The organism is Afipia sp. GW822-FHT03D08 (assembly GCF_058801645.1).
The window spans coordinates 2,136,009-2,190,003 of record NZ_JBXANK010000001.1 but is presented as its reverse complement, the minus strand read 5'-3'; the positions used below and the strand labels follow the sequence as shown (position 1 = coordinate 2,190,003).

At 61.5% G+C, this 53,995-nt stretch carries 59 protein-coding genes (2 of these 59 only partly in view); 29 read left to right on the top strand and 30 right to left on the bottom strand.

Annotated elements, in window-relative coordinates:
- Positions 1-345, top strand: the end of a protein-coding gene (locus tag AC1RM7_RS10830) for a heavy metal translocating P-type ATPase (RefSeq protein ID WP_024919921.1). Its footprint begins 2,118 nt before the window's first position; 345 of the gene's 2,463 nt are visible here — the last part of the coding sequence; its start codon lies beyond the left edge, outside the window; its stop codon occupies positions 343-345.
- 302 nt (positions 346-647) lie between these two features.
- Here AC1RM7_RS10830 and AC1RM7_RS10825 read toward each other — a convergent pair whose 3' ends face one another.
- On the bottom strand, positions 648-1,571 hold the full coding sequence (locus AC1RM7_RS10825) for a LysR family transcriptional regulator (protein WP_006022122.1): 924 nt from the start codon (positions 1,569-1,571) through the stop codon (positions 648-650).
- A 2-nt stretch (positions 1,572-1,573) separates the two neighbouring features.
- On the bottom strand, positions 1,574-2,539 hold the full coding sequence (gene trxB / locus AC1RM7_RS10820; RefSeq protein WP_024574329.1) for a thioredoxin-disulfide reductase: 966 nt from the start codon (positions 2,537-2,539) through the stop codon (positions 1,574-1,576).
- A 269-nt stretch (positions 2,540-2,808) separates the two neighbouring features.
- Between trxB and AC1RM7_RS10815 the strand changes: the two genes are divergently transcribed.
- Together AC1RM7_RS10815 and AC1RM7_RS10810 are read left to right on the top strand one after the other, a co-directional pair.
- Positions 2,809-3,291, top strand: a complete 483-nt coding sequence (locus tag AC1RM7_RS10815; RefSeq protein WP_024919922.1) for an Lrp/AsnC family transcriptional regulator — start codon at positions 2,809-2,811, stop codon at positions 3,289-3,291.
- Positions 3,292-3,417: 126 nt separating this feature from the next.
- Positions 3,418-4,176: a sulfite exporter TauE/SafE family protein gene (locus tag AC1RM7_RS10810; RefSeq protein WP_024919923.1), complete on the top strand. Its 759-nt coding sequence runs from the start codon at positions 3,418-3,420 to the stop codon at positions 4,174-4,176.
- Between the two features lie 29 nt (positions 4,177-4,205).
- Here AC1RM7_RS10810 and AC1RM7_RS10805 read toward each other — a convergent pair whose 3' ends face one another.
- The 5 genes from AC1RM7_RS10805 to AC1RM7_RS10785 all read right to left on the bottom strand — a co-directional run bounded on the left by AC1RM7_RS10805 (position 4,206) and on the right by AC1RM7_RS10785 (position 10,160).
- Positions 4,206-4,610, bottom strand: coding sequence for a DoxX family protein (locus AC1RM7_RS10805; RefSeq protein WP_006022118.1), 405 nt, complete (start codon positions 4,608-4,610; stop codon positions 4,206-4,208).
- A gap of 158 nt (positions 4,611-4,768) precedes the next feature.
- A complete protein-coding gene (locus AC1RM7_RS10800; protein WP_024919924.1) occupies positions 4,769-5,053 on the bottom strand; it encodes a hypothetical protein in 285 nt (94 codons plus the stop codon).
- Positions 5,054-5,159: 106 nt separating this feature from the next.
- Positions 5,160-5,636: a transcription elongation factor GreA gene (gene greA, locus AC1RM7_RS10795; RefSeq protein ID WP_006022116.1), complete on the bottom strand. Its 477-nt coding sequence runs from the start codon at positions 5,634-5,636 to the stop codon at positions 5,160-5,162.
- Between the two features lie 171 nt (positions 5,637-5,807).
- The gene (gene carB / locus AC1RM7_RS10790; protein ID WP_024919925.1) at positions 5,808-9,272 is read right to left on the bottom strand and encodes a carbamoyl-phosphate synthase large subunit; all 3,465 of its coding nucleotides are present in this window, start codon (positions 9,270-9,272) and stop codon (positions 5,808-5,810) included.
- Positions 9,273-9,437: 165 nt separating this feature from the next.
- Positions 9,438-10,160: a class I SAM-dependent methyltransferase gene (locus tag AC1RM7_RS10785; RefSeq protein ID WP_024919926.1), complete on the bottom strand. Its 723-nt coding sequence runs from the start codon at positions 10,158-10,160 to the stop codon at positions 9,438-9,440.
- A gap of 170 nt (positions 10,161-10,330) precedes the next feature.
- On the opposite strand from AC1RM7_RS10785, the gene AC1RM7_RS10780 reads away from it, so the two are divergent.
- On the top strand, positions 10,331-10,855 hold the full coding sequence (locus AC1RM7_RS10780) for a Dps family protein (protein WP_024919927.1): 525 nt from the start codon (positions 10,331-10,333) through the stop codon (positions 10,853-10,855).
- Between the two features lie 125 nt (positions 10,856-10,980).
- Complete coding sequence (locus AC1RM7_RS10775) at positions 10,981-12,528, top strand: cation:proton antiporter (RefSeq protein WP_024919928.1); 1,548 nt, start codon at positions 10,981-10,983, stop codon at positions 12,526-12,528.
- A gap of 19 nt (positions 12,529-12,547) precedes the next feature.
- Here AC1RM7_RS10775 and carA read toward each other — a convergent pair whose 3' ends face one another.
- Positions 12,548-13,738, bottom strand: a complete 1,191-nt coding sequence (gene carA / locus AC1RM7_RS10770) for a glutamine-hydrolyzing carbamoyl-phosphate synthase small subunit (protein WP_006022111.1) — start codon at positions 13,736-13,738, stop codon at positions 12,548-12,550.
- 174 nt (positions 13,739-13,912) lie between these two features.
- Here carA and AC1RM7_RS10765 point away from each other — a divergent pair, with 174 nt between their 5' ends.
- From AC1RM7_RS10765 to AC1RM7_RS10750, 4 genes are all read left to right on the top strand, one after another.
- A complete protein-coding gene (locus AC1RM7_RS10765; RefSeq protein WP_024919929.1) occupies positions 13,913-15,505 on the top strand; it encodes an AMP-binding protein in 1,593 nt (530 codons plus the stop codon).
- A 142-nt stretch (positions 15,506-15,647) separates the two neighbouring features.
- Entirely contained in the window at positions 15,648-16,349 is a 702-nt protein-coding gene (locus tag AC1RM7_RS10760) for an alpha/beta fold hydrolase (protein ID WP_006022109.1), read from the top strand.
- A gap of 72 nt (positions 16,350-16,421) precedes the next feature.
- On the top strand, positions 16,422-16,877 hold the full coding sequence (locus AC1RM7_RS10755) for a GatB/YqeY domain-containing protein (protein WP_006022108.1): 456 nt from the start codon (positions 16,422-16,424) through the stop codon (positions 16,875-16,877).
- Positions 16,878-17,062: 185 nt separating this feature from the next.
- The gene (locus AC1RM7_RS10750) at positions 17,063-18,673 is read left to right on the top strand and encodes an acyl-CoA synthetase (RefSeq protein ID WP_024919930.1); all 1,611 of its coding nucleotides are present in this window, start codon (positions 17,063-17,065) and stop codon (positions 18,671-18,673) included.
- Between the two features lie 135 nt (positions 18,674-18,808).
- Here the strand turns inward: AC1RM7_RS10750 and AC1RM7_RS10745 are convergent, their stop codons facing one another.
- From AC1RM7_RS10745 to AC1RM7_RS10735, 3 genes are read right to left on the bottom strand one after another with little or no spacing between them, the layout of a single operon-like run.
- Positions 18,809-19,327, bottom strand: coding sequence for an SRPBCC family protein (locus tag AC1RM7_RS10745; protein WP_024919931.1), 519 nt, complete (start codon positions 19,325-19,327; stop codon positions 18,809-18,811).
- Positions 19,327-19,788 (bottom strand): SRPBCC family protein, encoded by a 462-nt coding sequence (locus tag AC1RM7_RS10740; protein ID WP_024919932.1) that lies wholly within the window; start codon positions 19,786-19,788, stop codon positions 19,327-19,329. The genes AC1RM7_RS10745 and AC1RM7_RS10740 overlap by 1 nt, the downstream gene beginning before the upstream one ends.
- Positions 19,781-20,095 carry an ArsR/SmtB family transcription factor gene (locus AC1RM7_RS10735; RefSeq protein WP_024919933.1) on the bottom strand — a complete coding sequence of 105 codons (315 nt, stop codon included), beginning with the start codon at positions 20,093-20,095 and terminating at the stop codon, positions 19,781-19,783. Before AC1RM7_RS10735 ends, AC1RM7_RS10740 begins: the two co-directional genes overlap by 8 nt.
- A gap of 129 nt (positions 20,096-20,224) precedes the next feature.
- Between AC1RM7_RS10735 and AC1RM7_RS10730 the strand changes: the two genes are divergently transcribed.
- Positions 20,225-20,839, top strand: coding sequence for a LysE family translocator (locus AC1RM7_RS10730; protein WP_024919934.1), 615 nt, complete (start codon positions 20,225-20,227; stop codon positions 20,837-20,839).
- Positions 20,840-20,842: 3 nt separating this feature from the next.
- Complete coding sequence (locus AC1RM7_RS10725) at positions 20,843-21,820, top strand: DUF3592 domain-containing protein (RefSeq protein WP_024919935.1); 978 nt, start codon at positions 20,843-20,845, stop codon at positions 21,818-21,820.
- 119 nt (positions 21,821-21,939) lie between these two features.
- Here AC1RM7_RS10725 and AC1RM7_RS10720 read toward each other — a convergent pair whose 3' ends face one another.
- Positions 21,940-22,752 (bottom strand): N-formylglutamate amidohydrolase, encoded by an 813-nt coding sequence (locus tag AC1RM7_RS10720; RefSeq protein ID WP_024919936.1) that lies wholly within the window; start codon positions 22,750-22,752, stop codon positions 21,940-21,942.
- Between the two features lie 68 nt (positions 22,753-22,820).
- Here AC1RM7_RS10720 and AC1RM7_RS10715 point away from each other — a divergent pair, with 68 nt between their 5' ends.
- From AC1RM7_RS10715 to AC1RM7_RS10705, 3 genes are read left to right on the top strand one after another with little or no spacing between them, the layout of a single operon-like run.
- The gene (locus tag AC1RM7_RS10715; protein WP_081758674.1) at positions 22,821-23,765 is read left to right on the top strand and encodes a transglutaminase family protein; all 945 of its coding nucleotides are present in this window, start codon (positions 22,821-22,823) and stop codon (positions 23,763-23,765) included.
- Positions 23,759-24,580, top strand: a complete 822-nt coding sequence (locus AC1RM7_RS10710) for a transglutaminase-like domain-containing protein (protein ID WP_006022099.1) — start codon at positions 23,759-23,761, stop codon at positions 24,578-24,580. The genes AC1RM7_RS10715 and AC1RM7_RS10710 overlap by 7 nt, the downstream gene beginning before the upstream one ends.
- Positions 24,581-24,601: 21 nt before the next feature.
- Positions 24,602-25,000, top strand: a complete 399-nt coding sequence (locus AC1RM7_RS10705) for a gamma-glutamylcyclotransferase family protein (RefSeq protein WP_006022098.1) — start codon at positions 24,602-24,604, stop codon at positions 24,998-25,000.
- Between the two features lie 2 nt (positions 25,001-25,002).
- Here AC1RM7_RS10705 and AC1RM7_RS10700 read toward each other — a convergent pair whose 3' ends face one another.
- Positions 25,003-25,617 carry a cysteine hydrolase family protein gene (locus AC1RM7_RS10700; RefSeq protein ID WP_024919938.1) on the bottom strand — a complete coding sequence of 205 codons (615 nt, stop codon included), beginning with the start codon at positions 25,615-25,617 and terminating at the stop codon, positions 25,003-25,005.
- 139 nt (positions 25,618-25,756) lie between these two features.
- On the opposite strand from AC1RM7_RS10700, the gene dnaG reads away from it, so the two are divergent.
- Together dnaG and rpoD are read left to right on the top strand one after the other, a co-directional pair.
- Entirely contained in the window at positions 25,757-27,790 is a 2,034-nt protein-coding gene (gene dnaG, locus AC1RM7_RS10695) for a DNA primase (protein ID WP_024919939.1), read from the top strand.
- Positions 27,791-28,077: 287 nt separating this feature from the next.
- Entirely contained in the window at positions 28,078-30,225 is a 2,148-nt protein-coding gene (rpoD, locus tag AC1RM7_RS10690; RefSeq protein ID WP_006022092.1) for an RNA polymerase sigma factor RpoD, read from the top strand.
- Positions 30,226-30,323: 98 nt separating this feature from the next.
- On the opposite strand, the gene AC1RM7_RS10685 is transcribed toward rpoD, so the two are convergent.
- Positions 30,324-31,226 (bottom strand): hypothetical protein, encoded by a 903-nt coding sequence (locus tag AC1RM7_RS10685; RefSeq protein WP_492837833.1) that lies wholly within the window; start codon positions 31,224-31,226, stop codon positions 30,324-30,326.
- A gap of 248 nt (positions 31,227-31,474) precedes the next feature.
- Between AC1RM7_RS10685 and AC1RM7_RS10680 the strand changes: the two genes are divergently transcribed.
- A complete protein-coding gene (locus tag AC1RM7_RS10680; RefSeq protein ID WP_492837835.1) occupies positions 31,475-32,038 on the top strand; it encodes a type 1 glutamine amidotransferase domain-containing protein in 564 nt (187 codons plus the stop codon).
- A gap of 68 nt (positions 32,039-32,106) precedes the next feature.
- On the opposite strand, the gene AC1RM7_RS10675 is transcribed toward AC1RM7_RS10680, so the two are convergent.
- On the bottom strand, positions 32,107-32,427 hold the full coding sequence (locus tag AC1RM7_RS10675; RefSeq protein ID WP_492838076.1) for a DUF6968 family protein: 321 nt from the start codon (positions 32,425-32,427) through the stop codon (positions 32,107-32,109).
- A gap of 204 nt (positions 32,428-32,631) precedes the next feature.
- Here AC1RM7_RS10675 and mbfA point away from each other — a divergent pair, with 204 nt between their 5' ends.
- A complete protein-coding gene (mbfA, locus tag AC1RM7_RS10670) occupies positions 32,632-33,609 on the top strand; it encodes an iron exporter MbfA (protein WP_492837837.1) in 978 nt (325 codons plus the stop codon).
- A 193-nt stretch (positions 33,610-33,802) separates the two neighbouring features.
- On the opposite strand, the gene AC1RM7_RS10665 is transcribed toward mbfA, so the two are convergent.
- Positions 33,803-34,657 carry an SDR family NAD(P)-dependent oxidoreductase gene (locus AC1RM7_RS10665; protein WP_492837839.1) on the bottom strand — a complete coding sequence of 285 codons (855 nt, stop codon included), beginning with the start codon at positions 34,655-34,657 and terminating at the stop codon, positions 33,803-33,805.
- 181 nt (positions 34,658-34,838) lie between these two features.
- Between AC1RM7_RS10665 and AC1RM7_RS10660 the strand changes: the two genes are divergently transcribed.
- Positions 34,839-35,750 (top strand): 5'-methylthioadenosine/S-adenosylhomocysteine nucleosidase, encoded by a 912-nt coding sequence (locus AC1RM7_RS10660; protein ID WP_492837841.1) that lies wholly within the window; start codon positions 34,839-34,841, stop codon positions 35,748-35,750.
- Positions 35,751-35,865: 115 nt separating this feature from the next.
- Entirely contained in the window at positions 35,866-36,672 is an 807-nt protein-coding gene (locus tag AC1RM7_RS10655) for a lytic murein transglycosylase (RefSeq protein ID WP_492838078.1), read from the top strand.
- 10 nt (positions 36,673-36,682) lie between these two features.
- Here the strand turns inward: AC1RM7_RS10655 and AC1RM7_RS10650 are convergent, their stop codons facing one another.
- The 4 genes from AC1RM7_RS10650 to AC1RM7_RS10635 all read right to left on the bottom strand — a co-directional run bounded on the left by AC1RM7_RS10650 (position 36,683) and on the right by AC1RM7_RS10635 (position 38,551).
- Positions 36,683-37,138, bottom strand: a complete 456-nt coding sequence (locus tag AC1RM7_RS10650) for a DUF6647 family protein (RefSeq protein WP_006022083.1) — start codon at positions 37,136-37,138, stop codon at positions 36,683-36,685.
- 187 nt (positions 37,139-37,325) lie between these two features.
- A complete protein-coding gene (locus tag AC1RM7_RS10645; protein WP_006022082.1) occupies positions 37,326-37,799 on the bottom strand; it encodes an SRPBCC family protein in 474 nt (157 codons plus the stop codon).
- Entirely contained in the window at positions 37,796-38,140 is a 345-nt protein-coding gene (locus AC1RM7_RS10640; protein ID WP_006022081.1) for an ArsR/SmtB family transcription factor, read from the bottom strand. The genes AC1RM7_RS10645 and AC1RM7_RS10640 overlap by 4 nt, the downstream gene beginning before the upstream one ends.
- A 141-nt stretch (positions 38,141-38,281) precedes the next feature.
- Entirely contained in the window at positions 38,282-38,551 is a 270-nt protein-coding gene (locus AC1RM7_RS10635; protein WP_006022080.1) for a DUF2798 domain-containing protein, read from the bottom strand.
- A 902-nt stretch (positions 38,552-39,453) separates the two neighbouring features.
- Here AC1RM7_RS10635 and AC1RM7_RS10630 point away from each other — a divergent pair.
- Positions 39,454-40,668, top strand: a complete 1,215-nt coding sequence (locus tag AC1RM7_RS10630) for a GGDEF domain-containing protein (RefSeq protein ID WP_006022079.1) — start codon at positions 39,454-39,456, stop codon at positions 40,666-40,668.
- 347 nt (positions 40,669-41,015) lie between these two features.
- On the opposite strand, the gene AC1RM7_RS10625 is transcribed toward AC1RM7_RS10630, so the two are convergent.
- A complete protein-coding gene (locus AC1RM7_RS10625; RefSeq protein WP_006022077.1) occupies positions 41,016-41,234 on the bottom strand; it encodes a hypothetical protein in 219 nt (72 codons plus the stop codon).
- Positions 41,235-41,434: 200 nt separating this feature from the next.
- Positions 41,435-41,773 (bottom strand): hypothetical protein, encoded by a 339-nt coding sequence (locus AC1RM7_RS10620; protein ID WP_006022076.1) that lies wholly within the window; start codon positions 41,771-41,773, stop codon positions 41,435-41,437.
- Positions 41,774-41,961: 188 nt separating this feature from the next.
- On the opposite strand from AC1RM7_RS10620, the gene AC1RM7_RS10615 reads away from it, so the two are divergent.
- On the top strand, positions 41,962-42,243 hold the full coding sequence (locus AC1RM7_RS10615; protein WP_492837846.1) for a DUF6894 family protein: 282 nt from the start codon (positions 41,962-41,964) through the stop codon (positions 42,241-42,243).
- A 37-nt stretch (positions 42,244-42,280) separates the two neighbouring features.
- Here the strand turns inward: AC1RM7_RS10615 and AC1RM7_RS10610 are convergent, their stop codons facing one another.
- The gene (locus AC1RM7_RS10610; protein ID WP_006022074.1) at positions 42,281-42,592 is read right to left on the bottom strand and encodes a hypothetical protein; all 312 of its coding nucleotides are present in this window, start codon (positions 42,590-42,592) and stop codon (positions 42,281-42,283) included.
- A gap of 339 nt (positions 42,593-42,931) precedes the next feature.
- On the opposite strand from AC1RM7_RS10610, the gene AC1RM7_RS10605 reads away from it, so the two are divergent.
- Together AC1RM7_RS10605 and AC1RM7_RS10600 are read left to right on the top strand one after the other, a co-directional pair.
- Positions 42,932-43,189 (top strand): hypothetical protein, encoded by a 258-nt coding sequence (locus tag AC1RM7_RS10605; RefSeq protein WP_492837848.1) that lies wholly within the window; start codon positions 42,932-42,934, stop codon positions 43,187-43,189.
- A gap of 120 nt (positions 43,190-43,309) precedes the next feature.
- Positions 43,310-43,993 (top strand): hypothetical protein, encoded by a 684-nt coding sequence (locus tag AC1RM7_RS10600; RefSeq protein ID WP_492837850.1) that lies wholly within the window; start codon positions 43,310-43,312, stop codon positions 43,991-43,993.
- A 35-nt stretch (positions 43,994-44,028) separates the two neighbouring features.
- Here the strand turns inward: AC1RM7_RS10600 and AC1RM7_RS10595 are convergent, their stop codons facing one another.
- Together AC1RM7_RS10595 and AC1RM7_RS10590 are read right to left on the bottom strand one after the other, a co-directional pair.
- The gene (locus AC1RM7_RS10595) at positions 44,029-44,538 is read right to left on the bottom strand and encodes a hypothetical protein (protein WP_492837852.1); all 510 of its coding nucleotides are present in this window, start codon (positions 44,536-44,538) and stop codon (positions 44,029-44,031) included.
- Positions 44,539-44,580: 42 nt separating this feature from the next.
- Positions 44,581-46,014 (bottom strand): DUF8370 family protein, encoded by a 1,434-nt coding sequence (locus tag AC1RM7_RS10590; RefSeq protein WP_492837854.1) that lies wholly within the window; start codon positions 46,012-46,014, stop codon positions 44,581-44,583.
- Between the two features lie 584 nt (positions 46,015-46,598).
- On the opposite strand from AC1RM7_RS10590, the gene AC1RM7_RS10585 reads away from it, so the two are divergent.
- The 4 genes from AC1RM7_RS10585 (at position 46,599) to AC1RM7_RS10570 (ending at position 48,883) form a co-directional block, all read left to right on the top strand.
- Positions 46,599-46,928 carry a hypothetical protein gene (locus AC1RM7_RS10585; RefSeq protein ID WP_024919944.1) on the top strand — a complete coding sequence of 110 codons (330 nt, stop codon included), beginning with the start codon at positions 46,599-46,601 and terminating at the stop codon, positions 46,926-46,928.
- Between the two features lie 189 nt (positions 46,929-47,117).
- On the top strand, positions 47,118-47,897 hold the full coding sequence (mddA, locus tag AC1RM7_RS10580; protein WP_024919945.1) for a methanethiol S-methyltransferase: 780 nt from the start codon (positions 47,118-47,120) through the stop codon (positions 47,895-47,897).
- Between the two features lie 93 nt (positions 47,898-47,990).
- Positions 47,991-48,194, top strand: coding sequence for a hypothetical protein (locus tag AC1RM7_RS10575; protein WP_006022067.1), 204 nt, complete (start codon positions 47,991-47,993; stop codon positions 48,192-48,194).
- A gap of 155 nt (positions 48,195-48,349) precedes the next feature.
- Positions 48,350-48,883 carry a DUF4112 domain-containing protein gene (locus AC1RM7_RS10570; protein WP_081758676.1) on the top strand — a complete coding sequence of 178 codons (534 nt, stop codon included), beginning with the start codon at positions 48,350-48,352 and terminating at the stop codon, positions 48,881-48,883.
- Positions 48,884-48,994: 111 nt separating this feature from the next.
- Here the strand turns inward: AC1RM7_RS10570 and AC1RM7_RS10565 are convergent, their stop codons facing one another.
- The 5 genes from AC1RM7_RS10565 to AC1RM7_RS10545 all read right to left on the bottom strand — a co-directional run bounded on the left by AC1RM7_RS10565 (position 48,995) and on the right by AC1RM7_RS10545 (position 53,175).
- Complete coding sequence (locus AC1RM7_RS10565; protein WP_024919947.1) at positions 48,995-49,288, bottom strand: hypothetical protein; 294 nt, start codon at positions 49,286-49,288, stop codon at positions 48,995-48,997.
- 333 nt (positions 49,289-49,621) lie between these two features.
- Positions 49,622-50,014 (bottom strand): hypothetical protein, encoded by a 393-nt coding sequence (locus tag AC1RM7_RS10560; protein WP_006022064.1) that lies wholly within the window; start codon positions 50,012-50,014, stop codon positions 49,622-49,624.
- A gap of 157 nt (positions 50,015-50,171) precedes the next feature.
- Positions 50,172-50,591, bottom strand: a complete 420-nt coding sequence (gene msrB / locus AC1RM7_RS10555) for a peptide-methionine (R)-S-oxide reductase MsrB (RefSeq protein WP_006022063.1) — start codon at positions 50,589-50,591, stop codon at positions 50,172-50,174.
- 130 nt (positions 50,592-50,721) lie between these two features.
- Positions 50,722-51,438, bottom strand: a complete 717-nt coding sequence (gene msrA, locus AC1RM7_RS10550; protein WP_006022062.1) for a peptide-methionine (S)-S-oxide reductase MsrA — start codon at positions 51,436-51,438, stop codon at positions 50,722-50,724.
- Between the two features lie 1,014 nt (positions 51,439-52,452).
- Entirely contained in the window at positions 52,453-53,175 is a 723-nt protein-coding gene (locus AC1RM7_RS10545) for a 3'-5' exonuclease (RefSeq protein ID WP_024919948.1), read from the bottom strand.
- Between the two features lie 240 nt (positions 53,176-53,415).
- Between AC1RM7_RS10545 and AC1RM7_RS10540 the strand changes: the two genes are divergently transcribed.
- Positions 53,416-53,995, top strand: partial view of a reverse transcriptase domain-containing protein gene (locus AC1RM7_RS10540; protein ID WP_492837858.1) — the 5' end (the start) only. It continues 932 nt past the right edge of the window; only the first 580 of its 1,512 coding nucleotides appear in the window; it begins with the start codon at positions 53,416-53,418; its stop codon lies beyond the right edge, outside the window.

Sequence of the window (53,995 nt, the reverse complement as noted above, 5' to 3'; positions counted from 1 at the left end):
GGCATCAACGACGCTCCGGCGCTTGCCGCGGCCGATGTCGGCATCGCCATGGGCAGCGGCACCGATGTGGCGATCGAAAGCGCGGGCATTACGCTGCTGCGCGGCGATCTGATGGGGCTGGTGGAAGCCCGGCAACTATCGCGGGCGACGATGCGCAATATCCGCCAGAACCTGGCGTTCGCCTTCCTGTACAACGCAGCCGGCATTCCGGTCGCGGCGGGTGTGCTTTATCCGGTGTTCGGGATTCTGCTGTCGCCGATGATCGGCGCTGCGGCCATGGCGCTGTCGTCGGTCAGCGTGATCGGCAATGCGCTGCGGTTGGCGCGCATGAAGCTTCAATCATAAGAGGCTTCATTCGAAGTTGTTCGGGTGATGCGCGATAGCACGGGAACATGCGCATGAAAAAAGGCCGGGCTAAAGAGCCCGGCCTGTTTAGTTTTTGGCCACGTGAGGCCGACACAATCACCTTCCAAGAGGGATAACTGAGCGCGCGTTCCGCTGGAGGAGGGGGACAGTGCGCAGAACGCTCATTCAGTGTGGGGAGAGTATGGTCCGCGATTTCCCATGCGGACAACTCCGATCCCGGTATGTCAGTCATGCTCAGGATGCGGGCTCAAACGTTCGTTTGAACCCGCTCACGAGGGCCGTCAGGACGGCCAGCGCTGCGCCTTACTCACGATAAAATCACGGAAAACCTGCACGCGCGCCACCGACTTCAATTCTTCGGGATACACAAAATACGTATCCAATTGAATCGAGTCGGCTTCGCTGAAGAGCTGCACCAGCCGGTTGTTGTCCTCGACGAGGTAGTCCGGCAGCGCCGCGATTCCGAGGCCCTGCTGGCAGGCGCGCACCAGCCCGAGGATGTTGTTGACCTTGAACACCGGCTCGCGCGGACCGGAACCGTTGGTGTTGGCCTCGATCAGCCAGTTCCGGTTTTGCAGGTGCTGCGGCACGTTCTGGTCGCTGAGCACGATGATCCGGTGCGCGTCCAGTTCATCGAGCGTGCGCGGGGTACCGTGCCGCTTGACGTATTCCGGCGAGCAATAGGCATGGAAGCCCATCGAGAACAGCTTGCGCTGAATGAGATCCGGCTGGGTCGGCTTGCGGGTGCGGATCGCAACGTCGGCCTCGCGCATCGACAGGTCGAGTTCTTCGTCGGTCACGATCAGCGAAATGCGGATATCCGGATACAGCGCGGTGAATTCACCCAGCCGCGGGATCAGCCAGTTGATGCCGACGCCCGGCGTGGTGGTGACCTTGAGGTCGCCGCTCGGCCGCTCGCGGCTGTCGGTGAGCTTGGCGCGCGCCGCCTGCAACTGCATGAACACGTCATGCGCGGTGCGGAACAGCAGATCGCCCTGCTCGGTGAGGATCAGTCCGCGGGCATGGCGGTGAAACAATGACACCGCCAGTTCCTGCTCCAGCGCGCTGACCTGGCGCGAGACGGCCGACTGCGACAGCCCGAGTTGTTCGCCGGCATGCGTGAAGCTTCCCGCTTCCGCAGCCGCGTGAAAGACCTTCAGCTTGTCCCAGTCCATATCGCTTAATCCATCGCGTGTTCGAGGCATGGTCACTCCGCCGCTGCGCGTTCGGTGGCGCTGTGCGCCAGGAAGCGTTCCGCTTCCAGCGCCGCCATACAGCCGAGGCCCGCAGCCGTCACGGCCTGGCGATAGGTTTCATCCGCGACGTCGCCCGCGGCGAAGACGCCGGGCACCGAGGTCGCCGTGGAATGCGGTGCGATCTCGATATAGCCGGAGGGCTTCAGTTTGAGCTGGCCGGCGACGAGCTCGGTCGCCGGCGCATGGCCGATGGCGACGAAGACGCCGTCGGCGGCGTGTTCGGTCACCGCGCCGCTCTTGATGTTTTTCAGGACGACGTGGGTCACCTTGGAGGGATTGTCCTGGCCGCGGATATCCGCGACTTCGCTGTCCCAGATCACCTTGATCTTCGGGTGCTTGAACAGGCGGTCCTGCAGAATGCGCTCCGCGCGCAGGCTGTTGCGGCGGTGAACCAGCGTGACCTGCGAGGCGAAGTTGGTCAGGAACAGCGCTTCCTCGACGGCGGTGTTGCCCCCGCCGACCACGAACACTTCCTTGTTGCGGTAGAAGAAGCCGTCGCAGGTGGCGCAGGCCGAGACGCCGAAGCCCTTGAACTTCTCCTCGAAAGGCAGTCCGAGCCAGCGCGCCTGCGCGCCGGTGGCGAGGATCACCGTGTCAGCCAGATAGACGTCGCCGCTGTCGGTGGAAATGCGGAACGGACGCTGGCCCAGTTCGAGCTTGTTGACATGGTCGGTGACGATCTTGGTGCCGACATGCGCCGCCTGCTTCTCCATCTGCTCCATCAGCCAGGGGCCCTGGATGACGTCGGCAAATCCCGGATAGTTCTCGACGTCGGTGGTGATGGTGAGCTGGCCGCCGGGCTGAATGCCCTGGATCAGCACGGGCTCGAGCATGGCGCGTGCGGCGTAAATCGCGGCGGTGTAACCCGCCGGTCCCGAACCGATGATGACAACCTTGGCATGAATAGGAGCGGCCATAGCCCGACCCTTAGGAGTTTGTTGCATGGATTGATCAGCGAAGAGGCGAGAAATGCCCGCAAAGGCATCGCTGGGGCGTTAAAAGTATCAGTTCCGAATGTAGGCCATCCTGCGAGCTATGCAAGATATGCAACCCCTATCATGAAATTTTCCCCAGCTAGCCATGAGATAGCATATGGCGCGAAATAAAATTGCGCGAAGCCGTGCCGCTGGCTAGAACAGTTTTGCAAAAGGCCGGAAATATCCGGTCGCCAGGGGATTAGGTGTCCGTGTCAAAGAGCCTCGACGAAATCGACCTGAAAATACTCAATGAGATTCAGGCTGATGGCCGAATCACCAATGTCGAACTGGCCAAGCGGGTGGGCATTTCGCCGCCGCCCTGTCTGCGCCGGGTCCGCACCCTGGAGGAGGAGGGCTATATCCGCGGTTACCGCGGGCTGCTGGACCCGCCTTCCCTCGGTTTCGACGTCACGGTGTTCGCCTCGGTGCATCTGTCCAGCCAGGCCGACGCGGACCTGCGCGCGTTCGAGGAATTTGTCCGCCACGAGCCGCTGGTACGCGAATGCTGGATGCTATCGGGCGAGATCGATTTCATCCTGAAATGCGTCGCGCCGGACATGGCGACCTTCCAGAACTTCGTCTCGCATCTCACCGCCGCGCCCCATGTGCGCAACGTGCGAACCTCGCTGGTGCTGCACAACTCCAAGAACGCGCCGGATGTCCCGCTCGAACTGAAAGTTCCGCACAACTGAAGCGCCCCGGCAGAGTGCGCGTTTCGGCATGGTGCCTCATCAGCGCGGAGGCATTCTCCCGCGCAGCGCGAGTCTCTAAAAGCTGAGGGCCGGGCGCTACCCCGGCAATTGCGTAATGGGGCTGACGTGACTTTATTTCAGATCGTTGTGCTGGCGGTGGCGGGATTCGCCGCCGGCACCGTCAATGCTGTCGCCGGTGGCGGCACGTTCATTACCTTTGCAGCGCTCGTCGCCTGCGGACTGCCGACGCTCGATGCCAACGCCACCAGCGCAGTTGCTTTGACCCCCAGCAACCTGACCAGCGTCGCGGCCTATCGCTCCGAAGTCCGCAGCTATTTCCGCGAGATGATTCCGTTCGCGATCATCGGATTGATTGGTGGAGGCGCAGGTGCGCTTTTGCTGATCTGGATCGGCGATGGCGGTTTCCGTCCGCTGGTGCCGTGGCTGCTGTTGCTGGCCACCTTGCTGTTCGCGTTCAGCAACCAGATCCGGACCTTTGTCGAACCCTGGTCGCGCGGACAGCATGCGGGCGCACGGATCGCAGCCTACGGGCTGATGATGGTGGTCGCGATCTATGGCGGATTCTTCGGAGCCGGCACCGGCATCATGATGCTCGCGGCATTGGCCATCCTCGAAAGCGGCAATTTTCACAAGGCCAACGCGACCAAACTTGTTGTCGCATTTCTGATTCAGATCATGTCGGCGGCGCTGCTGATCGCCGGCGGTCTTGTACACTGGCCGCAGGCGCTGGTGACGATCGCCGCGTCCGCCGTCGGCGGATATTACGGCGTCACGCTCGCGCGCCGGGTGCCGGAAAAGATAATCCGCGCCGCGGTGATGGCCGTCGGCGCGGTTTTGACTGTCGTGTTCTTTCTCAGGACATGACCGGAGTCATGTTCTGACGGTTTGAGAGATCAGGCCTTGCCGCGCGAGGCGTCGACGCTCCATGGGCCTGCACCAGCGCTCGCCAGATAGAGACAGACGAAGCAGAACAGGATCGCCGCGGTGCCACCGTTGTTCAGCGGATGCCAGACCGGCGCGCCGCTCTTGAACATGTGACCGAGGAAATACGCGAACGCCATTTGGCCTGAGAGAATGAAGGCGGTCAGTCGTGTAAACAATCCGACGATCAACAGCGCGCCAAGGATGAGTTCGATCGTGCCGGCAGCGACGATCAACGGCGGGATGTTGGCGAAGTAAGGCAGCACTGGAAACTTGAAGATCTTGGCCACGCCGTACTGAAACAGCAGCAGGCCGGTGATGATGCGCAGCACACTGAGAAGCTGCGGCTGGTACGGCGCGAGAAATCTGAAGTCCATGGAAATCCCCCTGTTTAATTCCACACACTTTGTTATCGCGCCGTCCGGCCAAGTGAAAGACGGTCCACGCCCGACTCAATGACGATTTCGTGGGCCGATCCGGAATAATTCGCAAAGCGCAGTGTTGCGCGTGTGCCCTGGTTTCCGGCTGGAAACCGCTACTTCTTCTCCGGCTCGCTCTGCGGAATGTCCGTGCCAACGCAGCGGATCGCCTTGGGCTGACAGGCAAACCCGATGTTGGAGCAGGTCGGCCCTTTGCCGTCGGCGCCGCGCGTACAGTTCACGCAGTCGTCGGTCCAGCGCATGCAGTTCGGCTGGTTGACGTAGACCGACAGTTCTTTCGGTTTGCCGGGCGGCGGGATCTCGATCTCGGCGGCATGCGCGCCGGTTGCGGCAGTCAGCGCAACGGCCAGCATCAGCATTGTCGGGCGGAAGCGCTGCATCGCGTGTCTCATTGCTGCCAACACCTCAACCTTACAGCAAAACAAAAGCAAATGGCCGGGGTGTCCCGGCCATTTTCGTTGAATAGCGTTGCTGCAAACAGGCAGATTACTTCCAGTCCACCTTGGTGATCTCGTAAGCCTTGGCGCCGCCCGGTGCGACGACTTCGACCGACGCGCCCTTCTTCTTGCCGATCAGCGCGCGCGCGAGCGGCGAGGTGATCGAGATGCGGCCCTTCTTGGCGTCCGCTTCGGGTTCGCCGACGATCTGCCAGACCGCCTTCTTCTCGGTGTCCTCGTCGATCAAGGTGACGGTCGCGCCGAACTTGATGGTGTCGCCGGAGAGCTTCGATACGTCGATGATGTCGGCGCGCGCGAGCTTGTCCTCGATCTCCGCGATGCGGCCCTCGTTATGCGATTGCGCTTCCTTCGCGGCGTGATACTCGGCGTTTTCCGACAGGTCGCCGTGCGAACGCGCTTCGGCGATCTGCTCGACGATGCGCGGGCGATCCACCGACTGGCGCTGCTTCAGTTCAACTTCCAGTGCGGCGTAGCCGCTCTGGGTCATCGGTACCTTTTCAACCATTTCGTCGTCGTCCTTCAGTTTCGCGGGCGGCGCTGCCGTGGCCGCGAAACGTTTCGATGTGATCCCGTTGGCAACCGGCCGCTGGGGGACAAAAGGAACATCGCCGCGGCGGGCGGTTCCCGCCGCAAGTCCCACTTTATACTATGCCGGCCAAGCTAAGCGGCTAACAATTCAGAGATCGGGAAAGTAACCTTGCAGGGTACGGACCTCGAGGTCCCCGCCCAGATAGGCGCGGATGCCCTGCGCGGCCGCCAGTGCACCTGAAAGAGTGGTGTAATATGGCACTTTATGCAAGAGGGCAGCGCGTCGCAACGAGCGGCTGTCAGCCAGCGCCTGTGGCCCCTCGGTGGTATTGAAAACGAGTTGCACCTCGCCGTTGGTAATTGCGTCAACAATGTGCGGGCGGCCTTCCAGCACCTTGTTGATCTTTTCCGCCGGTACTCCGTTCTCCACCAGGAAACGCTGGGTGCCCGAGGTGGCGATCACCTTGAAGCCGAGCGAACTCAGCAGTTTCACCGCGTCGAGGATGCGCGCCTTGTCGGTTTCGCGCACCGACACGAACACGGTTCCCTTGCGCGGCACGCGTGTGCCGCCCCCGAGCTGGCTCTTGGCGAAGGCGACGGCGAAGGAGCGATCGATGCCCATGACCTCGCCGGTCGATTTCATTTCCGGTCCGAGCACGGTGTCGACGCCGGGGAAGCGCGCGAACGGGAACACGGATTCCTTGACGCCGACATGGTCGAGCTTGCGCGGCTTCAGCTTGAAATCGGCGAGCTTCTCGCCGGCCATGATGCGGGCGGCGATCTTGGCGACCGGAATGCCGACCACCTTGGCGACGAACGGAACGGTGCGCGATGCGCGCGGATTGACCTCTAGCACGTAGATCTCGCCGTCCTTGATGGCGTACTGCACGTTCATCAGGCCGACGACATCGAGGCCGAGCGCGAGTTCGCGGGTCTGGCGTTCGAGTTCGGCGATCACCGCAGGCTCGAGCGAATGCGGCGGCAGCGAGCAGGCCGAGTCGCCGGAGTGAATGCCGGCTTCCTCGATGTGCTCCATGATGCCGACGACGAAGGTGTCCTTGCCGTCGCACAGGCAGTCGACATCGACTTCGGTCGCGTCGGACAGATAGCGGTCGAACAGCAGCGGGTTCTTGCCGAGCACCGTGTTGATCTGGCCGGTCTTGTCGTTGGGATACCGTGCCTTGACGTCGGCGGGCACCAGCTCGGGCAGGGTGCCGAGCAGGTAATCACCGAGCTGGAACTCTTCGCGGATGATCTGCATGGCGCGGCCGCCGAGCACATAGGACGGACGCACGACCAGCGGCAGACCGAGATCAGCGGCCACGAGGCGCGCCTGCTCGACCGAATAGGCGATGCCGTTCTTGGGCTGCTTCAGGCGCAGCTTGTCGAGCACGCGCTTGAAACGGTCGCGGTCTTCGGCAAGGTCGATGGCGTCGGGCGAGGTGCCGAGGATCGGCACCTCGGCGGCTTGCAGCGCATGCGCGAGCTTCAGCGGGGTCTGGCCGCCGAACTGCACGATGACGCCGTGGAGCTTGCCGTTGCTGCGCTCGGTGTCGATGATCTCCAGCACGTCCTCGGCGGTCAGCGGCTCGAAGTAGAGCCGGTCCGCGGTGTCGTAGTCGGTCGACACGGTTTCCGGATTGCAGTTGACCATGATGGTCTCATAGCCGGCGTCATGCAGCGCGAAGCAGGCGTGGCAGCAGCAATAGTCGAACTCGATGCCCTGGCCGATCCGGTTCGGACCGCCGCCGAGGATGATGACCTTGTTCTTGTCCGACGGGGCGCTTTCGTCCGCGGCCTTGCCGGCGAACGGGGCTTCATAGGTCGAATACATGTAGGCGGTCGGCGAGGCGAATTCGGCGGCGCAGGTGTCGATGCGCTTGAACACCGGACGCACGTTCATGGCCCGCCGCAGTGACTTCACTTCGGCCTCGGTCTTGCCGGCCAGCACCGCCAGGCGCGCGTCGGAGAAGCCCATCGCCTTCAGCGTGCGCATGCCATGGGCGTTGCCGGGCAGGCCGTGCTTCTTGACCTTGTCTTCCATCTCCACGATGCCGCGCATTTCGGCGAGGAACCACGGGTCGATCTTGCACGAGGCGAAGATCTCTTCATTGGTCCAGCCGAGCCGCATCGCCTGCGCGACCTGCAACAGCCGGTCGGGCGTCGGCGTGCCGAGCGCAGCGCGCACCGCATTCTTGTCGTCGCTCTGGCCGAGGCCTTCGATTTCGATTTCGTCGAGGCCGGTGAGACCGGTTTCCAGTCCGCGTAGCGCCTTCTGCATGCTCTCCTGGAAGGTACGGCCGATCGCCATCACTTCGCCGACCGACTTCATCGAGGTGGTCAGGGTGGTGGAGGCGCCGGGGAATTTCTCGAACGCGAAGCGCGGAATCTTGGTGACCACGTAATCGATGGTCGGCTCGAACGACGCCGGCGTCGCGCCGCCGGTGATGTCGTTGGCGATTTCGTCCAGCGTATAGCCGACTGCGAGCTTGGCCGCGACTTTCGCAATCGGAAAGCCGGTGGCCTTCGAGGCCAGCGCAGACGAGCGCGACACGCGCGGATTCATTTCAATGACGACCATGCGGCCGTCCGCCGGATTGACGCCGAACTGCACGTTCGATCCGCCGGTCTCGACGCCGATCTCGCGCAGCACCGCCAGCGAGGCGTCGCGCATGATCTGGTATTCCTTGTCGGTCAGCGTCAGGGCAGGGGCGACGGTGATCGAGTCGCCGGTGTGCACGCCCATCGGATCGAGATTCTCGATCGAGCAGACGATGATGCAGTTGTCCTTCTTGTCGCGGACAACTTCCATCTCGTACTCTTTCCAGCCGAGCACCGACTCCTCGATCAGCACTTCGTTGGTCGGCGAGGCGTCGAGGCCGCGCTCGATGATGTCGAGAAATTCCTCGCGGTTGTAGGCGATACCGCCGCCGGTGCCGCCCATGGTGAAGGACGGACGGATGATCGCGGGCAGGCCGATTTCGGACAGCGCCATCATGGCCTGGCCGAGCGCGTATTCCTGATAGCGCTTGCGGCGGTCGCCTTCATGCAGCACCCACTGGCGCTCATGTTCTGCCAGCGCCTCGCCGGAGAGCTTTTCCTTCTGGGCGAGATACTCGTCGCGATACTGCTTCTTCAGCGCCGAGGCATTGGCGAGCCGCGACTTCGGCGTCTCGAGGCCGATCTTGGTCATCGCCTCGCGGAACAGCTGGCGGTCTTCGGCCTTGTCGATGGCGTCGGCGGTGGCGCCGATCATCTCCACGTCGAATTTCTCCAGCGTGCCCTGACGGCGCAGCGACAGCGCGCAGTTCAGCGCGGTCTGGCCGCCCATGGTCGGCAGCAGCGCGAAGCCGCCGGGAAGGACATGGCGTTCCTTCTCGATGATCTTGGCGACGATTTCCGGCGTGATCGGCTCGATATAGGTCGCATCCGCCAGTTCCGGGTCCGTCATGATGGTGGCCGGATTGGAATTGACCAGGACGATCCGGTAGCCCTCTTCGCGGAGCGTCTTGACCGCCTGGGTGCCGGAATAATCGAATTCGCAGGCCTGGCCGATCACGATGGGGCCAGCGCCGATGATGAGGATCGTCGAGATGTCGGTTCTTTTAGGCATTAAGTCTCACGGGCAGGAAGCCGAGCAGGAATTTGGGCATAAAAAAAGGGCGCGCGTTCGCGCGTCCTTTGAACCCGGCGCTTGGGGGGCCATGCGCGCGGGGGTGTCTTTAGACCAGATTCCCGAGCGGTGAAAGGCTTTTAAGGCCGCAATTAACCGGCATTTTTATGCAGTTTCGGGCTTTTTGCTCGCCATGTCCGGCGCCGTCGCCACGAAGGTCATGCGGGCCGGGTTGTAGCCGACATTGGTTTTGGCCCGCGAAGGCGAAAAACCCGCGGCCTTCAGCTTCGCCATCATCTCCGTTTCGCCGTAGCGTTGCAGCCCGATGCTCTGGCGCAACTGCCAGTAATCCGACAGCGCCGTGCGCGCGAGGCCCCACAGCGCATCGGTCAGGAAGCCGTTTTTGGCGGCAAGTTTAAGCAGCGCGATCACGTCGGTGGCGGCGCCGACCTCCGGCCGCAGGATGTCGCCGAGCACGAGCTTGCCGCCCGGCTTCAGGATGCGGCGCATCAGGCCGAAGGCGCGGTCGAGTTCGGCCGGCGTCATGTACTGCGCGACCGAAATCATCACCGCGAGATCGACAGAACCGTTCGGCAATTGCTGGAGGTCGTCGAGGGAGCGGACCTCGATTTTCGGGTTCGGGCCGAAGCGGGCGGTGAGCCGCCCGCGCACACCGGGCGCGGGCTCGGCAAGAATAAGTTTCTGACAGGCGGCGGCGACCTGCGCGGCGGACAGCGCCTCGCCGCAGGAATAATCGAGCACGACGGCGTCGGGCGAGGGCACATACGCGAGAATATCACTGGCGATGACGCGAAAATGCACGTCGCGGTGCAGCTTGCTGACATAAATCGTATGCGTTGAATCGTAATAGTCGATCCAGTCGTCCATCGGCCTGTCCGGATTGGCATGGATCCTGAAAGCGGGAAGCCGGTTTTCAGGAATCATGCATCAAAATGAGATGTTCCCATGCGGGAACTGGCGGGTACAGGGAGGCGTTAGAAGGTCTGGCGATCCCTGTCCATCGCCCGATCTGTATCTCCTAGCAGGAAGGCCCCGCCGTGAGCAAAACCAGGACCAGCGTTTCCCCCGATCTCGATACGCCCACCGACCTCGACACCGCAGACGTGGCCAAGGTGTCTGCCGCCCTCAACACGCTTCTGGCCGATGCCTTCGCGCTCTATCTGAAGACCAAGAACTTCCACTGGCACATCAGCGGGCGGCATTTCCGCGACTATCACCTGCTGCTGGACGAACAGTCCGATCAGATTTTCGCGACCACCGATGTGCTGGCGGAGCGTGTCCGCAAGATCGGCGGCAGTACCATCCGCTCCATCGGCAACATCGCCAAGCTGCAGACCATCAAGGACAATGACGAGAAGTTCGTGCCGCCGCGCGAGATGCTGCGCGAACTCATGAACGACAACAAGAAGGTCGCCGCCGCGATGCGCAAGGCGCACAAGATCTGCGACGACGCCGAGGATGTGGCCTCCGCCAGCATTCTCGAGAACTTCATCGACGAAACCGAACGGCGCACCTGGTTCCTGTTCGAGGCCAGCCGTCAGGAAGGCGGCAACGAAGCCTGATTTCCAAAAACGTCGCGCTCTGGAAAAACGCCCGCCTCGCAGCGGGCGTTTTGTTTCATTCCGATCTGTCTTCGGCCCATGCTAATAAGGTGTCCCGCTTTCGCGGGGCGGGGTGGAGACGTTTCTTGCACGCATTCGAATGGCTGATCGGCCTGTTGATGGGCGCCATGCTGCTGTCGGGCCTGGCGCGGCGTCTTGGGGTGCCTTACCCGACCTTTCTGGCGCTCGGCGGCATCGCGATTGCGTTCCTGCCCAGTTCACCCAACTGGACGCTTGAGCCGGATCTGGCGCTGGCGCTGTTCGTCGCGCCGGTGCTGCTCGATGCGGCGTTCGACACGTCCACCCGCGATCTGCGGGACAACTGGCTTCCGGTCGCCATGCTGGTGGTGGCTGCGGTCGGTGTCACCACCGTGGCTGTCGCCGTCGTGGTGCGCTGGTTCGTGCCGGAGATGCCGTGGGCCGCGGCGGTCGCGCTCGGCGCCATCGTTGCGCCGCCGGACGCCGCCGCCGCGACGGCGATCCTGCGCAGTGTCCGGCTGCCTTACCGCATCCAGAAGATTCTGGAGGGCGAAAGCCTGCTCAACGATGCCAGCGCGCTGCTGATCTATCGTATCGCCGTCGGCGCAGCGATGGCGTCATCATTGAGTCTGGAGAGCATCGCCCCGGCGCTCACGCTGTCGCTGATCGGCAGTGTCGTCGCCGGCTATGTGCTGGCGCGGGTGGTGATGCCGCTGCTGACGCGGATCTCCGACGTGCCAACCGCGATCATCATGCAGTTCGCGACAACGTTTGTCGTCTGGATCATCGCCGAGAAGCTGCAACTGTCGGCCATTCTGACCATCGTGGTCTATGCCATCGTCATCTCACGCAGCGTGCCGATGCTCACCTCGGCGCGAATGCGCGTGCCGTCCTATGCGGTGTGGGAAACGGTCGTCTTTCTTCTCAATGTGATGGCGTTCGTGCTGATCGGAATGCAGTTGCGGCCGATCTGGAGCGGGCTGGGCGACGGGTCGGTCCGCCAGCAGTACTGCATCGTCGCCGGCATCGTGCTGGTGACCGTGATCGTGGTGCGGATTGTCTGGATGATGTGTTACATCACCGTCGTGCGCGCGAAGCTCCTGCGCTACGGCTACAACCCGAAGCGGAAATCCGACGTTCCATCGGTCAAGAGCAGCCTGTTGATCTCGTGGTGCGGGATGCGCGGTATTGTCACGCTCGCGGCTGCCTTCGCCCTGCCGGTGGGCTTTCCCTATCGCGATCTGATCCTGCTCACCGCCTTCGGGGTGGTGCTGGGCACGCTCGTCATTCAGGGGCTGACGCTGCGGCCGCTGATCGACTGGTTTGCGCTGGATGACGGCGATCCGGTCGGTCAGGAGATCGGCTGGGCGCGCCGCGCGGCCTTGCATGCAGCGCTGGAAGCGATCGACGGCAACACCTCGCCAGAGGCGGAACTGCTGCGGCTTGAATACCGCCAGTTGCTCGATCAGGCCGAAAGCAATCCGGATGGTCTGATGTCGAGCGAACTGCCTGCCGATCCTTTGCGGTTGCAGGCGATCGATGCCGCGCGACGTGTGCTGTTCGAAATGCGCGATTCCGGTGAAATCGGCGATGACGCGTTTCACCGGCTGGAAGAGGAGTTCGACTGGGCCGAACTCAGCGCGGCAAAGCCGTAAGGCGAAGCGGGCTTGCGAACTAAGCCCGCTTCTTCTCGCGCATCAGGTCGGCGAACCGCTTGAACAGATAGTGCGAGTCGCGCGGGCCGGGTGACGCCTCGGGGTGGTACTGCACCGAGAACACCGGCTTGTCGTCCAGAGCGATGCCGCAGTTCGAGTCGTCGAACAGCGAGATATGCGTCTGCGTGACGTTCGTTGGCAGCGTGGTCTTGTCCACCGCGAAGCCGTGGTTCATCGACGTGATCTCGACCTTGCCGGTGGTGAGGTCCTTCACTGGATGATTGGCGCCGTGATGGCCCTGATGCATCTTCATGGTCTTGCCGCCGACGGCGAGGCCGAGCATCTGGTGGCCGAGGCAAATGCCGAAGGTCGGCGTTCCGGACTCGATCACCTTCTTGATGACAGGCACGGCGTATTCGCCGGTCGCCGCCGGATCGCCGGGGCCGTTCGACAGGAACACGCCGTCCGGCTTCATCGCCAGAATGTCTTCGGCGGAGGTCTTCGCGGTGACGACCGTGACCTTGCAGCCTTCGCCCGCCAGCAGACGCAGGATGTTGCGCTTGATGCCGTAGTCTATGGCGACGACATTGAATTCCGGCTTGTCCTGCTTGCCGAAACCATTGTTCCACTCCCACGGCGTTTCGTCCCAGTTGAAGCGCTGGGTGCTGGTCACCATCGGCACGAGGTCCATGCCCTCGAGGCCGGGCCATTCGCGCGCTTCTTCCTTGAGGCCGTGCAGATCGAACTTGCCGTCCTTGTTGTGGGCGATCACGGCGTTGGGCATGCCCTTGCTGCGGATCAGCGCGGTCAGCGCGCGCGTGTCGATGCCCGACAGGCCGATGATGCCGCGCGCCTTCAGCCATGCATCGAGATGCTTGGCGGCGCGATAGTTCGACGGATCGGTGATGCCCGCGCGCAGGATCACGCCGCGTGCGCCCGGCGTTGCCGCCATGTTCACCGTTTCGATGTCTTCATCGTTGGTGCCGACATTCCCGATATGCGGAAATGTGAAGGTGATGAGCTGCCCGGCGTAGGACGGATCGGTGAGGATTTCCTCATAACCGGTCATCGCCGTATTGAAGCAGACTTCGCCGACGGCCTGGCCTTCCGCACCGAGGCCGAAGCCTTCCAGCACGGTGCCATCGGCGAGCACGAGGAGCGCGGTCGGTTTGAGGTCCGGCCAGGCTGAGGAGTTATCTGATGTGGTCATAAGCCCATCACATAACCCCTGTGCCGCGGCGCGTCAAAGGCGGAACAGGTATATTTCATCAGGTTTTTTGGCGTTTTCTGGAAAAATTGACAGGTGTCAAGAGAACCCTAATCTGCGCCTCCACGCGGTCACCCGGCGACACGATGTACCGCGGTAAGGCAGGAGACATACTTTATGAGTTCAACGGGCACCGCGCCGGAATTGCATCACCTTCATTCGGGCGGAACGATCGGGAATCTGATCGTCAATGCGGTGGGCCGGTATGCCGACCAGCCTGCCATTGCCGACGGCAAGGTGCGGTGGACCTACCGCGAACTCGGCGACACCATCGGCCGGTTCATCAGCCTGTTTCGCTCGCTCGGCCTCAAGAAGGGCAGTGCGCTCTCCATTCTGGCCAGCAACCGCGCCGAATCCTGGGCTGCGATCTGCGCAGCGCTGGTGATGGGCGTGCGCTACACGCCGCTGCACCCGATGGCGGCGGAGGACGACCACGCCTTCATCATCGAGGATGCCGAAATCGATCTTCTGATCGTGGAGGGTGCGAAGTTCGGCCCGCGCGGCATGGCGATCAAGAGCCGGGTGCCGTCGCTCAAGAATCTCTACTCGATCGGGCCGATGGACGGCGTGCGCGACATCATGCCGGACCTCGCCACCGTGAAAGCCGCGCCGCTGGTCGATGAAAGCTCGTCCCACGAGATCGCGTTTCTCGCCTACACCGGCGGCACCACCGGCCGCTCCAAGGGCGTGATGCTGCCGCACCGCGCGCTGGTGACCATGACGCTGCTGCTCTATTCGGACTGGGACTGGCCCGAGCAGATCCGCTTCCTCGCCGCGACCCCGATCAGCCACGCCGCCGGTGTCACGCTGTTTCCGGTGATGATGCGCGGCGGCCTGATGCGCCTCGTGCAGGGCTTCGAGCCCGAAATCTATGCGGGCGTTGTCGCGGCGGAGAAGATCAACTCGACCTTCCTGGTGCCGACGCTGATCTATGCGCTGATCGACAACGAAGACCTGCGCAAGCGTCACGATATGTCATCGCTGGAGATGATCGTCTATGGCGCCGCGCCGATGTCGCCGGATCGCCTGCTGGAGGGCATGAAGATTTTCGGCAAGGTGTTCGTGCAGCTTTACGGCCAGACCGAAGCGCCGCAATGCATCACCTCGATGCGCAAGATCGACCATGACGAGACCAAGCCGCAGCGGCTCGGCTCCTGCGGCCGCGCCAGCCCGTTCGTGGACGTCAAGCTGTTCGATGCGGAGATGCGCGAGGTCGGCGTCAACGAGCCCGGCGAAATCTGCGTGCGCGGTCCGCTGGTGATGGACGGTTACTGGAAACGTCCCGATGCGAATGCCGAAACCCTGAAAGGCGGCTGGCTGCACACCGGCGACGTCGCGGTGAAGGACGAGGAGGGCTACTTCTATATCGTCGACCGCACCAAGGACATGATCATCTCCGGCGGCTTCAACATCTATCCGCGCGAGGTCGAGGATGCGCTGATGTCGCATCCCTCGGTGGCGTCCGCCGCCGTGATCGGCATCCCCGACGACAAGTGGGGCGAGGCAGTGAAGGGCTTCGTGGTGCTGAAAGCCGGCGCCAACAGCGGCGTCGCCGAGTTGCAGGCCCATGTGAAAGACAAGCGCGGCGCGCCATGGTCGCCGAAGACCATCGATTTCGTCGAGGTCATTCCCGTGACCGGTCTTGGCAAGATCGACCGCAAGGCGCTGCGTGCGCCGTACTGGGAAGGCCGCAAGCGCGGCGTGGCGTAGTGGAGAGGATTCGGCCTCGCGATATGTGAGACATACTCAGGCTGTCATGCGCGGGCTTGACCCGCGCATCCATCCTAGGAAAAGCTCTTCAAGTGATGGATTGCCGGGTCAAGCCCGGCAATGACGGAACAGGAAGGTTCGCATGCTCAATTCGCTTCCCGTCGTGCTGGTGCCCGGTCTTGGATGTTCGCCGCGGATTTACGATCCGCAGATTCCGTCGCTGTGGCGGCAAGGTCCGGTGGTCATCGCCAACCATGCCCGCGGCGGCGACATGGCGACAATCGCGCGGCGCATCCTTGCCGAGGCGCCGCTGCGCTTTTCGCTCGCGGGCCATTCGATGGGCGGCTACATCATCTTTGAAATGTTCCGGCAGGCTCCGGAGCGCATTTCACGGCTGGCCTTCCTGAACACATCGGCGCGGCCCGAAATGCCGGAGCTCACCGAGAAGCGGCGGGCGATGATCAACGAAGTGAAGCAGGGCGGCTATCGTGCCGTGATGGATCGCCTGTTTGCGAACTTCGTGCATCCCGCGCTGGCGCGCGACGAGCACCTGCACCGCATCGTCCTCGACATGGCGGACGATGTCGGTCCCGATGCCTTCGTCTGGCAGCTCGAGGCGATCTCGGGGCGCATCGACTCCCGTCCAACGCTGGCGACGATCAAGTGCCCGACGCTGGTGCTGACCAGCGACACCGACAACATGATGCCGCCCGATGCGTCGAGCGAGATCGCGAACGGCATTCCGGGTGCGAAGCTGGTCACCATCCAGGATTGCGGTCATCTGACGCAACTCGAGAAGCCGCAGGCGGTGACGGATGCGCTGCTCGACTGGCTGGAGATGTGACGGCGTTGGTTGTGCGGGCTGGCAAAACGCCCTAAATGAACGGCAATCCGATTTGCCGCGAGGGAGAGACCGATGCTGCGCGATGCCATCAACAACGCCGTCAAGGACGCCATGAAGGCGAAGGACGAGCGCAAGCTCTCGACGCTGCGCATGATCAACTCGACGCTGAAGAACTCGGACATCGAGGCGCGCGGGCAGGGCAAGCCGCCGCTCAGCGACGAGGACATTCTCGGCGTGCTGCAAAAGATGATCAAGCAGCGCCAGGAATCGGTCGAGCTTTACGACAAGGGCGGCCGCGCCGAACTCGCGGCGCAGGAGCGCGAGGAGATCGCGGTGATCTCCGCCTATCTGCCCAAGCAGATGTCGGACGACGAGGTGAAGGCCGCGATTGCCGCCATCGTGACCGAGACCGGCGCCGCCAGCATGAAGGACATGGGCAAGGTGATCGCCGCGCTCAAGGCGAAGTACGCCGGCCAGATGGATTTCGGCAAGGCCAGCGGCCTCGTGAAGGCCGCGCTGGCGGGTTGATTGCTTTTCTTCACCTCTCCCCGTTTGCGGGGAGAGGTCGCGAGCCTTCAGGCGAGCGGGTGAGGGCTGGCTCAGCGATTGCCCCTCACCCGAAGACCTCGCTACGCTCGTTCTTCGACCTCTCCCCGTAAACGGGGAGAGGTAAAAAAGACGGTGGACCATCCGCCGCGGAGGAAATGTCCGCCATGCTCCCTCAAGCTGACACCTACGACGATCTCTACAACAACTTCCGCTGGGACATTCCGGCGCGCTTCAACATCGCGACCGCGTGTTGCGACCGCTATGCGGATGGCTCCGGCAGGCTGGCGCTGATCTATGTGGATGAGGACGGCGGCACGCAGAAGCTGTCGTTCGACGAGATCAGCGCGCTGTCGAAAAGCTTTGCCAATGTCCTGAAGGCCGATGGCCTCAGGCGCGGCGATCGCGTCGCGGTGTTCCTGTCGCAGTCGGTGGAATTGCCGATCGCGCATCTCGCCGCGTTCCGCTCCGGCATGATCTCCGTTCCGCTGTTCACCCTGTTCGGCGAGGACGCACTGGAATATCGCCTGTCCAACAGCGGGGCGCGGGCGGTCATCACCGACGAGGGCGGCTGGGAGAAGCTGTCGAAGATCCGCGAGCGCCTGCCTCACCTGCAGGACATCTATGTCACCAGCGGCGCGGTCCATGCCGGTGCGAAATCGTTCTGGCAGTCGATCGAGGATGCGTCCGAGGATTTCCAGACCGTTGATACCAGCCCCGACGATCCGGCGATCATCATTTATACGTCAGGCACGACCGGAAATCCGAAGGGCGCGCTGCACGCCCATCGCGTGCTGCTCGGCCATCTGCCGAATGTCGAGATGGCGCACGACTTCTTTCCCAAGCCCGGCGACCTGATGTGGACGCCGGCGGACTGGGCCTGGATTGGCGGATTGTTCGATGCGCTGTTCCCGGCGTGGTATCACGGCGTGCCGATGCTCGGCTATCGCGCGAAAAAATTCGAGCCGCAGGCAGCGATGCAACTGATGGCCGATCACGGCGTGCGCAATGTGTTCCTGCCGCCCACCGCACTGAAGCTGATGCGTCAGGCCGACGTCAAACATAGTGGCGTGAAGCTGCGCAGCATCTTCTCCGGCGGCGAGTCGCTCGGCGCCGAACTGATCGAGTGGGTGCGCGCCACCTTCGGCGTCGATGTGCACGAGATCTACGGCCAGACCGAATGCAATCTGGTCCTTGCCAACAATTCCCATCTGTTTCCGATCAAGCCAGGCTCGATGGGCAAGCCGACGCCGGGATTCGATGTGCGCATTGTCAATGAGCATGGCGAGGAATTGCCGCGCAATCAACGCGGCATTGTCGGGGTGCGCGCGCCCAATCCGGTGACCATGATCGAATACTGGAAGAACCCGGAGGCCACTGCGAAGAAATATGCGAACGGTTTCCTCCTCACCGGCGATCTCGGCGTGCAGGATGATGACGGTTACTTCTGGTACGTCAGCCGCGAGGACGACGTCATCACCAGCGCGGGCTATCGCATCGGTCCCGCCGAGATCGAGCATACCCTGATGAAGCATCCGGCGGTGGCGATGTCCGCGGTGGTCGGGATTCCCGATCCGATCCGCACCGAAGCGATCAAGGCGTGGATCGTACTGCGTCCGGGATTCACCGCGAGCGACGCGCTGGCGAAGGACATTCAGGATTTCGTCAAGGTGCAACTCGCCGCCCACGAATATCCGCGCCACATCCAGTTCGCGGACACCTTGCCGATGACGGCCACCGGCAAGGTGCTACGGCGGGAATTGCGGACGCTGGGGTAGTCGCTTTTTCACCTCTCCCCGTTCTACGGGGAGAGGTCGGATTGCGGAGCAATCCGGGTGAGGGGTTTTTTATTTGTTTGGTGCGGGATTTGCCCCTCACCCCAACCCTCTCCCCGCAAGAGCGGGGCGAGGGAGTTACATCCCCGGCACTTTCACGCCGAGCCGCTTCAGCGCCTCCAGCATTCGCTTCGGCGGCTCCATCTTGATCGACAGCGGCTTGCCGGTTTCCAGCACGCTCTTGAGGCTGGAGAGAATGGCAGGCCAGCCCGCGCGTCCGCCGGACAGAATGTCCTCATCGATCTCGCGCTCGTTCGCCTCGGTCATGGTCAACCGCACCGACTCTCCTGATTGTTCGATCTCGTAGGTCACCAGTGTTTCGCCGAGCGCCTCGATCAGGCCGGGCCAGTTGACGTTGAAGGTGATGACCAGCTTGCGCGGCGGGTCGTAGGCGACCACTTCGCCGCTGATGTGGACCGATCCGTCCGGCGCGCGAAGCACGAACGCGCCGCCCACTCTGTCCTCGACCTCGACGCCGAAGCCCGAGAAATAGTCCCGGCTGTATTCGGCGGACGTCAGCGCTTCCCACACCTTCTCGGGCGTCGAGGCGATGTAGATCGTGTAAACCAGCGAGGGTTTGAATTTGCCGATGTCCATCACGCGCTCTCCGCGCTGCGCGGCATTTCGAAATCAAGCGGCTTGCCGGTCTCAAGAATGCTCTTGAGGCTGCAGAGGACCAGCGGCCAGCCTTCGGAAATGCTCGGCAATGTTTTGCTGTCCTCGGCGAAATCCTCGTGGGTCACGGTGAGCTTGACCGCGCCGTTGCTTGGCTCAAGCACGAACGTCACGCGGGAAGGGTGCTCCTTGATCATCTCCGCGTCGAAAACCGACAGCCAGCTATAGGACAGCCGGCGCGGCGGATCGGATTCGAGCACGAAGCCCTCGTTCACCACCTTGCCGAACCTGTCCATGTGCATGCGGGAGCCGACCTTCCAGTCGGAATGCAGGCTACAGCCGAACCAGTAGCTCTCGGTGAATGCCGTATTAGTCAGGGCATGCCAGAGTTTCTCCGGCGTGGTCTTGATGAAGGTCACATAGACGAATTCGGGTTTACGCATCACGCTTCTCCAGTTGACGTTTGAGTTCGCTGAGCGCGGCGAGTTTGCTGCGCTCGAATTTCCTGATCCATCGTTCTCCGATCTCGTGGATCGGAACGGGATTGAGGTAGTGCAGTTTCTCGCGGCCGTGCCTGAGCGTGGTCACGAGATTGGCGTCTTCGAGTATCCCGAGATGCTTGGTCACGGCCTGCCGCGTCATGGCGAGACCATCGCAAAGCTCCAGCAATGTCTGCCCGTTGCGGACGTGAAGCCGGTCCAGCAGTGAGCGCCGCGATGCATCCGCCAGTGCCTTGAAGACCTCGTCCATGGTCAGAATAATAGGCAACCAAATGGTTGCCTGTCAAGCGTCGCCCGAAATCATTTGCGGTGGAATTGAACCGGTTGCATTTGCGCAGCGTCTGATCCTTTGATGCGGTCTCTCGCATCGGGGAATTTCATGTCGCTTCAGGTCTATCTTGCCTATGTCGCCGCCTGTGTCGCACTCGCGATCCTGCCGGGCCCGATCGTCACGCTCGTCATTGCCAACGGTCTTCGCTACGGCACGCGCGCGGCACTCACCAACATTGCCGGGGCGCAGGTGGGGCTTGTGATCATCATCGGCATCATCGCCGTGGGCCTGACATCGCTGATGGCGACCATGGGCTACTGGTTCGAGTGGGTGCGGTTCGCAGGTGCTGCCTATCTCGTCTGGCTCGGCATCAAGCTGTTCCGCTCGACCGGCGCGCTGTCGGCGACCGACGCGCCGCCGCCGCCGCGCGGCGGATTCTTCCTTCAGGGATTTTTGGTGCTGCTCAGCAATCCGAAGGTGCTGGTGTTCTTCGGCGCGTTCATTCCGCAGTTCGTCGATATGAATCAGGATCACCTGCCGCAGGTGGCGTTGCTTGGCATCACTTTCACGGTGATCGCGGCGCTGTCCGACGGCGCATACGCCCTGCTGGCGGGCCGTGCGGGCAAGCTGCTGTCGGCGCGGCGGGTGCGGCTGGTGTCGCGCATCTCCGGCGGCTTCATGATCGGCGGCGGCATGTGGCTTGCCCTGACGCGGGCGAGGTAACCGATGCTGCCGGATATTCCGTGGTTCGTTTATGCGATGCTGCTGGCGCCGGTTGGCCTCATCGTATTCGCGGCGATCTACAAATATCTGGAAGTCCGCGCCGCCAGCGACTGGCCGAGCACGCCGGGCAAGGTCGTCATCTCGAAACCCGAGGTGCGACAGGTGAAGGTGATCGACAGCGAGCGCGAGGCGGGGCACCGTTTCGAGGATCGCAACTTCGCCAACGTTACCTACGAATACTCCGTCGCCGGGCAGACCTACCGCAACAACCGCATCACCATCGGTGAGGACCGCGGAAATTTCGAGGTCGCGGAAACACTCGCGCGCTATCCTGTCGGCAACGCCGTGACCGTCTATTACAATCCCAACAAGCGCGGCGAGGCCGTGCTTGAGCGCGACATGCCGAAGGGAGTGTGGGGCTGCATCGGCTGGATGGTGGCGATAGCGGTCGTGCTGGTGTTCGGCTCGGCGATCGGCTTTCACAAGCTGACCGATTTCGTCTCGACCAGACTAGCCAGCCCCGAAATGTCGGGCATGACCGTGGCGCTGGGTGCATTCGGTGCCGCGATCGCGCTGTTCGCGCTGATGTTTCAGCGTCAGGCGTCGCTTGCGAAAAAATGGCCGGTGGTGCAGGGCAGGATCAAGACCTCCGGTCTTGAGGAATTTCGCGCGGCGCCCGAAGAAGGCCACTCGCACGGCACGACCAAATTCCAGTCAAAGGTGCTGTATTCCTATCGCTACAACGGCATCGATTACACCAGCTCGCAGGCGTCCTACGACGGGCAGGTCTCATCCACATCGCGCTGGATGATGGAGCGTGTCGCGAAGAAATATCCCAACGGCAAGAGTGTCGAGGTTCACGTCAATCCGGAAAATCCGTCGCAGGCGGTGCTGGAGACGCGCACACCCGGCGTCTGGATTCTCTGGCTGTCTGCGATCGCGATCTGGGGCATCGCGTATTTCGTCGCGATCAAGGGCTAGACGAGACGATGACGGTCGATTGGATCGCGGTTTTCCTCCCTCTCCCCGCATGCGGGGAGAGGTAGTGGATCGTGGATCGTGGCCGCAAAGTGATGACGCTTTCGTCGCTGACCTGCGCCTCATTCGGCGGGCATCAGTTTCCTCGCGTGCAGGCCTTCCTCGATCTCGCGCAGGAGACGTGACAGCCGCTCCGCCCATTGATGCCGGCCGGACTGGTCGCTGATCAGATCCTGCCGGATCTCGATGCCGGTATGCATCAGCCCGCGCTTTTCGGCATGCACAGGAATGGTGTAGTCGGTCGCATCGCTCACCGCATAAGGTTCGTTATCACCGACCACGAGATCTCCCTCAAGGCGCAGCTTGTCGCGCAACAGATGCGGCAGCCGGTCGTCGCGGTTGTACAGCGTGCCGATGTGCCAGGGCCGGGCGATGCCGGCATAGACCGGCGTGAACGAATGCAGCGACACCAGAATGGTCGGCAGGCCGCTGGCCTTGCGCGCGTCGAGCGCCTGCGCGATGCGTGAGTGATAGGGCAGAAACACCGCGCGCCGCCGCTCCGCGACCTGCTCGCGGGTGAGCCCGCCATTGCCGGGAATTTCCGTCGCCTCGCTGATCAGCGGGATCGAGCCCGGGCTGTCGAACGGCCGGTTGCAGTCGATCACGAGGCGCGAATAGCGCTGCGCGATCAGGTGCACGTCCATTTCCTTCGCAAGCCAGGTCGCGACCTCGGCAATGCCGATGTCCCATGCGATGTGCCGCTCCAGTTCGCCGGCGTGGACGCCGAGATCGCCGAGCGCCCGCGGAATCAGGCGGCCGTAGTGATCGCAGGTGAAAAAGAACGGCGAGCGGCTGCCGGGATTTTCCTCAAGCACAGGCGGAACTTCGTCGTCCTCAAGGAGTCGTAAGGTGTCGGCTGGAGCGGGCAGGGCCATTTTGCTTTCGTTGCCTATCACAGCGGCATTCAAGCCCAACAATTAGCCGGAAATGCAGCAAAAACAGCATGTACGATTCGCAGACGAATTCAATCGGCCAGAACAAGACGATGCCCCTGCTGACGATTCATCACAAGACCGAGTATCGCTACGACCGGCCGGTGGCGTTCGGCGAACACCGGATCATGCTGCGCCCGCGCGACGGTCATGACATCCGTGTGCTGTCGGAGCGGCTGGACATCTGGCCACAGCCGTCTTCGCTGCGCCGCATTCACGATGTCTTCGGCAACAGCGTCGCCATCGCCGATTTCGACACCGTGTCGGACCGGCTGGTGTTCGACTCGACCGTCACCGTTGATCACTATCCGCTCAAGAATATCGTCCTGACCCCGGATGACCAGGCCTATTACTACCCGTTCTTCTACGATCATGACGAACTGACCGACCTCGCACCGTCGATGACCCCGCAATACAGCGATCCCGACGGCGCGCTGGCGGCGTGGGCGCGGCAGTTTCTGAGCGCCGGAAGCCGCACCAAAACGATCGACCTGCTGGTCGGCATGACCCATGGCGTCCGGGAGTCGTTCAGCTATCGCAAGCGCCACGAGCACGGCACCCAGCATCCGCTGGATACCCTGAGTATCGGGTCGGGCACCTGCCGCGATTTCGCGCTGTTTATGATCGAGGCGCTGCGACGACTCGGCATCGCGTCGCGCTTCGTCAGCGGCTACATCTTCATTCCGGGCGACGAGGCCCATGGCTATGTCGGCGGCGGCAACACCCATGCCTGGGTGCGGGCCTATCTGCCGGGGGCGGGCTGGATCGAGTTCGACCCGACCAACGGCATTGTCGGCAGCCGCGATCTCATTCGCGTGGCGGTGGCCCGCGATCCGCAACAGGCCGTCCCGTTGCACGGCACTTATATGGGGCCGGCCGACGCCCACCTTGGCATGGACGTCACCATTCACGTCCTCTCGGTCGGGGAAGATCTGGAGGAAGCCGCTGCATGCTGATCAGAGTTGGATTCGAGATTTCGTACGGCGCCGTCGCCGAAACGCCGATGGTGATCATGATGCGGATTCATCCCTCGCGCGCCAGGGACATTGTCGGCGAGGAGACGATCATCACCGAGCCGAACGTGCGGATCCGCTATTATCACGACAGCTTCGGCAACATCTGCGGGCGGCTCACGGCCCCGCCGGGCGGCATCACGTTTCGCGGCGACGCGCTGGTGCGCGACACCGGCCTGCCGGATGCGGTCGTCCCCGAAGCGCAGCAGATGCCGGTCGAGCAACTGCCCGACGAAGTGCTGCTTTATCTTATGGCGAGCCGCTACTGCGAGACGGATCGCCTCACCGATTTCGCGTGGTCGCAGTTCGGCAACACGCCGCCCGGGTGGGAGCGCGTGCAGGCGATCAATACATGGGTGCACAACCATGTGCGGTTTGACTACCAGCAGGCGCGGCCGACCAAGTCCGCCTTCGATGTCTTTGAAGAACAGCAGGGCGTCTGCCGGGATTTTGCGCATCTGGCGCTGACGCTGTGCCGCTGCATGAATATCCCGGCGCGTTATGTCACCGGCTACATGGGCGACATCGGCATTCCGCCCGATCCCGCGCCGATGGATCTGTCCGGCTGGTACGAGGTCTATCTTTCCGGCAAGTGGTACACCTTCGATGCGCGGCACAACAAGCCGCGGATCGGCCGCATCCTGATGGCCACCGGCCGTGATGCGGCAGACGTTGCAATCTCGACGACCTTCGGGCAGATGGTGCTGAACAAGTTCGTCATCGTGAGTGACGAGGTTCCCGAATCCAAGGCCGGCTAAGAAGCCCGGACAACAGTTGCAATGACCGAGCGTTTGTTTGTCTACGGCACCCTGAGGCGTGGTTCGCGGCATCCATGGGCGGCGAAGCTGGCGGCCAGTGCCACATGTCTCGGCGAGGCGCGCTACAACGGCCGCCTTTATCGCATCACGCACTATCCGGGCGTCGTTCCGTCCACCCAGCCGGATGAGTGGGCGTATGGAGATGTCTTCGAACTGCGCGATCCGGAGATTCTGACGGCGCTCGACGCTTACGAGGGTTGCGGCCCGGACGATGCCGAGCCGACCCAGTATCTGCGCAAGCTTCAGAAAATGACGCTGGCCGATGGCACCGTCGTCGAGGCGTGGATGTATGTCTACAACTGGTCCCTCGAGAACCGGGAGCGGATCAAGTCCGGCCGGTTCGACGAGGTGGAGTCGTAAGGTTACGACACGGCCGTCAGTGCCGCGGTGTCCTTCACGACAATCGCAAAACGATCCGCCAGTTCGGTCAGCGCCACGCGGTGGACGACGCTGGCGGGAATCATGCCGCCGAGCGGATCGGGCAGGTCGCGCGTCGCGGCGGCGTTGGCGACAACGGTGGTGCGGTATTTCAGGTCGAGCGCGGCGCGGGCGGTCGCGCTGACGCACATATGGGTCATGAAGCCCGCGAGGATCAGTTCGGTGCGGCCGGTGCTCTTCACCAGTGCGTCGAGATCAGTGCCCGCGAACGAATTCGGCAGCGTCTTGCGCACCACGACTTCTCCCGCTGCCGGTGTGAGCAGCGGCACGATCGCGGCGGTGGGCCCGTCCTCTGCGAACAGCGGGCGGCCCGACGGCGCGTGCTGCACGATATGGAACACCGGCACGCCGCGCTCGCGCGCCAGCTTCAGCAGTTTGGCGGCTTCGACAATGGCGGCATCGACACCGTCCAGCGGCAGGTTGCCCTTGCTCGTGTATTCAAGCTGGGCGTCGATGATGACGAGGGCGGATGTATCGAGCGCGCTCGGATGCAGCGGCGCACCGGCGATCTGGAGGAGGGATTTCGGAGCGGGAGCCATATTTTCTTGCTTTCGTTGAGTAATCCGGAACCGGGGCCGGACCATAAGGGCTGTGAATAGCCGGGACAATCCGGCTTTCATTGGGGGATGGACCCAGGAAGCCTATATTGATGGTCGGTTGCAGAGGCTGCCCGATTCCATGCGATTCACGCCCCAATTTCTCGAAGAACTGCGCGCCCGGCTTCCGGTTTCGGAAGTCGTGGGCAAGCGCGTGAAGCTGAAGCGGGCGGGCAAGGAGTACAAGGGACTCTCGCCCTTCAAGCAGGAGAAGACGCCCTCGTTCACGGTGAATGACCAGAAGGGATTCTACCACTGCTTCGCCTCCGGCAAGCACGGCAACATCTTCGACTTCATCATGGAGACCGAAGGCCTCGGCTTCATCGAGGCGGTGGAGGTCGCAGCCTCGCAGGCCGGCATGCCGCTTCCGGCGGTGACGCCTGACGCCGCGCGTCACGAGCAGCGCCGCAAGACGCTGTACGATGTGATGGACCTCGCCGCGAAATTCTTCGCCGACACGCTGGCCTCGCGCAATGGTGCGAAAGCCCGCGGCTATCTCGGCGACCGCGCGATCTCGCCCGCGACGCAATTGCAGTTTCGTCTTGGGTACGCGCCGGGCGAACGCTTTGCGCTGAAGGAGCATCTCGGCAAGCTCGGCATTCCGGTCGAGGACATGGTCGAGGCGGGGCTTCTGATCGCAGGCGACGACATCCCGGTGCCGTACGATCGTTTCCGCGATCGCGTGATGTTTCCGATCACCGACGCGCGGGGCCGCGTCATCGCCTTCGGCGGCCGCGCGCTCGAAAAGGACGTGCCCGCGAAGTATCTGAACTCGCCGGAGACGCCGCTGTTTCACAAGGGCGACAATCTCTACAACCTCGCCACCGCGCGGCAGGCCGCCCATGATGGGGCGCAGCTCATCGTCGCCGAAGGCTATGTCGATGTGATCGCGCTGGTCACCACCGGCTTTCCCGGAGCGGTCGCCCCGCTCGGCACCGCGCTGACCGAGAACCAGCTCGCGCTGCTCTGGAAGATGGCGGATGAACCGATCCTGTGTTTCGACGGCGACGGCGCCGGACAGCGCGCGGCATTCCGCGCGGCGGATCTGGCGCTGCCGCATCTCAAGCCGGGAAAAAGCCTGCGTGTCGCGCTGCTGCCGGAAGGACAGGACCCTGACGATCTCGCGCGCTCCGGCGGGCGGGGCGCGATCGAGGAAGTGATCGCGCAGGCCAAGCCGCTGGCGGACATCGTGTGGTCGCGCGAGATCGAAGGCGGCAGCTTCGCCACGCCAGAGCGCCGCGCGGCGCTGGAAGCGCGCATCAACGAACTGACCAACGGCATCCGCGACGAGGTGGTGCGGCGTTATTACAAGCAGGATTTTTCCGAGCGGCTGCGCAATGCATTCGCGCCGCCAGGAAACTATCAGGGCGGGTATCAGGGCGGCGCGCGCGGCGGTTTCCGGGGCCCCAATCAGGGCGGCTTCGGCGGCGAATCAGGGCGGCGTTTTCAGCAGCGCCCGCCGTTTGCGCCCGGCGGGGCCGGACGGAGCGACGCGCGGGGCGGACTATCCACAGGCCCGCGCACCATCAACCGGTCGCCCTACCAGGTCGCGAGCCCCCAACTGGCGGGTTCCTCGATCATGCGCGGCCAGCGCAGTTCCATCTCCCGGCGGGAGGCCCTGATCCTGCAATCGCTGCTCAACCACCCCTGGCTGCTGCACGATCATCTGGAGGAAATCACCGCCCTGGAGCTGGCCCATCCCGAGGCCCACAAGCTGCGCGCCGGGATCGTGACGGCCTTTGCGAATTATGGCCCGACCAACGATCTGGAGACCGAACGGACCCGGATCCGGACCTGGCTCACGGCAAACGGATATGATGAGCAGATTCAAAGGGTTGAGCGGGCACTGACCACCAAGAGCGTCTGGGGGACGCAGGCCGGCGCTGCGGCAGAGGATGTTCTTTCGACCTGGCATCAACTTGTTGTCTTGCATCGCCAATCCCACTCCTTACTTAGAGAACTCAAGGATGCCGAGCAGGCACTGGGGCAGGACAGCAGCGAGTCCAATGAGGCTTGGCTGCGCGATGTGAAAGCCCGGCTTGCTGACGTGGACGGCCTTGACGCGCTGATTGAGGGTTTCGGCGAATCTTCCGGCCGGTTCCAGCGCAGCGTGTGACGAAAATGATGCGGCAAGGCCTCCGCCGGGGTTTTATGTCGGCGCCAAGGCCTTAAAAAGACTCGCCAAACCGGGTTTTTACCCGCAAAAACAGGGTTAATCGTAGCTTAACGGCCTTCGGCCATACCTACATCTTCGGCCCGGGTGGTGCCCTCAAAAGCGCCGCCCTTTCCGCACCTAGTGATCCGGTTCTGACGTTGAACGAACGTCGGATACGGGGCACTGGCGGTAGTCAGATTCAACGCAGGCCGTGGGCCTACGTCGTGAGCGCGTTTCAGGAGCAGTGAATGGCCATCAAGGCAAAGACAGCAGCGATCAAGGACAAAGACAAGGATCAGAAGGCCGCTGACACTCCTGAGAAAGATGGCGCGGACGCTCCGTCGCCGTTGCTCGATCTGTCCGATGCCGCCGTCAAGAAGATGATCAAGCAGGCCAAGAAGCGCGGCTTCGTGACCTTCGATCAGCTCAACGAAGTGCTCCCGTCCGACACCACCTCGCCCGAACAGATTGAAGACATCATGGCGATGCTCTCCGACATGGGCATCAACGTATCCGAGTCCGACGACGCCGCCGACGAGGACGAGGAGAAGCAGGAAGAGGCCGACGACGAGACCGATAACGAACTCGTCGAGGTCACCTCCAAGGCCGTCACCGAAACCAAGAAGTCCGAGCCCGGCGAGCGCACCGACGATCCCGTGCGCATGTACCTGCGCGAAATGGGCACCGTCGAGCTGCTGTCGCGAGAGGGCGAAATCGCCATCGCCAAGCGCATCGAGGCCGGCCGCGAGGCGATGATCGCGGGCCTCTGCGAAAGTCCGCTGACCTTCCAGGCCATCATCATCTGGCGCGACGAACTCAACGAAGGAAAGATCTTCCTTCGCGACATCATCGATCTCGAAGCGACCTACGCCGGTCCCGACGCCAAGAACAACATGAACCCGGCGATGATCGCGGGCCCCACGGGTCCTGACGGTCAGCCGACCAACGCCATCATCAATGCCGACGGCACCGTGCAGGTGATCGCCGCCGCGCAGGCTGCCGCCGCGCCGGCCGCGCCGCCGTCGCCGACGCCGTTCCGTCCCGCGCCCGCAGGCGACGCCGCCGCGAAGGACCCCAGCGAAGCCGCCGCCGAAGCGGACATGGACGAGGACGACGAGTTCGAGAACCAGATGTCGCTCGCGGCCATCGAGGCCGAGCTGAAGCCGAAGGTGGTCGAGACCTTCGACAAGATCGCCTCCGAGTACAAGAAGCTGCGCCGTCTTCAGGAGCAGGACATCCAGAACCAGCTTCAGAACGAGACGCTCTCGCCGGCGCAGGAGCGCAAGTACAAGAAGCTGAAGGACGAGATCGTCGTCGAGGTGAAGTCGCTGCGGCTCAACCAGGCGCGCATCGATTCGCTGGTCGAGCAGCTTTACGACATCAACAAGAAGCTGGTGTCGTTCGAGGGCCGCCTGTTCCGCCTCGGCGACAGCCATGGCGTCGGCCGCGAGGATTTCCTGCGCAACTATCAGGGCTCGGAGCTCGATCCGCGCTGGCTCAACCGCGTCTCGAAACTGGCCGCCAAGGGCTGGAAGAATTTCGTCGCGGTGGAGAAGGACCGCATCAAGGAACTGCGCCACGAGATCCAGCAGCTTGCGGGCCTCACCGGTCTCGAGATCGGCGAATTCCGCAAGATCGTGCACGGCGTGCAGAAGGGCGAGCGCGAAGCCCGTCAGGCCAAGAAGGAAATGGTCGAGGCGAACCTGCGTCTCGTGATTTCCATCGCCAAGAAATACACAAACCGCGGCCTGCAGTTCCTCGATCTCATTCAGGAAGGCAACATCGGCCTGATGAAGGCCGTTGATAAGTTCGAATACCGCCGCGGCTACAAGTTCTCGACCTACGCGACGTGGTGGATCCGTCAGGCCATCACCCGCTCGATCGCCGACCAGGCGCGCACCATCCGCATTCCAGTGCACATGATCGAGACGATCAACAAGATCGTGCGCACCTCGCGCCAGATGCTGAACGAGATCGGCCGCGAGCCGACCCCGGAAGAGCTCGCCGAAAAGCTCGGCATGCCGCTGGAGAAGGTGCGCAAGGTTCTCAAGATCGCCAAGGAGCCCTTGTCACTCGAAACCCCGGTGGGCGACGAGGAGGATTCACATCTCGGCGATTTCATCGAGGACAAGAACGCGGTGCTGCCGATCGACGCGGCGATCCAGAGCAATCTGCGCGAGACCACGACCCGCGTGCTGGCGTCACTGACGCCGCGCGAGGAACGCGTGCTGCGCATGCGCTTCGGCATCGGCATGAACACCGACCACACGCTGGAAGAAGTCGGCCAGCAGTTCTCGGTGACGCGCGAACGCATCCGTCAGATCGAGGCGAAGGCGCTGCGCAAGCTGAAGCATCCGAGCCGGTCACGGAAGCTGCGCTCGTTCCTTGATAACTGAGCGCCTCTCACGATGTCGTCCCCGCGAAGGCGGGGACTAGAATGCAAAACGGCGGGCCGAAAGGTCCGCCGTTTTCATTTAATTGCAAAACCTATCCTTCAATCAGAAAGCGATACAAGACCCGCAAATGCAATAAGTTCATAAAGCGCGGTCATTACCGCAGCGAGAACTTCATGCTGACCTTCGAGAGGTGTAGATACATCGACGAAAGGAACATCGATCTTAAACATATCGCTTTTTTGTTTACTGTGAGCGAACTCCGGTCTGATATTAACGGGGATAGGAATATGCTGCGCCTTTCCAACGTATGGTCCCCAGAATGTCAAATCGACACAACTTTTTCCAATTTTCCAAGTGAACTGCATATTCGTGGGCCTCTTTGGGAAAGTTATAATGAGGCCCCAATTATCGTCAGTCGGCTTGTGACTAAAGTCCCCCGGTTGGGTGCGTAAAAACGAAGCGAACTCTTGCGAAAATTGCAAAGTCTCCTGTCTTCCAATCTTCACAACTCGATCAACGCGAGACAGACACTCACTCAACGCTTCTTTACGCCAACAGGCATGTGGAGTGCTTGAGGTGGCAAACCAGTCTCGCAAGTCTTCAATGGTTAGCTTCTTATCCCATTTGTCATCCTGCGGAACAGTTGCGATATAGACCGAGGGTGCAACGAGAACTGTCTTATAATTCCCAGCACGGCCATCATCGAGAATCGCGCGAGCACGCTCATGATAGCGGTCCGCCTGGCGCTCCATGAATTCGGCGGCAATTTTATCTTCAATGAGAACAGCAAGCGTCTCTTCGTTCTTTTTTAGAAAAACGAGAACATCTGTTTCGCCCCATTTCGCGTTTGCTTTTGCTGATACCGAATGTTCAGCAGACGCAAATGAATAGCCGTGGAGTCCTAGTTTTTTTGAGAACCAATCACAAAATTCGCTATTGCTGTAAAACTCTTCAAGCAAAAAGAGGTCCAGATCCCTCTCTTGCATCTTAAAATGAGCCATTAAATTGCTTCCGATTACAAGTGTTTGGACGAAAAAAAGCTATTCCCCTAGCTTTAATACGCACCTATTCGTATCGATATAACTTATTTTCACCGCCGCCTCGCATAATCACTTCATCGGCATCCGCCGGCTCAGGGAGAGCGACGGCGTCTCAAGCTCATAAACCTCGCCCAAACCCCCGTCCTCCCCCGCAACCATCTCCGCCTCTCCACGTTGTCTCCGATCCACACATTCAAAAGGAGACCAACATGGCCGGAGAGCTCAACGGCAAGAAAATCCTCATTCTCGCCACCAACGGTTTCGAGCAATCGGAACTCGAAGTTCCGCGCGACAGGCTGAAAGCCGCGGGCGCGCAGGTCGATATCGTCTCGCCGGAAAGCGGCGAGATCAAAGGCTGGGACAAGAAGGACTGGGGCCGCCCGGTCAAGGTGGACAAGCCGCTCTCGGGCGCGAAGGCCGACGATTACGACGCCATCGTGCTGCCGGGCGGGCAGATCAATCCTGATCTGTTGCGCGTCAACAAGGACGCGCTGGCGCTGATCAAGGCGTTTTACGATTCCGGCAAGACGGTCGCCGCCGTGTGCCATGCGCCGTGGCTGCTGATCGAGACCGGCATCGCCAAGGGCCGCAGGATGACGTCCTATAATTCAATCAAGACCGACGTGATCAATGCCGGCGCCAAATGGGAAGACAGCGAGGTCGTGACCGATCAGGGCGTCATCACCTCGCGCAATCCGGGCGATCTCGAAGCCTTCTCGAAAAAGATCATCGAGGAAATTCGCGAAGGCAAGCACGAGCGGAAAGCGGCCTGACGGCCGCGGCGCGTGCCGGGCATGCGCTTCGAAACAAAACGGCGGACCGAAAGGTCCGCCGTTTTGGTTTACAAGTAATCCCGATCTTCCCCAATCAATGTGTCACGTATGATGTTGGGTACGGGAAAACCATAGCCCGCGCCGGGCCTGAGCCACATCAGACGTCCGGCCTTGTGATACTCGCTCGTGTACAACTCGGTGCCGATCATGCGCAGCGCCAGTTCCAGAGACTGGATGGCGTCGATGCCGAACACCTTGCGCTCCAATGTTCGCTCCGGCCAGCCAATCGAAAAAACGCATGACCAATCGCTATCTTCCTGCACCGGCATGAAAACGCGCACCGGAATGGCGATTGCGGCTTCGTCCGAGAGCCGTAGTGTTCGAGTCATCGTCAGCACGGAAAACCTTCAAAAGCTGAGGGAGGAGCGGGACGATCGGTTCGGCACTCAGCATAGCGCTCCATCGCGTGAGAATGTCAGACTGCGCATACAGACGCGCGAATTTTGCTTGGCAGCCAATCGCCACGACCATTGCCTCCCACCCCAAACCCCGCTAAAACTCACTTTAGAATAGTTCTAAAGTGAGTTTACCCCATGTTTCAGGGCTTTGCCGCGCGGCGGCAGTTCAGCGATCTCTCCGAAGCCGAGGTGCTGGCGCTTGCCATCTCATCGGAAGAGGACGATGCGCGCATCTACGCGACTTATGCCGAACAGTTGCGCGCGCAGTATCCGGCGACGGCGGCGATGTTCGACGAGATGGCGGCGGAGGAAGACGGCCATCGCCAGTTGCTGATCGACCGTTTCAAGAAGCGTTTCGGCAAGGTGATCCCGCTGATCCGGCGCGAGCATGTGGCGGGTTACTATTCGCGCCGGCCGACCTGGCTGGTGGAAAATCTTGGCCTCGAGCGCATCCGCGCCGAGGCCGAGCGGATGGAGGACGATGCCGCCAATTTCTACGTCCGCGCGGCGCAGGCCTCGACCGATCCCGACACGCGCAAGCTGCTCGGCGATCTCGCCGCCGCGGAGCGTCAGCACGAACATCGCGCAGAAGAGCTTCAGGTCACCACGCTGACGGGGGGCGCGCGCGGCGAGGAAGACGCCAAGGCGCGGCGTCAGTTCGTGCTGACATGGGTGCAGCCGGGGCTGGCGGGCCTGATGGACGGTTCGGTGTCGACGCTGGCGCCGATCTTCGCCACGGCGTTCGCGACGCAATCGACCTCGACCACGTTCACCGTCGGCCTCGCGGCGTCGGTGGGCGCCGGCATCTCGATGGGATTCACCGAAGCCGCGCATGATGACGGCGTCATCTCCGGGCGCGGATCGCCGCTGAAACGGGGCCTCGCATCGGGGCTGATGACCACGGTGGGCGGTCTCGGCCACGCCCTGCCTTATCTGATCCCGCAGTTCTGGACCGCGACGGCGATCGCGGGCATCGTCGTGTTCTGCGAATTGTGGGCGATCGCGTGGATTCAGAACCGCTACATGGAAACGCCGTTCCTGCGCGCGGCGTTTCAGGTGGTGCTCGGCGGCGCGCTGGTGCTCGCGGCCGGCATTTTCATCGGCAACGCTTAAGCGCTGACCTGGAGCACAACGCGCCGTCACCCTGAGGTGCCAAAGCGAAGCGGAGGCCTCGAAGGGCGACGGCATGTCACGATCCGTCATCCTTCGAGGCTCGCGCAGCCAAGTTTACGCAGGCTGCATAAATTTGCCTGCGGTGCTCGCACCTCTGGATGACGGGTAGCCGCATGCTGAGCGCATGCGTTTGTTACGTCACGCCGTCCACGAAACGCTTGAACGCCTCCGCATAATCCGGATGCCAGCGCGACAGCGGCGGCCGGTTCTCGGTGATGTCCCCGGCGGCCCAGAGAATCCGTTTCTCGTCGAGTGCGCGCGGCACGTCGTTGTCGGGGCAGAGTATGTAGAAATCGCCGCGCGCGAGACTCTCGATCATGAAGTCCACCGTCTGCTCCGCGGTCCACGCGCCCGCGGGCTTCTCGGTGCGCCCGCGCGCGGTCAGCCCGGTGAAGACGAAGCCGGGGATCAGCAGATGCGCGCTGATCCGGCAATCGGGCGTGTTGCGCAGTTCGTGCTGCAACGCCTCGGTGAACGCCTTCACGCCGGCCTTGGCGACATTGTAGGCCGGATCGCCCGGCGGCGTGGTGATGCCCTGTTTCGATCCGGTGTTGATGATCAGCCCCGGCCGCCTGCGCGCGATCATGTTGGGCGCGAACACCTGCGTGCCGTTGACGATGCCCCACAGGTTCACGCCGAGCACGCGCTGCCACGCATCGAGCGGTCCGAACATCGCGCTGCCCGGCTGGATGCCGGCATTGTTCATCAGCACGTCGGTGCCGCCGAACCGCCCGAGCACGGCGGCTTCCAGCTTCTCGATGTCCGCGCGATGGCTGACGTCGACCGCAAGCGACATGATGCTGTCACTGCCGCCGGGCGCGACATAGGTCAGCAGCTCGGCTGCGCGCGCCAGCTTCTCGTCGTCGTGATCGGCGATGCAGACCTTCAGGCCGAGTTTTGCGAAATGACTGGCGGCGGCAAGGCCGATGCCGGAGGCGCCGCCGGTGATCACGGCGACGGAATTCGGAGCGAGGGCGGCATGGGACACGTGGCTTCTCCGGGATTTTTCGGGCACGGGCGAGATGAAACAGCGCGGCTATTAATTTAGATTCGTTTGTGAGCGCGATTGTGTCGCGCGCCGCATATCGGCGCAGCAAATCTGTGTGAAGCGTAGCAGAGCGCGCGCATCTTGGATAATGTCGGGTCGTTGTCATCAATGCGGTAGCCCGATGCCTGTCCTGCGCCTGCTTCTGATCTCGCTTCTCGCCCTCATGCCTGTTGCTGCCCGCGCGGCCAGCCAGCCGATCGACACCGCGCCGCGCATCGCGCTGTTCTCGGCCTTCGAGCCGGAATGGCAGGCGCTGCTTGCCGTCGTGGAGCAGCCGGTCTCGCACAAGGAAAAGGGCGTCGATTTCGTCACCGGCCGCGTCGAGGGGCACGATGTCGTGCTGGTGCTGTCGGGCGTCTCGATGGTGAATGCCGCGATGACGGCGCAGATGGCGATCGACCGGTTCAATCTGCGCGCCATCCTGTTTTCCGGCATCGCCGGCGGGGTCGATCCGTCGCTCAACATCGGCGACGTCGTGGTTTCGCAGCAGTGGGGCCAGTATCTCGAAACCATTCTGGCGCGCGAGACGCCGCAGGGCTTTCAACTGCCGTCGTGGTCGAAGCAGGAATTTCCCAATTACGGGATGATCTTCGCGCGCGGCGTCAAGGTACCGCGCGACGGCGTGGACAAACCCGAGCGGCAGTTCTGGATTCCGGTGGACGCCAAGCTGTTCGAGATCGCGCGCACGGCCACCTCTCACGTCGAACTCAAGCGCTGCATCGAGGCCGCCTGTCTCGTTCATCCGCCGAAAGTGGTGGTCGGCGGCAATGGCGTCTCGGGCACCGCCTTTGTCGACAATGCCGCGTTTCGCACCTGGGCGTTCGACACCTTCAAGGCGCAGGTGCTGGACATGGAAAGCGCCGCCGTCGCCCATGTGGCGGCGACCAATGCCGTGCCGTTTCTGGCGTTCCGCTCGTTGTCGGACCTTGCCGGCGGCGGCGCAGGCGAGAACGAGATGCAGACCTTCGAGAAGCTGGCGTCGGAGAATTCCGTCGCTGTGCTGCGGGCGTTTTTGAAGGCGGTGCCGAAGTAGGCGGGCGTCCGCGTCCCGCGTGTTGTTCAAAAGCAATGAAAGTTAAGGCATGGAGGGCCGGGACAAGCCCGGCCTTGATGTGTAGACTCGCGCTCATATTGAAACGGAGTTCATGATGCTCAGACTTCGCCTCGCCGTGATTGCCGCCGCACTCTCCCTCGCAGCCCCCGCAAATGCCGCCCGCTGTGGCGGCGATTTTCAGACCTTCGTCTCCGCGATGTCGCAGGAGGCCGCGGCGGCGGGGATTTCGCAGAGCGTCATCTCCCAGGCGTTCGCGGGCGTGACGCAGGACCCGGCGGTGCTGTCGTTCGATCGCCGCCAGCGCGGCACCTTCAACAAGACCTTCGAGCAATATGTCTCGACCCGTGTGGGACCGGGGCGCATCAACACCGGCAAGGCGATGCTGCAGCGTCATGCCGCGCTGCTGTCGCGCATCGAGCAGCGGTTCGGCGTGCCGCCGGAAATCGTGGTCGCGATCTGGGGGCTGGAATCCGATTTCGGCAAGGGCGACATCGGCAAGATGCCGGTGATCCGCACATTGACCACCTTGGCGCATGACTGCCGCCGCACCGAGCTGTTTCAGGGCGAACTTCTGGCGGCGCTGAAGATCGTCCAGCGCGGCGATCTGCCGCTGCGCGATCTGATCGGCGCCTATGCCGGCGAACTCGGCCAGACTCAGTTCCTGCCGTCGTCCTACATCAAGTACGGCGTCGACTTCGACGGCAATGGCCATGTCGATCTGCGTCACAGCGTTCCGGACGTGCTGGCTTCAACGGCGAACCTGCTCAAGACCGCGGGCTTCCGCGGCGGCGCCGATTATCACGAAGGCTCCGCGAATTTCGAGGCGATGCGCGAGTGGAACAGGGCGACGATCTATCGCAAGACCATCGCCTATTTCGCCGACCGCCTCGCTGGGCGGTGACCGCTGCTGTCTAGAACCCGCAGGATGTGCTGACCTTCAGCGTGAACTGGTCGATATCGAACGTATGCTCGAGATCCTGCCCGAACAGGCCGAGCCATTTGTCCTGCGCGCGGTAGGCAAGCTGCTCCCGCGCCGCCGGGCATTCGTACTTGATGCCGCCGATGTTCTGAAGGTGATGCACCATCTCGTGCACCAGCACCGACAGGTCGGCCGCCGTGCCGCCGGTCCATGACAGGGGAAGATAGATGGTGCGGCTGCTGTCGTCGTAGATGGCGACGGTGTCGCGCGGGTCTGACACAGGCGGCATGGCATTGATGTCACGGCGCCGCTCCACGCTGAAAGCCTGGTAGCGGATGGCCATGATTTTCGCCTGGGAGACGAGTTCGACTTTCGGCGGCTCGCTCAATGCAGGCAGGCTGAAGTTGGCTGAAAGCCAAAGCGCGATTGCGGTCAACAGGGCTGTCATATCCGGCGCTCCTGTCAGGTGTGGCGACGGGTGGAGACTACGTCCTGTTTCGGTTCTTGAATGTGACGCGGTTCACGCGCGCACGTCATCCTTACGAGGGACTTGCAGTCCCGGATGCAAGAGCAGGAAAGGGAAAAGGCAGCACGCATGCTGCCCTTTCTTGACGCGCGGCGTTCCTGCGCGGTGTTCAAATCGTCTTGGCGTAAGCGACAAGCTGATCGAGCGCGGTGTTCCAGCCGCTGTGGAAGCCCATGTCCTCGTGGGTCTTGCGGCCGGCTTCATCCTTGTGCATGGCGATGGCGGTGTATTTCGTGCCGCCCTTCACCGGCTCCATGGTCACGAAGGCGGTGAAGAATCCGCCGTCGCGCGGGCGATAGCCGGGCAACAGGGCATCGGTGAACACCAGCTTGCGGTTCTGGACGACCTCGAGATAGCAGCCGGCGTTGTCCATGTCCTTGCCTTCGGGCGAACGCATCACGGTGCGGAAGATGCCGCCCGGCCGCAGGTCGATTTCGCAGTCCACGGTTTGCCAGGGCTTGGGGGTGAACCATGGCATCAAATGCTTCGGCTCGGTCCAGACCTTCCAGACCAGTTCGGGCGGCACGTCGATCACCCGTTCGAGGACGAGATCGAGTTTCGGGTCGATTTTGTACGCAGTCACTTTCGGTTCTCCGTGGCGTTGAGGTGTCTCAGGTAGTCGTCGAGCTGGTCGAGCCGTCTGGTCCAGAGCGTGCGCTGCGCGCCGAGCCAGTCCTGCGCCTCTTCGAGCGGCCTTGGTTTGAGCTGGCAGGTCCGTACCCGTCCGACCTTTTTCGACCGGACCAGGCCGCATTCCTCCAGCACCTTGAGATGCTGGAGGAATGTCGGCAGCGCCATGCTGAACGGCTGCGCGAGATCGCTGACAGTGGCGGGGCCGGATGTCAGCTTTGCCAGCACCGCACGCCGGGTCGGATCGGCGAGCGCGTGAAACGTATCGTTGAGGCGGTTCTGTTGGTTAGTCATGTGGCTAACTATAGCGATGTCGAAAGTTAGGTCAATGCCTAAGTGTTGCGGCGCATGACCGCGGCCGGCATGGCGGCCTCGTTTGCGGAAACGGTTTGAATGACGGAAAAGGCGGCGCGAGGGCCGCCTTTTATTGGCAGGTTAGTTCGATGGCGGCGGTGCCACCACCAGTGCCACGATCCGCCGCACCAGCGGCAGCACCACGAGCAGGGTCGGGAACGCGACCACCCACGAGATCGCCCAGGCGGCGGGCCATGTGTCGAGGAAGGCGGGCGTCGGACCGAGGCTTTTCAGCGTCGAAATCGCCGAGACCACGAAGGTCATCAGCACCGACAGCACCAGCGGCATGACAATCGATGCATAGCGCGCGGGCAATTTGCCGCGCGTTGGCGGTTGGGAAAGCGTTGTCATCAGATCACTCTTTGGAAACAGCCGGCCGATCGCGAAAGTCGGGCGATGACGGTGATGCAGGCGTCCTGCGGGTCATGGCATTCCTCCGGACCGGTCGGCCTCAGTTGAATGCGTTGCCTGACGTGAGACGCTTACGGCGCGATGAGCGCGGGGCTGTCTTATCGGGATCGGGTGGGGGATTCAAGCGCCGCCGGAGAAGCGGGGGATCTCTGGAAAGAGAGAGATCTGGAAGAGAGGGAGAGGTGCCGGGCGCTGATGGCGCGGCTTCAGTGGGACGGATGATTTGCGAGCCGCCCGGACATCAGAAGCTCGGGCGAAGCGACTCCGCCCGAGCCACTTCAAATAAATAAAACTACTTCTTCTTGGCCTTCTTGGCCTTCTTAACTGTCTTCTTCGCTGCCTTCTTCGCCTTCTTGGCTTTCTTCGCCATGGCATCCTCATGGGTTCGAGTTGACGTCAACGTCACGAGGCATGCTCGGCGATAGGCCAGTGCGCAGCCTCGATTCCAATCCGAACCGATTCGCTGAAATTTGTCGCCTGTTTTTCAGCATTGTGCCGACTTGGTGACATCGCGCCCGCTTTTTTCCTGTGGATGACGGCCGCATGCGCAGGGTTAACAGCAAGCAAAAGTCTTTCGTTTTGCTTTCGCAAACGGCTGCGCGCGTGCGGGATTGGCTTTCATTTTGGGCGCGCGGCCGCATTGTTCATCAATTCACAACCACGGCGCGGTTTATCCGGCACAGGTCAGACTCCGTTAAGGCCGCCCCTGCAAGGATGCATCCGGCTTCGGGGGAGGCGGATCCTGCATTTGCGGGATTGAGGAGCGGGTTCATGCATCGGGCAGTGATCGATCAGAGGGACAGGGCACAAGACGCGGGTCACCGCGCACCCTGGACCCGTTCATGCTGAGTGTCCCGACCCTCTGGATCGTTTTCGTCGTCAACTTCGTCGCGATCGGGACGGTGTGGGTCTACGTCGTCCGCAGCTATCCCAATCACGATGCCGCGCGGTTCTGGACCGCGGGCGCGCTGGTCGCCGCACTCGGCGCCGCGGTGGCGATGACGCGCGGTTTTATCGATCCGGAATCCAGGCTGCTTCTGCTGATTCCGCTGCTGATCGGCGGCTCCATTCTGGTTCTGGCGGTCTGCCTCGCCTCGATGGGCATCCGGCGCTTCTACGGCGTGCCGGTGTCGTGGCGCTTCACGTTTGCGATCGTCGCGTTCAATTTCTTCGGCCTGGCGTACTTCGTCTGGCAGGACAACATGGTGATGCGCATCCTGATCTACTCGGCAAGCCAGGCCGTGCCGATCATGATGACGCTGCCGCTGCTGTTTTCCCGCAAGAACGGCACCGCTTATCCCGGTGCGCGGATGTCGGGCTATATCGCGATCCTGATGTTCGGGGTGTATGTCGTGCGCTCCATCGCGGCGCTGCTGCATGTCGGCGGCCCGGTGTCGCTGATCGATTTCAACCAGTTTCAGGCGATGCTCATCCTCGGGCTGGTGTTCCTGTCGATGATGTGGAATTTCGGCTTCCTGCTGATGACCATCGACCGGCTGCGCGCCGAGGTCGCGGATCTCGCGCTGTTCGACGATCTCACCGGCGCGGCGAACCGCCGCCAGTTGCTGGCGCGGCTCGACGAGGAATGCGTGCGCTCCGGCCGCAGCGGCGAGGTGTTCGCGCTGCTGATGATCGATCTCGACGGCTTCAAGGATATCAACGACGGCCATGGCCATGCCGCCGGCGACGAATGCCTGCGGCTGTTCACCCGCGCGGCATGCAGCCGGCTGCGCACCGGCGATCTGCTGGCCCGGATGGGCGGCGACGAATTCTGCGTGGTGCTGCCTGCAACCACGCTGCGCGAGGGGGCGATGGTCGCCCGCCATGTGCTGGAAGCCTGCCAGGGCGAGACGGTGCAGTGGAACGGCGCGCCGCTGGCGCTGTCGGCGTCGATCGGCGTCGCGCAGTGGCGGCCCGAGATCGGATTGCAGGCCGAGCGTCTCTTGGCCGCGGCCGACCGGGCGCTCTACACTGCCAAGAAGGACGGCAAGAACGGCTACGCGGTGTTCGACGCGACGCCGCTCGAGGCCGAGCCTGCGCTGCGCAAGTCGGCCTGATCCGCTCCCGGCCTCTCAAGCATCGTTGATGCTCCCGCGGCATCTTTTCCGGTGCACCTCATCAACAACCTGCTAGGCTGATCGCGTCGCCCGCGACGTGGATCGCCACTTTGCGGCGGACGGCAACAGGAGGATGCGATGGCCAAAGGCAAGGACAAGGGCAACAAGGAAAAGAAAAAGCCGAAGGCGGACAAGAACACGCCGAAGGGCGGCGGCTCGAGCTATCAGCAGAGCAAGGGCGGCAAGAAGTAGCGCATGCCTGCGCATGCTTGCGCATGACTGTTGAGACAAGCGGGCAGCATTGATCGCGCCGGGCCGGAGGGTCCGGCGCTCGTTTACCGGCGCCGTCAATCGAACCAGTCGGCGCGGTCGCCGGAAAACTTCCCGGGTCCGTTGGTCACCGCCTTGAACATCTCGCAGAGCTCGTACTCCAGAAACTCGTTGGCCAGGATCAGCGCGCGGATCGTCGAGCGCATATCGCCGCCGCAGGCTGCGATGGCTTGATCGGCGGCAGCATCCAGCCGCTCGGATTCCGGCGGCGGGCCGGAGGCGAGGCGATCCAACATAGCGATGTTCCGTATTGATGAGTGGCGCGCATGTTCTCTTTTTGTTCTCGCGCAGTCAAGAGAACAATTCGCGGGTCCAATGCTTGCGTCCAACACACTTAATGCGTCGTGCGCATAACGGCGGGCGGCGTATGAGCCAAACCCGCACAACAAAAAGCCCGGAGCATGCTCCGGGCTTTTCGTCTCAACGCAACGCGCCGTTACCAGGGATTGTAGGGATTCATATCCACCGGATTCGGATTGTTGCTGTTGTTTCGCTGATAGGCGCGCTGGCGATAGTAAGCCGGGCCGTAGACCGGCTCGACATAAACCGGACCGCCGTAAGCATACGAGTCGTAATAGGCCGGTCCGCCGCCGTAGTAGCCATAACCACCGCCGTAGTAACCGGAATTGGCGGCTGCGGCGCCGGCAACAAGCGCGCCGGCGGCAAGGCCGAATCCGATCGCGGCAGCGTTACGTCCGCCGCGGGCTTCGGCAGCGGGAGCCGACATCACGGCAACGGTCGCGACCGCCGCCAGTGCAACTGCAATCTTTTTCATGATCTCAATCCTTATCTGACCGCGTGACCAACCGGCCAGCCTTGAGATAGTTCCCGGGCCGTGCGGCGGAAGGCACGTTGCCGCAAATAAAATGAACGGGAACGGAACGGACTCGCGCCCGCGCGTTTATCCCAGCAAGTGCAGGCACCTCGAAAGGGATGCAGGCACGAAGAGCCCCGTCAAAGGCGTTGGCCGATGGCGGGGCTTTTTCGTTCGGCGCCAAGGCGGACAACTCACAGCAGCGAGACAGTCTGATGCGATTTCATTTCAATCTGGCGGATGGCAAGAGCGTTGCCGACAAGGGCAACCAGGATCTGGACGACGCGGTGCAGGCCAGCGAGGTCGCCGAAGAGATGGCGGGCAAGCTGCTGCGCGAGCGGCCGTCGCTGGCGCAAAAAGGTTATGCCATCGTCGTGAACGACGAGGAGGGCGCGGAGGTCTATCGCGCCAAACTGTCCGGGCGCGCCTGACAGCGAAAAGCCCGGAGGTTCGCTCCGGGCTTTTGCGTCAGTAATAACGATAGTAGCGGGACCGGTAGTAGCGCGGCCCGCCGTAATAGTAGCGCGGTCCATAATACGCATATGGCCCCGGCCCGTAGACATAACGCGGACCGTAATAGTCATAGTATCCCGGTCCGTAGCCATACGGTCCGTAGGCGCCATAGGCCCCGGCCGCAAGTACGCCGGCAGCGAGGCCGAGGCCAATGCCCGGACCCCAGCCCCAGCCGCCGCGATGATAGTAGCGAGCCTCGGCGGGCGCAGCCGCCAGCGTAACGCCGAGCGTGGCGACCGCAGCCGCGATCAATACTGCTTTCCTCATGATACCGACTCCTTGTCTTCGACAGGAACGATAACGCGACCATAGCCGGATGGTTGCTCAAATCGTGTCACGAGTGCGGGAACAATTTCGCTGCCTCGGTTTTGTCTTTTTTTCCGACGGGGCCTGAAACATGAAATTGATCGAGAAGATCGCGGAAGACCGTCCGCTTCGCTATGCCTTCGCCGGGCTGGCGATCCTGTTCATGTTCGCGATGGTGCTGAACTGAACAGACGCACTTCGGATGCAGGAACCCTGCGCGCGGCTTCCGCGTTGATTGTCCTGTGACGTGACGGCCGTTGTGGACCCGGTTCTCAGGACGGCGCGTCGAAGGAGCAACCCATGTCCTATGCGCTGTTTGTGGATGACGTTCAGGTCAGCCGCGCACTGCCGACGCAGAACGATGTCTGGCACTATGCCGACGATGCCGGACTCGTGGTCGATGCGATGATTGAGGACGAGACCGGAAAGCCCGAGCGCGTGCTCGAGCAGGGCTACAGCATCCGCCAGGCTGACCCGGATCACGCCGACCCGGATCAGGCCGAGCCGGAAGAAGCCAAGCCGCTGCCGGGGCTGGAAAAGCCGAAACGCGTGGCGTGACGCGCCAGTTATCCGCACGAATTCCGCATATCGCCATCTGACGCGAGGATCGCCGCGTGGCGGAAAGTCCCGCGCGTGGTGTAGTCTGCTCCGGTTTGAAAGTCCGGGGGCGGATGACGCATGACGTTTCTGATCGTCGCTCTGTGGAGCATCATCGGCATGGTCGCCGGATCGGTGATCCTCGCCGAACTCGGCCCGCTGTTCGGCGTCCGCCATATGGAAGGCTCGTCGGCCATCTTCGGCGCCATTGTCGGCGCGCCGCTCGGGCTGATCGGCGGCGGGGTCTTCGGCTATCGGATGTCGAAGCGCTACGGCGAGGACATCGCGAAGCGCAAACGCTTCTTTCTCATCACGCTCGGCGGCATCGCGGCGCTGATCGCGGGCGGCGTCATCTTCGAGACGATCCGCACCAGCGACTATATCGACACCAGCAATCAGAGCGCGATGTCGCTCAGCGTGCAAATCCGCCTGCCGCCGGGCGTCGCCGCACCCGGCAAGGACAAGACGATCGTGATGGAGCTGCGCAGCGACAAGGAAACGCGCAGGTCGTCGCCCTACGATGTGCCGGACTGGACGCTCACGAACGGCCGCATGCAGGCCACGTCCAGCGTCGAGATCTATCGCGCGACGGACAACCGCACGCTGGCGGTGACCATCGGCGACGGCCCGACCTATGTGTTCAAGCTGAAAGCGCCCGCGCGCCCGAAGGTCTATTCCTACGAAGGCGACTGGCAGAAGCCGGATGCTGTCGAAGGCGCAGCGAGCGGGGTCGGAGATGGGATGGAGATCAAGGTGGCGATGTGAGGGATGTGGAGGATGTCTTGCACATGTTGCTAGCACTATCTTCGGATACGAATCGAAATCTTGATCCTCTGAGCCCGCTCGTCACGAATCACAGCAACTCTATCTATCGTTATGTTGCGGTCAGTTGAAGGTCTCTCGCGATCCATCAGGCTTTGAAACGATTCAATGATGTAATTCTCAATTTTTGGGAGCGCTGCAACGATGTGTTGATGGCTTTTGGTTTGTTTCCAGCCTTCGTTAATGCTTGCGCCGACTGTAGCAGTCAGTATGGCTGTGATCGCGGCAGTCATTATCTTTCCCTTTATATCAATCGAGCCGAGCTCAATAGAATCTATCCAGAATAGTCCATTAGGCTCAGTGTAAATTCTCCAGAAAGCCGCATCTTGTATCGTGGGTGGGAGTTCTAAATCTGAAGCTATGCGCCCTATCGCATAGACGGCGGCGTCGCGAGACAATCGCTCGATATGCGATAGAGCAGCGATTACTTCGGTCGAGGAAAAGGGGCCGCCATCATTCTGTAGGATTACATTTACGTCGATTGTCATGATTTTCTTTTCCAATCGGAATGAATAAACGTAGGCGTCAAATTAGAATGCTATTTCTTTGTACCTCTGATCCAAGTAAACGGAGACGCCCCGTCGATTGCCGGTTTTGATAGCCGTAAGTAATTTTAGAATGTCGGTGTCATCGAGAACAATAACGACGCCTCGTCCATCCAGTGCGGCATCTTTGCTTCTCGACAAGATCGTGGCTTTATTTGAGTTCTTTCTACAGCAAATGATTCCAAATCGTCCTCGGCTATGGCCAAATCGTCCGGTGAGTTGGTCAAATTCTGGGTTCTTAATGTCCTCAGAATAATTCTTGCATTCCACAATCACGAATCTAGCTCTGGTTTGCTCGGCAGTTTTAATCGCGGAGAAAAAGCCATCGGTAGACCAATTAGTATATACGATATCTATTCGTTTGCGTCCGTCGTGGAGCGGTTGCTCTACCTTTGGAGAGATTAAGTGCGGACTGAACAGGAATGTCAGAACGCCAGTCATGAACTTGTGATACTTATCTGCGTCGTTCTTCCCAGATGGGATTTTTGCAAGCTCTCTCGCGAGGTAGTCACAAAAATCCTCAGGTCTATATTCCTCGTCAAAGTCTGTATTCGAAAGAGACCCCTTGGTGCCCTTTGCGTTTTTGTACAGGTCTAAGACGTGCTTGTTGTCGTAGATGAAGTCGGCAATGCTATCTTTGGAATAAGGATGAACTTTCTTCAAAGACTTTTTGGGGACTACACGCGTTCCGTTTTTAAGAATTTTCACAAGTCCTGTGCCGGCTGCTAAGTGTTCGGCTTGTAAGAAAGTTAGCATGTGATGATTGTAAAATTCAGGTCCTTCAAGTGAGAGCGCTCGTCGAACGATAACTTTTGGTACAAAAATTATTGGCTTTCCTTTGATAAGTGGCAGGTTGTGATATCCAGAGTCCCAACGTCTATGGTCTGGATTCCAGCAGGGTGCTACGGCAACGTCATTCGTCAAAGGAATTTCCAAAAGATTGCATTGTTCTTGTGTGTATCGAATGAGGGGTCCGCGAATTAAATTGGTTGTTAAGTCGGAGATCTTGTCGCGATGCATATTTTTTATGAAGAGGCCAGTCTCTGCTAAGTCGGTGAGAAGGCCCGTTTTGTATGCTCGGCTCGAAGTCAATTTCGAGAGCATTTTGTCGGCCTGTTCTCTTCCGACGCCTCTTCCCCTGGGTTTTCCCTTTGAAACTCCTAAGAACGTTTCACGTGGTTCATGGAGGTTTTCCGTTAGATACTGTGCTCTTGTCGCATCCCCTTTCCGCAGCGATTTCAGGACATCTTCAAAGAATGTCGTAATATGAAACTTGAGTTCGTCGGACAATTCATCATCGCGAATCTCGATTGCGTAGGGGTCGACGTATAGGCGAGTGTCTTTGTTGGTGTTGATATTGACGAAGTCGAGTTCTGCTTGCGTCTTATCTAATTTGAAATGGTCCGAAATTCTGGGCATGGATGACCTTGTTCAAAGCAGTAAATTTTTAAGTGCGCAGTAGCCTACAGATTCAGGTCGAGGCGGCAAATCTGTCTTGACAAATTTCCTATATGGATTATATTCCTATCCATCCCGCCTCACTTGAGGGGCGTTGCCAGGGACGCTTGATAGCGCGGGGCGGGATGTGGCGCCTGCGCGCGCGAGAAGGGACGTCCTTCTCCGCTCCCGGGAGGCCTCGGGTCACCGTCCGGGCTCACTATGGGGCTCTGCCGTTCGCCGGCTGGACGCGGTGAGGACGAAGGCGGCGAAAGCCGGCCGGATCAGGGGTCGAGTTTCTCCCCCATCCTCACCCGGAAGTGCGGTCCCGAGGACAGAAATCGCCGCGGCGGAGCGTCGAAAGGCGTTTCGCGGTCAGCCTCTCGTGGCGACACGATGCCGGCCGCGTACTTGAATTGAAGGCGCGTCTTTCGGCGCTCCTCCTCCCTCTCTTTCCAGGAGAGGTGCACGGTCTGACGACATCGCTGATCGGACATCCGCGTTTTTGCGCGGGAAAACGCTCCCGCGTGCCCGCAAGGACATCTGCTCACAGGAAAGGGATCCACATGCAAAAGACGAGACCACAGACGGCGAAAGAGACGAAGGAGGGCGGCGATGCGCAGGAGGCGTTTCCCGAATTCTCCGACGAGACGCGCGCCTATCTTCTGTCCGACGCAGGCATCGAAAACATGATGCGCAAGCTGTCGGATGCTTGCGAGAACTGGCTCGACTGTCCCGTGAAGCGTTGCCGCCGCGCGCGGCGCTGCCAGGGACCCGACATGGTGTGCCAGCTCAAGGAGCCAAGCCGCACCGCGCCGCGGGAGGAGCTTGCGCGCGTCAACGCCCGGATGCGGGAGATCGTTTTGCAGCGGCTGGAGCGGATCGGTGTCTGGTGAAGGCGGCGGCACGATGCGCGCGGCCCGCACCACGCGCACAAAACGCTCACGGCGCAGTGATGAAGGCCGGGCCGGGAACTGTGAGCTACCTCACACACGCTCACTTGCGGCCATGGGTAAATGCGAGGTGCGGGCTGAGCGAGACAGGGGCCGATTTCAGGACCGGACATTTTCAGGAGGAGCAACACCATGTCGACGGCCATCGAACGGGAGCAGGGCTCACACTCGACATTTGCCAATTTCGTCGGAAGGACACTGGCGCTGTGTTACGGCGGCCTGTCCTACATGATTTTCTTCGGCACGTTTCTCTATGCCATCGGTTTCGTCTCGGGCCTCATGGTGCCGAAGACGATCGACACCGGCGCCGAGACTTCTGCGCTGACTGCCGTCTGCATCAATCTCGCATTACTCACGCTGTTCGCCGTTCAGCACAGCGGCATGGCGCGGCAGGGCTTCAAGCGGCTGTTCGCGCGGTTCGCCTCGCCGGTGATCGAGCGCAGCACCTATGTGTTGCTGGCGAGCCTCGCGCTGGCGCTGCTGTTCTGGCAGTGGCGGCCGATCCCGGCCATCGTCTGGGACATCGAGACCCCGCTGCTGGCCAACCTCGCCATCGGCGGCATGATGCTCGGCTGGCTGATCGTTCTCTACAGCTCGTTCCTGATCAGCCATTTCGAGCTGTTCGGCCTGACGCAGGTGGTCAGCCACTTCGCCGGACGCGTGGTCGCGCCGATGAAGTTCAAGACGCCGGGACTCTACCGCCTGATCCGGCATCCAATCTATCTCGGCTTCATCATTGCGTTCTGGTCGACGCCGACCATGACTGCGGGACATCTGCTGTTCGCAGCCGTCACCACGGCCTACATCTTCGTCGGCATCTATCTCGAAGAGCGCGATCTGGTCGCCCTGTTCGGCGACGAATACCGCCGCTATCGCGCGCGCGTGGCGATGCTGATTCCCGGCATCAGATAATGACCCTTGTTTACGAGGAGGTCGCAATACCGTCGCGTGACGTGCCGTACGATCCGCTTCTGATGCCTGCGCAAACACCATCCGGAGGATACAATGTCATCCAAAGATCCCGACGCCCTGCCGCAGGGACTGGCCAACACCCTGCGCGCCGGACAGGACGCGCAACGGCGGCGCGCTCAGGCCCATTTAAGCCTTGAAATCTATCGCGCCGCGAACGGCCGCGCCGGCAGCGGCGATCGTCGGCGGCCCGGCCCGTCCGTTCAGGCGAAAAGCCCCCGCGCGCCCGGCGATTCATAGTTGGTGGCGCGCTCCGGCGCACAGTTCCTTTCAGGCCGCGCTATCTTGACGCAACTTGCGCCGCAATCGCGCGTTCCTATGTAGGGCTGCTGCCTGTGCGAACGCCGCGCAGGCCTGTGCTAAACGGGGTGCCACCAACAATGACGAGCGCCAGAATGACCGACGACATCTTCGACCGCACGGCCTCCCGCCGCAGTGGCCCCCGGACGCGTCCGCCCATCATCGATCAGGATGGCAACGAAGTTCATCCCGGCGGCTTCGGCGCAGCGGGGCCGTTCGGCCCCGGCGTCGATTTTCAGAATCTGAGCGGCGCGCTCGGCGGCATCTCGTTCGGCCCGCTCACGCGCGAGCAGCGTTTCGCGCGGATCGATGCATTGTCGAAGCTGCTCGATGTCGCCTTCGTGCTGCCGGGCACCAACATCCGCTACGGCATCGACGGCCTGATCGGTCTGGTTCCGGTGGTCGGCGATCTTCTCACCACCGCGATCTCATTGTGGATCGTGCGCGAGGCGAGGGCGCTCGGCGCGCCGAAGCATGTGGTGGCGCGGATGCTCGGCAATGTCGCGCTGGACGGGGTGGTGGGCCTGGTGCCGTTCGCCGGCGACGCGTTCGACGTCATGTTCCGCGCCAATATGCGCAACATGCGGATCCTCAAGCGCTGGATGGACAGGCAGCCGAGAGGCGCATGACCCCGAAAAGCGGGAACCGGTTTTCGGATCGGATCATGCGCGCAAAGGTAAGCCTGAATGCGCCGATGTCGTCACGTTGTAACGATGGAGCGTTAAAGCGGCGGCGCGGGATCAGCCCGTCGCGGTCTGCTTCTCGTCCTCAGGCGCTGCCACCGGCTCCGGCCGGTTGCGCTCGAGCGGAAACAATTCGCTCTCGTACAGCGTGCGGATGCCGCTCTGGTCGAAGCGGGCCTCGTCCACCTGGAGGTACGCCCCGTTCAGGCTGTCTGCGGGAAGCTGTTCGATCGCGAACTGCACGGCCTCGGCTGCGGTCGGAAACCGGCGGTAAGCAAAGCCGGCGCGCTTTTTCTTGCGGATCGCCGCAGGAAAGAGTTCGGCTTCGGTGTTGTAATTGAACGCAGCCATGATCTCGGCCTTCTCGATTGGGATTCGATGGAAACGGATGGCCGGAGGCGGGTCCCTCGGGAGAGCCACGCGGCCTAGAGTCATTCATTCCAGAAGAAACTTTAATATAGGCCTTTTTTCGCCAATTGCGACCCGTCATGCGGCCTATGATGAATGGCATGGCGGGCCCGCGGGCGGGACCGAATAATCTCTTGAATTTCAATGAATTACAGGACGATGAAATCCGCGCCGCAGCGGCCGCGGGTTCGCATGGCGGCTTGAACATTTTGCAGAGCGCGCTTTTGCCGGATTTTCACCCGCAAAAGCCGGATCATGAGGGGCCGGCAGACGGCGCTACTGGATCGCTTCCGTCATGATTTCATCGGTGATCGACACAACCTTGAGCGACGAGGTGTAGTGCTCGATGTGGGTGGCGGGGTCGGCGGAAATCTCGATCTTGCGAACCGGCGCGTGCTCCGGCACGCCGCTGACGCCGCGGCGGACGCCATATTGCCAGACCTGAAGCGTGCCCGCGCCGCGCAGCGCTGTTTCAACGACCTCGGGCGTCCTGCCCTTCATCTGCGCGAGTTCTGCCTTGGTGAGGCCGATCACGATTTCGTTCTGGGGCGAGACGACCTTGAACAGCGTGACCTTGTTAATGGCGAAGGCGGGATGGGACGCGACAGCGTCGACGAGAAGGCCTGCAAGGCCGAGGGCCAGCACGGTCTGGCGCGATCTGGTGGACATGGGCATTCCTTGAATACAGAAGTTCTTTGGACGCGTTTCTTGTTGGCGTTTTTACCGTTCGCAACGCGAACGGACCGCAGAGATAGGAGCCGCGCGGCCTGAGACAAGCCGCGCGGATCTATTTTTTCTCTGAGGAAGGGGCGCGTTGACGCGAGGTTTACTTGGGCTCGAGTTTCAATGCCGCGGAGTTGATGCAGTACCGCAATCCCGTCGGTCCCGGTCCGTCGGGGAAGACGTGGCCGAGATGGCCGTCGCACTTCGCGCACAGTACTTCGGTGCGGACCATGCCGTGCGAGACATCGCGCTCTTCCGCGATGCTGCTCTCGGCGGCGGGCGCGGAGAACGCCGGCCAGCCGCAGCCGGAATCGAACTTGTCATCGGACTCGAACAGCGGCTGTCCGCAACCGGCGCACACATACGTGCCCGGATCGAACGAATGGTCGTATTCGCCGGTGAACGGGCGCTCCGTCGCCTTCTCGCGCAGCACGGCGTACTGCATCGGCGTCAGCTCCTTGCGCCACTCGCTCTCGGACTTCTGCACGGTGCCGGAGCCGGTTGTCGTCTTGATGTCGGTCACTTCGCTAGCTCCTTTCGTTGGTGTGGGTCTCACATCAAAGCGGCGAACCGGTCCGGTCCGCCGCTTTGGTCTTGATTCTCAAATGCCGCTCGCCCGAACGATGGCGTGCCGCGGCTTTGGTTCGTCGCGTTTAGTTCGTCGCCTTGGCCTCGCGCACCAGCGCCGGCTTCTCGCGATAGTTCTCGGCGAAGATCTTTTTCAGGTTTTCGATCTTCGGCAAATCGTTGAACACAATATAGGGCTGGTTGGGGTGCAGCGTCAGGTAGTCCTGATGATAATCTTCCGCCGGATAGAAGCCCTGCAGCGGCTCGAGTGTGGTCGCGATCGGTTTCTTGTAGACCTTCGCGCCGTTGAGCTGCGCGATGTAATCCTGCACCAGCTTGCGCTCGGCCGGGTCCGAGGTGAACACGGTGGAGCGATACTGCGTGCCGGTGTCCGGGCCCTGGCGGTTGAGCTGGGTCGGATCGTGCACCACCGAGAAATAGATCTGCAGCAGCTTGCCGAGCGACACCTCTTTCGGATTGTAGGTGATCTGCACGGCCTCGGCGTGGCCGGTGTTGCCGCGCGTGGTCGCCTCGTAGTTCGCGGTCGAGGCCTTGCCGCCTGCATAGCCCGATACCGCGTTGGTGACGCCCCTGGTGTGCTGGTACACGCCCTGCACGCCCCAGAAGCAGCCGCCCGCGAGCACGAACGTCTTCAGGCCTTCGGCGGGCGCGATGTCGGCGCTCGGCGGGGGAATGATGAAGGCTTCCTCGGCGGCGCGCGAGGGCACGGTGAACCAGCCGAGCGCCAGCACGCCGGCGGCGGTGAGGGCGAGGGCGGTGCGGCGGAACTGGATGCGATCCATGGTGACCTCATGAGAACTGGCGGCGTTTTGCGCCTGTGCGGTAGATACGCGGATAAGACCCCGTCGTTACGGCAAAATTCCACACAAAAACGTGAACCGTCCGCAGGCCTGCGCGTTGCCCCCTGCATGCGCCGGGTGACAACCGGCCGCAACGGGGACGATGGACGCAGCCTCTTTTGCCGGTTTCTGGCTGCGGCACCAACGCATCGGTACGCGTTTTGTCTAACCCGTTCCCGGCGTGTGCGCTTCCTGTTCTGTCTCGGGGACGACAACTGAGTGTGATGCGACATCTCGCGCCATTCACAGTTTGTCATCACCGGGCTTGTCCCGGTGATCTCGATGGATTGGGCACTGTGCCTCGGCAATCGGGCCCGGCTATGACATTGGATATGCGGGTGCGCTCAGCGACCAATGACGTGCTTCCGATTCGATTTTCAAATAGCCACCTCAAAAATTCCTGCGCCCACGCCAATCGTTCTCGCGCAACATCTGCGCGAGGTGAGCTTTGAGTTTGCCCCTCGGTAGAATGAGGGGAGATGGAGCGCCGCCAGGCGCAACATGGTTGTCGTCGCCCGATCGTTCGCCGCTTGCGAAGGCCGCGAACAAAAGAGCGCATCGCCTTGCGGCGCTCCACCAACGTTGCGCGTGAGCGAGGCCTGCGCCTGCGCAATACGCAACGCGCGGATTCTCGCGCAGCAAGAGCTGCGGCAAACATCCGCTGCGGCGTCTTTGGGCGAGGGGACCGTACTTCCGGGTGAGGATGGGGGAGGTTACTCGACCCCTGATCCGGACGGCTTTCGCCGCCTTCGTCCTCGCCGCGTCCAGCCGGCGAACGGCAGAGCCACGTAGTTGGCCCGGACGGTGACCCCAGCCTCCCGGACGTGTGGCTGCGAACCACGCGCGCGGGCGCCGCGCTTCATTCCACTCAGGATCGCCTCTAGAAGCGCCCCTCACGAATGAAGCAATAGGAATATAAGCCTAAAAAGATTCTTGTCAAGACCTGAACTTGGTTGCTCACAAAAGGCGCGCCAAATGAGGTTTGGTAGCTACTCGATCAACAACATGTTGTTTGAGTTGTTCTTCACTCAAGTCAAATTCCTGCTTTGACAAGGCTCCTCGAAAGAGTTCATAGCGCAGCCAGACCCTATAAGTGTTCACAACGTCACTTTCGCAATATTCTGCTACGTCTCGAATTTTGCCGTTTGCAACAAATCGCTCAACGTCAGCACCGGATATTCCGCTACCTTTCCCCGACAACCCCATAATTTTGCATGTCAGGTCGAGGCTTACTTTCATTCTTCCATCGAAGGAAGAAAGCACATCGCACAAATCAATTGCATCTTCTGTGTAACGATTGAAATAGGGCTTTGTCTGAAATACGCGGGAGCCAATTCGATTTGCCATCGCTCTATAGCGCAGAACAGGAAGATCAAAAGTGCTGCCGTTAAAGGTAACTAGTTGAGGTCTCAATTCCTCAATTCTTTCGATAAAGGATCTTACGAGTTCACCTTCGGGGCGGTCTTCAATGCTCGGCGCCCCAATCGAGTCTATCTTCCATGCGCCTGAATCCAGGCGGGAGCAAACCACCGCGCCGATGCAAACAATTCGATGAAAAGGAAGTTTGGGAAACTCCATCCTCGCCGCTTCGCGGGCTTTTGCGACGGAGATCTTTTGAACCTCTGCCATGAGTTCAAAATCGGGGATTGTTTCTATGTCCCACACCATCGCGTATTGCATGATTTGTCCTAAGCTTTCGACGAGCCTCTTATTGCTGTGGAGAAGGCGGCAAACACATTGAACTACAATTGAGCATAGAGCAGGCTGTTTATAGGGCGTAGTAGCCTAGGCGGGTGGTTCGCAGTAACGGTCGCGGCAGTGATCGTGAGGAGCTATTGGTCCTGCTAATAGTTCGTACGTCGAGCGGGAAACCGCAGAACGGAACCCCCTTACTTAAAATGGCCACCCGCCGCCCTCGCCATGCAGAACGCCATAAAGCAAAAAATAAAACAGCTGTGTGAACGATCGATCAATCGCGCCAAAAAGAAGAAACTGAAGAATGAAGAGTATGCGCTAAAATATACAAAGCGAACCGGGTACGCTACCACCGTTAAGCCGGCATCCGTGGCGTTTGCGCACAAACATTTTGATCCAGTCTACTGCAAAAGAAATGCTAATTTTATAGCTAAGACCATTTGGCATAAAATCCAACTTGGCACCTATGAACCAAAGCCAGCTCTGAAGTTTGAATTGCCGAAACCAGATGGTAGCAAACGCAATATCATGCAGTTCACCATACCTGACTCGGCAGTTTCAGCTGTGCTCAATAGGCGACTGACAAAGAGAAATATTGAAAAGCAATCAGGCAATTCTTTTGCATACAGGCCGGATCGGACTGTGTTCGACGCACTTTTGAAGCTCAAGTCCGCAGTTCGTCCTCAGCGGAACTTCGTTCTACAATTGGACTTTGAGAAGTATTTCGACACTATCCCGCACTCGTATATTAAGTCACTCCTCAATAGGCCCGAATTCATCCTCCTGTCAGGGACGGAAAGAAAGG

What these genes read in the sequence shown, in the direction of transcription:
- AC1RM7_RS10630 (WP_006022079.1), top strand. Translation starts at nt 39,454, where the DNA reads ATGCTGAGTGTCCCGACCCTCTGGATCGTTTTCGTCGTCAACTTCGTC.
- AC1RM7_RS10650 (WP_006022083.1), bottom strand. Translation starts at nt 37,138, where the DNA reads ATGACAGCCCTGTTGACCGCAATCGCGCTTTGGCTTTCAGCCAACTTC.
- dnaG (WP_024919939.1), top strand. Translation starts at nt 25,757, where the DNA reads ATGCGATTCACGCCCCAATTTCTCGAAGAACTGCGCGCCCGGCTTCCG.
- carA (WP_006022111.1), bottom strand. Translation starts at nt 13,738, where the DNA reads ATGACCACATCAGATAACTCCTCAGCCTGGCCGGACCTCAAACCGACC.
- AC1RM7_RS10755 (WP_006022108.1), top strand. Translation starts at nt 16,422, where the DNA reads ATGCTGCGCGATGCCATCAACAACGCCGTCAAGGACGCCATGAAGGCG.
- AC1RM7_RS10570 (WP_081758676.1), top strand. Translation starts at nt 48,350, where the DNA reads ATGACCGACGACATCTTCGACCGCACGGCCTCCCGCCGCAGTGGCCCC.
- AC1RM7_RS10735 (WP_024919933.1), bottom strand. Translation starts at nt 20,095, where the DNA reads ATGGACGAGGTCTTCAAGGCACTGGCGGATGCATCGCGGCGCTCACTG.
- AC1RM7_RS10565 (WP_024919947.1), bottom strand. Translation starts at nt 49,288, where the DNA reads ATGGCTGCGTTCAATTACAACACCGAAGCCGAACTCTTTCCTGCGGCG.
- mddA (WP_024919945.1), top strand. Translation starts at nt 47,118, where the DNA reads ATGTCGACGGCCATCGAACGGGAGCAGGGCTCACACTCGACATTTGCC.
- AC1RM7_RS10740 (WP_024919932.1), bottom strand. Translation starts at nt 19,788, where the DNA reads ATGCGTAAACCCGAATTCGTCTATGTGACCTTCATCAAGACCACGCCG.
- AC1RM7_RS10745 (WP_024919931.1), bottom strand. Translation starts at nt 19,327, where the DNA reads ATGGACATCGGCAAATTCAAACCCTCGCTGGTTTACACGATCTACATC.
- AC1RM7_RS10575 (WP_006022067.1), top strand. Translation starts at nt 47,991, where the DNA reads ATGTCATCCAAAGATCCCGACGCCCTGCCGCAGGGACTGGCCAACACC.
- AC1RM7_RS10600 (WP_492837850.1), top strand. Translation starts at nt 43,310, where the DNA reads ATGACGTTTCTGATCGTCGCTCTGTGGAGCATCATCGGCATGGTCGCC.
- AC1RM7_RS10705 (WP_006022098.1), top strand. Translation starts at nt 24,602, where the DNA reads ATGACCGAGCGTTTGTTTGTCTACGGCACCCTGAGGCGTGGTTCGCGG.
- AC1RM7_RS10590 (WP_492837854.1), bottom strand. Translation starts at nt 46,014, where the DNA reads ATGCCCAGAATTTCGGACCATTTCAAATTAGATAAGACGCAAGCAGAA.
- AC1RM7_RS10710 (WP_006022099.1), top strand. Translation starts at nt 23,759, where the DNA reads ATGCTGATCAGAGTTGGATTCGAGATTTCGTACGGCGCCGTCGCCGAA.
- AC1RM7_RS10625 (WP_006022077.1), bottom strand. Translation starts at nt 41,234, where the DNA reads ATGTTGGATCGCCTCGCCTCCGGCCCGCCGCCGGAATCCGAGCGGCTG.
- rpoD (WP_006022092.1), top strand. Translation starts at nt 28,078, where the DNA reads ATGGCCATCAAGGCAAAGACAGCAGCGATCAAGGACAAAGACAAGGAT.
- AC1RM7_RS10785 (WP_024919926.1), bottom strand. Translation starts at nt 10,160, where the DNA reads ATGGACGACTGGATCGACTATTACGATTCAACGCATACGATTTATGTC.
- AC1RM7_RS10700 (WP_024919938.1), bottom strand. Translation starts at nt 25,617, where the DNA reads ATGGCTCCCGCTCCGAAATCCCTCCTCCAGATCGCCGGTGCGCCGCTG.
- AC1RM7_RS10805 (WP_006022118.1), bottom strand. Translation starts at nt 4,610, where the DNA reads ATGGACTTCAGATTTCTCGCGCCGTACCAGCCGCAGCTTCTCAGTGTG.
- AC1RM7_RS10635 (WP_006022080.1), bottom strand. Translation starts at nt 38,551, where the DNA reads ATGACAACGCTTTCCCAACCGCCAACGCGCGGCAAATTGCCCGCGCGC.
- AC1RM7_RS10660 (WP_492837841.1), top strand. Translation starts at nt 34,839, where the DNA reads ATGCCTGTCCTGCGCCTGCTTCTGATCTCGCTTCTCGCCCTCATGCCT.
- AC1RM7_RS10765 (WP_024919929.1), top strand. Translation starts at nt 13,913, where the DNA reads ATGAGTTCAACGGGCACCGCGCCGGAATTGCATCACCTTCATTCGGGC.
- carB (WP_024919925.1), bottom strand. Translation starts at nt 9,272, where the DNA reads ATGCCTAAAAGAACCGACATCTCGACGATCCTCATCATCGGCGCTGGC.
- msrA (WP_006022062.1), bottom strand. Translation starts at nt 51,438, where the DNA reads ATGGATCGCATCCAGTTCCGCCGCACCGCCCTCGCCCTCACCGCCGCC.
- AC1RM7_RS10595 (WP_492837852.1), bottom strand. Translation starts at nt 44,538, where the DNA reads ATGACAATCGACGTAAATGTAATCCTACAGAATGATGGCGGCCCCTTT.
- AC1RM7_RS10725 (WP_024919935.1), top strand. Translation starts at nt 20,843, where the DNA reads ATGCTGCCGGATATTCCGTGGTTCGTTTATGCGATGCTGCTGGCGCCG.
- AC1RM7_RS10640 (WP_006022081.1), bottom strand. Translation starts at nt 38,140, where the DNA reads ATGACTAACCAACAGAACCGCCTCAACGATACGTTTCACGCGCTCGCC.
- AC1RM7_RS10750 (WP_024919930.1), top strand. Translation starts at nt 17,063, where the DNA reads ATGCTCCCTCAAGCTGACACCTACGACGATCTCTACAACAACTTCCGC.
- AC1RM7_RS10560 (WP_006022064.1), bottom strand. Translation starts at nt 50,014, where the DNA reads ATGTCCACCAGATCGCGCCAGACCGTGCTGGCCCTCGGCCTTGCAGGC.
- AC1RM7_RS10675 (WP_492838076.1), bottom strand. Translation starts at nt 32,427, where the DNA reads ATGACTCGAACACTACGGCTCTCGGACGAAGCCGCAATCGCCATTCCG.
- AC1RM7_RS10680 (WP_492837835.1), top strand. Translation starts at nt 31,475, where the DNA reads ATGGCCGGAGAGCTCAACGGCAAGAAAATCCTCATTCTCGCCACCAAC.
- AC1RM7_RS10685 (WP_492837833.1), bottom strand. Translation starts at nt 31,226, where the DNA reads ATGGCTCATTTTAAGATGCAAGAGAGGGATCTGGACCTCTTTTTGCTT.
- AC1RM7_RS10610 (WP_006022074.1), bottom strand. Translation starts at nt 42,592, where the DNA reads ATGAGGAAAGCAGTATTGATCGCGGCTGCGGTCGCCACGCTCGGCGTT.
- mbfA (WP_492837837.1), top strand. Translation starts at nt 32,632, where the DNA reads ATGTTTCAGGGCTTTGCCGCGCGGCGGCAGTTCAGCGATCTCTCCGAA.
- AC1RM7_RS10620 (WP_006022076.1), bottom strand. Translation starts at nt 41,773, where the DNA reads ATGAAAAAGATTGCAGTTGCACTGGCGGCGGTCGCGACCGTTGCCGTG.
- trxB (WP_024574329.1), bottom strand. Translation starts at nt 2,539, where the DNA reads ATGGCCGCTCCTATTCATGCCAAGGTTGTCATCATCGGTTCGGGACCG.
- AC1RM7_RS10800 (WP_024919924.1), bottom strand. Translation starts at nt 5,053, where the DNA reads ATGCAGCGCTTCCGCCCGACAATGCTGATGCTGGCCGTTGCGCTGACT.
- AC1RM7_RS10825 (WP_006022122.1), bottom strand. Translation starts at nt 1,571, where the DNA reads ATGCCTCGAACACGCGATGGATTAAGCGATATGGACTGGGACAAGCTG.
- greA (WP_006022116.1), bottom strand. Translation starts at nt 5,636, where the DNA reads ATGGTTGAAAAGGTACCGATGACCCAGAGCGGCTACGCCGCACTGGAA.
- AC1RM7_RS10715 (WP_081758674.1), top strand. Translation starts at nt 22,821, where the DNA reads ATGTACGATTCGCAGACGAATTCAATCGGCCAGAACAAGACGATGCCC.
- AC1RM7_RS10760 (WP_006022109.1), top strand. Translation starts at nt 15,648, where the DNA reads ATGCTCAATTCGCTTCCCGTCGTGCTGGTGCCCGGTCTTGGATGTTCG.
- AC1RM7_RS10730 (WP_024919934.1), top strand. Translation starts at nt 20,225, where the DNA reads ATGTCGCTTCAGGTCTATCTTGCCTATGTCGCCGCCTGTGTCGCACTC.
- AC1RM7_RS10545 (WP_024919948.1), bottom strand. Translation starts at nt 53,175, where the DNA reads ATGCAATACGCGATGGTGTGGGACATAGAAACAATCCCCGATTTTGAA.
- AC1RM7_RS10585 (WP_024919944.1), top strand. Translation starts at nt 46,599, where the DNA reads ATGCAAAAGACGAGACCACAGACGGCGAAAGAGACGAAGGAGGGCGGC.
- AC1RM7_RS10605 (WP_492837848.1), top strand. Translation starts at nt 42,932, where the DNA reads ATGTCCTATGCGCTGTTTGTGGATGACGTTCAGGTCAGCCGCGCACTG.
- AC1RM7_RS10720 (WP_024919936.1), bottom strand. Translation starts at nt 22,752, where the DNA reads ATGGCCCTGCCCGCTCCAGCCGACACCTTACGACTCCTTGAGGACGAC.
- AC1RM7_RS10655 (WP_492838078.1), top strand. Translation starts at nt 35,866, where the DNA reads ATGCTCAGACTTCGCCTCGCCGTGATTGCCGCCGCACTCTCCCTCGCA.